This window comes from Pseudoalteromonas sp. SR44-5, assembly GCF_014163675.1.
Taxonomy (GTDB): domain Bacteria; phylum Pseudomonadota; class Gammaproteobacteria; order Enterobacterales; family Alteromonadaceae; genus Pseudoalteromonas; species Pseudoalteromonas rhizosphaerae.
Genome location: NZ_JACJDT010000003.1, coordinates 172,281 through 222,864, shown reverse-complemented (window position 1 = coordinate 222,864; position 50,584 = coordinate 172,281). Strand labels below are relative to the sequence as shown.

Annotated in this window: 39 protein-coding genes (1 of these 39 running past the window's edge); 21 read left to right on the top strand and 18 right to left on the bottom strand. The window is 40.5% G+C overall.

The genetic code is table 11. The features are described from left to right. Positions 1-178: 178 nt before the first annotated feature. Together deoD and H5154_RS02980 are read right to left on the bottom strand one after the other, a co-directional pair. On the bottom strand, positions 179-880 hold the full coding sequence (deoD, locus tag H5154_RS02985) for a purine-nucleoside phosphorylase (RefSeq protein WP_145238795.1): 702 nt from the start codon (positions 878-880) through the stop codon (positions 179-181). Beyond that, positions 880-2,112, bottom strand: a complete 1,233-nt coding sequence (locus tag H5154_RS02980) for a phosphopentomutase (protein ID WP_182717346.1) — start codon at positions 2,110-2,112, stop codon at positions 880-882. Before H5154_RS02980 ends, deoD begins: the two co-directional genes overlap by 1 nt. Before the next feature lie 191 nt (positions 2,113-2,303). Here H5154_RS02980 and udk point away from each other — a divergent pair, with 191 nt between their 5' ends. From udk to H5154_RS02965, 3 genes are all read left to right on the top strand, one after another. Then, a complete protein-coding gene (gene udk, locus H5154_RS02975; RefSeq protein ID WP_149980367.1) occupies positions 2,304-2,933 on the top strand; it encodes a uridine kinase in 630 nt (209 codons plus the stop codon). Between the two features lie 18 nt (positions 2,934-2,951). Continuing rightward, complete coding sequence (locus H5154_RS02970; protein ID WP_182717345.1) at positions 2,952-4,304, top strand: NupC/NupG family nucleoside CNT transporter; 1,353 nt, start codon at positions 2,952-2,954, stop codon at positions 4,302-4,304. A gap of 193 nt (positions 4,305-4,497) precedes the next feature. Continuing rightward, positions 4,498-5,217 carry an ABC transporter substrate-binding protein gene (locus H5154_RS02965; protein ID WP_182717344.1) on the top strand — a complete coding sequence of 240 codons (720 nt, stop codon included), beginning with the start codon at positions 4,498-4,500 and terminating at the stop codon, positions 5,215-5,217. Positions 5,218-5,221: 4 nt separating this feature from the next. Here H5154_RS02965 and H5154_RS02960 read toward each other — a convergent pair whose 3' ends face one another. From H5154_RS02960 to H5154_RS02950, 3 genes are all read right to left on the bottom strand, one after another. Continuing rightward, complete coding sequence (locus H5154_RS02960; protein ID WP_149980364.1) at positions 5,222-5,944, bottom strand: ABC transporter substrate-binding protein; 723 nt, start codon at positions 5,942-5,944, stop codon at positions 5,222-5,224. A gap of 145 nt (positions 5,945-6,089) precedes the next feature. Then, positions 6,090-6,299: a cold-shock protein gene (locus tag H5154_RS02955; protein ID WP_058559473.1), complete on the bottom strand. Its 210-nt coding sequence runs from the start codon at positions 6,297-6,299 to the stop codon at positions 6,090-6,092. A gap of 365 nt (positions 6,300-6,664) precedes the next feature. After that, positions 6,665-10,672 carry a rhombosortase-dependent M36 family metallopeptidase gene (locus tag H5154_RS02950; protein WP_182717343.1) on the bottom strand — a complete coding sequence of 1,336 codons (4,008 nt, stop codon included), beginning with the start codon at positions 10,670-10,672 and terminating at the stop codon, positions 6,665-6,667. A 122-nt stretch (positions 10,673-10,794) separates the two neighbouring features. Between H5154_RS02950 and H5154_RS02945 the strand changes: the two genes are divergently transcribed. Then, positions 10,795-11,295 carry a hypothetical protein gene (locus H5154_RS02945; RefSeq protein WP_182717342.1) on the top strand — a complete coding sequence of 167 codons (501 nt, stop codon included), beginning with the start codon at positions 10,795-10,797 and terminating at the stop codon, positions 11,293-11,295. Here H5154_RS02945 and H5154_RS02940 read toward each other — a convergent pair whose 3' ends face one another. Together H5154_RS02940 and H5154_RS02935 are read right to left on the bottom strand one after the other, a co-directional pair. Further along, positions 11,296-12,009 (bottom strand): M15 family metallopeptidase, encoded by a 714-nt coding sequence (locus H5154_RS02940; protein WP_182717341.1) that lies wholly within the window; start codon positions 12,007-12,009, stop codon positions 11,296-11,298. A 66-nt stretch (positions 12,010-12,075) separates the two neighbouring features. Next, entirely contained in the window at positions 12,076-13,674 is a 1,599-nt protein-coding gene (locus H5154_RS02935) for a sensor domain-containing diguanylate cyclase (RefSeq protein WP_259398441.1), read from the bottom strand. 693 nt (positions 13,675-14,367) lie between these two features. Between H5154_RS02935 and H5154_RS23560 the strand changes: the two genes are divergently transcribed. Beyond that, positions 14,368-14,670 carry a hypothetical protein gene (locus tag H5154_RS23560; RefSeq protein ID WP_257326729.1) on the top strand — a complete coding sequence of 101 codons (303 nt, stop codon included), beginning with the start codon at positions 14,368-14,370 and terminating at the stop codon, positions 14,668-14,670. A gap of 13 nt (positions 14,671-14,683) precedes the next feature. Here H5154_RS23560 and H5154_RS02925 read toward each other — a convergent pair whose 3' ends face one another. Further along, positions 14,684-17,548, bottom strand: coding sequence for an FAD-binding and (Fe-S)-binding domain-containing protein (locus H5154_RS02925; protein ID WP_182717340.1), 2,865 nt, complete (start codon positions 17,546-17,548; stop codon positions 14,684-14,686). A 374-nt stretch (positions 17,549-17,922) separates the two neighbouring features. Between H5154_RS02925 and H5154_RS02920 the strand changes: the two genes are divergently transcribed. The 5 genes from H5154_RS02920 to H5154_RS02900 are packed head-to-tail and all read left to right on the top strand — an operon-like array spanning position 17,923 to position 23,007. Then, on the top strand, positions 17,923-19,740 hold the full coding sequence (locus tag H5154_RS02920) for a glycoside hydrolase family 3 protein (protein ID WP_182717339.1): 1,818 nt from the start codon (positions 17,923-17,925) through the stop codon (positions 19,738-19,740). Between the two features lie 17 nt (positions 19,741-19,757). Then, complete coding sequence (locus H5154_RS02915; RefSeq protein WP_149980357.1) at positions 19,758-20,555, top strand: putative hydro-lyase; 798 nt, start codon at positions 19,758-19,760, stop codon at positions 20,553-20,555. A gap of 12 nt (positions 20,556-20,567) precedes the next feature. Next, on the top strand, positions 20,568-21,299 hold the full coding sequence (locus H5154_RS02910) for a 5-oxoprolinase subunit PxpA (RefSeq protein ID WP_182717351.1): 732 nt from the start codon (positions 20,568-20,570) through the stop codon (positions 21,297-21,299). Beyond that, positions 21,284-22,150 carry a glutamate cyclase domain-containing protein gene (locus tag H5154_RS02905; RefSeq protein ID WP_182717338.1) on the top strand — a complete coding sequence of 289 codons (867 nt, stop codon included), beginning with the start codon at positions 21,284-21,286 and terminating at the stop codon, positions 22,148-22,150. The genes H5154_RS02910 and H5154_RS02905 overlap by 16 nt, the downstream gene beginning before the upstream one ends. Further along, a complete protein-coding gene (locus tag H5154_RS02900; protein ID WP_145238837.1) occupies positions 22,150-23,007 on the top strand; it encodes an aminotransferase class IV in 858 nt (285 codons plus the stop codon). Before H5154_RS02905 ends, H5154_RS02900 begins: the two co-directional genes overlap by 1 nt. A 74-nt stretch (positions 23,008-23,081) precedes the next feature. On the opposite strand, the gene H5154_RS02895 is transcribed toward H5154_RS02900, so the two are convergent. After that, the gene (locus tag H5154_RS02895) at positions 23,082-23,789 is read right to left on the bottom strand and encodes a WD40 repeat domain-containing protein (RefSeq protein ID WP_182717337.1); all 708 of its coding nucleotides are present in this window, start codon (positions 23,787-23,789) and stop codon (positions 23,082-23,084) included. Positions 23,790-23,887: 98 nt separating this feature from the next. Between H5154_RS02895 and H5154_RS02890 the strand changes: the two genes are divergently transcribed. Next, positions 23,888-24,607, top strand: a complete 720-nt coding sequence (locus tag H5154_RS02890; protein WP_182717336.1) for a 4'-phosphopantetheinyl transferase — start codon at positions 23,888-23,890, stop codon at positions 24,605-24,607. A 99-nt stretch (positions 24,608-24,706) separates the two neighbouring features. Next, positions 24,707-26,731: a S9 family peptidase gene (locus H5154_RS02885; RefSeq protein ID WP_182717335.1), complete on the top strand. Its 2,025-nt coding sequence runs from the start codon at positions 24,707-24,709 to the stop codon at positions 26,729-26,731. A gap of 627 nt (positions 26,732-27,358) precedes the next feature. On the opposite strand, the gene H5154_RS02880 is transcribed toward H5154_RS02885, so the two are convergent. Then, entirely contained in the window at positions 27,359-28,960 is a 1,602-nt protein-coding gene (locus tag H5154_RS02880) for an isocitrate lyase (protein ID WP_145238853.1), read from the bottom strand. A 256-nt stretch (positions 28,961-29,216) separates the two neighbouring features. Between H5154_RS02880 and H5154_RS02875 the strand changes: the two genes are divergently transcribed. Further along, complete coding sequence (locus tag H5154_RS02875) at positions 29,217-31,394, top strand: malate synthase G (RefSeq protein WP_182717334.1); 2,178 nt, start codon at positions 29,217-29,219, stop codon at positions 31,392-31,394. Positions 31,395-31,595: 201 nt separating this feature from the next. On the opposite strand, the gene H5154_RS02870 is transcribed toward H5154_RS02875, so the two are convergent. From H5154_RS02870 to H5154_RS02855, 4 genes are all read right to left on the bottom strand, one after another. Next, positions 31,596-32,321: a YebC/PmpR family DNA-binding transcriptional regulator gene (locus tag H5154_RS02870; protein WP_182717333.1), complete on the bottom strand. Its 726-nt coding sequence runs from the start codon at positions 32,319-32,321 to the stop codon at positions 31,596-31,598. Positions 32,322-32,488: 167 nt separating this feature from the next. Continuing rightward, positions 32,489-33,124 (bottom strand): HAD family hydrolase, encoded by a 636-nt coding sequence (locus H5154_RS02865; RefSeq protein ID WP_182717332.1) that lies wholly within the window; start codon positions 33,122-33,124, stop codon positions 32,489-32,491. A gap of 161 nt (positions 33,125-33,285) precedes the next feature. Beyond that, the gene (locus H5154_RS02860) at positions 33,286-33,804 is read right to left on the bottom strand and encodes a DUF6702 family protein (RefSeq protein WP_182717331.1); all 519 of its coding nucleotides are present in this window, start codon (positions 33,802-33,804) and stop codon (positions 33,286-33,288) included. Further along, positions 33,804-36,245 (bottom strand): M1 family metallopeptidase, encoded by a 2,442-nt coding sequence (locus tag H5154_RS02855; RefSeq protein ID WP_149980349.1) that lies wholly within the window; start codon positions 36,243-36,245, stop codon positions 33,804-33,806. Before H5154_RS02855 ends, H5154_RS02860 begins: the two co-directional genes overlap by 1 nt. Positions 36,246-36,550: 305 nt before the next feature. Here H5154_RS02855 and H5154_RS02850 point away from each other — a divergent pair, with 305 nt between their 5' ends. From H5154_RS02850 to H5154_RS02825, 6 genes are all read left to right on the top strand, one after another. Then, entirely contained in the window at positions 36,551-36,805 is a 255-nt protein-coding gene (locus H5154_RS02850; protein WP_182717330.1) for a hypothetical protein, read from the top strand. A 128-nt stretch (positions 36,806-36,933) separates the two neighbouring features. Next, complete coding sequence (locus tag H5154_RS02845) at positions 36,934-37,173, top strand: hypothetical protein (RefSeq protein ID WP_145238872.1); 240 nt, start codon at positions 36,934-36,936, stop codon at positions 37,171-37,173. 76 nt (positions 37,174-37,249) lie between these two features. Beyond that, the gene (locus tag H5154_RS02840) at positions 37,250-38,494 is read left to right on the top strand and encodes an exonuclease SbcCD subunit D C-terminal domain-containing protein (RefSeq protein WP_182717329.1); all 1,245 of its coding nucleotides are present in this window, start codon (positions 37,250-37,252) and stop codon (positions 38,492-38,494) included. Further along, positions 38,491-42,132 carry an AAA family ATPase gene (locus H5154_RS02835; RefSeq protein ID WP_182717328.1) on the top strand — a complete coding sequence of 1,214 codons (3,642 nt, stop codon included), beginning with the start codon at positions 38,491-38,493 and terminating at the stop codon, positions 42,130-42,132. The genes H5154_RS02840 and H5154_RS02835 overlap by 4 nt, the downstream gene beginning before the upstream one ends. A 9-nt stretch (positions 42,133-42,141) precedes the next feature. Then, the gene (locus tag H5154_RS02830; protein WP_182717327.1) at positions 42,142-42,807 is read left to right on the top strand and encodes a class I SAM-dependent methyltransferase; all 666 of its coding nucleotides are present in this window, start codon (positions 42,142-42,144) and stop codon (positions 42,805-42,807) included. Between the two features lie 364 nt (positions 42,808-43,171). Beyond that, complete coding sequence (locus H5154_RS02825; protein WP_182717326.1) at positions 43,172-43,831, top strand: hypothetical protein; 660 nt, start codon at positions 43,172-43,174, stop codon at positions 43,829-43,831. A 74-nt stretch (positions 43,832-43,905) separates the two neighbouring features. On the opposite strand, the gene H5154_RS02820 is transcribed toward H5154_RS02825, so the two are convergent. Together H5154_RS02820 and dgt are read right to left on the bottom strand one after the other, a co-directional pair. After that, positions 43,906-45,423, bottom strand: coding sequence for a hypothetical protein (locus H5154_RS02820; protein WP_220493357.1), 1,518 nt, complete (start codon positions 45,421-45,423; stop codon positions 43,906-43,908). A 74-nt stretch (positions 45,424-45,497) separates the two neighbouring features. Then, on the bottom strand, positions 45,498-46,961 hold the full coding sequence (gene dgt, locus H5154_RS02815) for a dGTPase (RefSeq protein ID WP_182717324.1): 1,464 nt from the start codon (positions 46,959-46,961) through the stop codon (positions 45,498-45,500). A gap of 203 nt (positions 46,962-47,164) precedes the next feature. On the opposite strand from dgt, the gene H5154_RS02810 reads away from it, so the two are divergent. Continuing rightward, positions 47,165-48,376, top strand: coding sequence for an ectonucleotide pyrophosphatase/phosphodiesterase (locus H5154_RS02810; RefSeq protein ID WP_182717323.1), 1,212 nt, complete (start codon positions 47,165-47,167; stop codon positions 48,374-48,376). A 112-nt stretch (positions 48,377-48,488) separates the two neighbouring features. On the opposite strand, the gene H5154_RS02805 is transcribed toward H5154_RS02810, so the two are convergent. Together H5154_RS02805 and H5154_RS02800 are read right to left on the bottom strand one after the other, a co-directional pair. After that, entirely contained in the window at positions 48,489-49,232 is a 744-nt protein-coding gene (locus tag H5154_RS02805) for a zinc-dependent metalloprotease family protein (protein ID WP_182717322.1), read from the bottom strand. 56 nt (positions 49,233-49,288) lie between these two features. Next, a complete protein-coding gene (locus H5154_RS02800) occupies positions 49,289-49,993 on the bottom strand; it encodes a hypothetical protein (protein ID WP_149980339.1) in 705 nt (234 codons plus the stop codon). Between the two features lie 461 nt (positions 49,994-50,454). Here H5154_RS02800 and H5154_RS02795 point away from each other — a divergent pair, with 461 nt between their 5' ends. Further along, on the top strand, positions 50,455-50,584 hold the 5' portion of the coding sequence (locus H5154_RS02795; protein WP_149980338.1) for a RimK family alpha-L-glutamate ligase. 872 nt of this gene lie beyond the right edge of the window; 130 of the gene's 1,002 nt are visible here — the first part of the coding sequence; its start codon is at positions 50,455-50,457; its stop codon lies off the right edge, out of view.

Here is a 50,584-nt window from a genome sequence, read left to right as displayed (position 1 = left end):
TACCCTTGCTAACTTTACCCTCGCTAACTTTACCCTCGCTAACTTTACCCTCGCTAACTTTTCCCCACAAAAAAAGCCGCTTAGTTTAACTAGGCGGCTTTGGAGGTTAGTCTCACTGTATTTGGGCGTGTCTCCAAACGAGTGAATACGTTACCAAGGAACTTTTTTTTTATTACGCTTAGATTGACTCTAAGGCAATTTTAACCATTTCATTGAAGGTGCTTTGACGCTCTTCACTTGGGGTTGCTTCACCAGTGATCACGTGGTCACTCACGGTAAATAATGCCATGGCTTTTGCGCCATATTCAGCTGCAACGCCGTATAAACCGGCTGTTTCCATATCTACCGCTAACATACCTAGTTTATCAAGTTCTTGATAAAAGCTGTTATCGGCTTGATAAAATGTGTCGGTGGTAAATACGTTACCCACTTTCGCTTTAATACCTAGCTCTTTTGCTGCATTAACGCCGTTTAATAGTAAATCAAAATCAGCAATTGCTGAGAAATCATAACCACGTACACGCGCACGGTTTACATTTGAATCTGTGCTTGCGCCTTGTGCAAAAATAACGTCACGAATTTTAATGTCGCTACCAATACCACCACAGGTGCCGATACGAATAAGGTTTTTAACGCCATAGCTGACGATTAGTTCGCGTGCATAAATCGACATTGATGGAATGCCCATACCAGAACCCATGATGCTTACTGGTTTACCTTTATAAGTGCCAGTAAAACCATACATGTTACGAACGCCGGTTACTTTTACAGCATCATCAAGAAAATTTTCAGCAATGTATTGCGCACGTAATGGATCACCCGGCATTAATACCGTTTGTGCAAAATCGCCATTATTTGCGTCAATATGTGGAGTACTCATTATTCGTTTCCTTTTACTTTTAGCGCGTTAAGCTTATCAATAAAGCCATCGCCATATTCAAGTGCAGGTAAGTTAAACCACTGGGCAAGTGTTTGACCTATGTCTGCAAAACTAGCACGTTCACCAAGCGGGGTATTTTCAAGCCCTACCTGATAAGCAAGTACAGGCACATATTCGCGGGTGTGCTCACTGCCCGGGAATGTTGGATCACAACCGTGATCCGCCGTAATAATTAGTACGTCATCGGCTTTAAGCTGCTTAAGTATCGTTGGTAAGTAATCGTCCAACTGTTTAAGCGCTTTTGCATACCCAACAGGGTCGCGGCGATGACCAAATTTTTCATCAAAATCAACTAAGTTAGTAAATATCAAACTGTGATCTGGCGCTGATGCCATTACCTCAGTGGTTTTTGCTAACAAGTTTTGTAAGCCTGGGGCTTTGTGTTTTTGGGTGATCCCTTGATGCGCATAGATGTCAGATATCTTCCCTATGCTAATCACTTCACCACCGTCATCGGCTAGTTTGTCTAGCAATGTTGGCGCTGGCGGTAACACTGAATAATCTCGACGATTGCCCGTTCTGGCAAAGTCTTGATTATTGGAACCCAAAAATGGCCGCGCAATCACTCGTCCTATGTTCATTTCATCAAGCAGCGCCCGTGTGATTTCGCAGACCTGATAAAGTTTTTCTAGACCGAAAGTTTGTTCATGCGCGGCTATTTGAAACACGCTATCAGCTGAGGTGTAACAGATTGGTTTACCTGTTTTTATGTGCTCTTCACCTAGCTGTTCTAAAATCGTAGTACCCGAGGCATGGCAATTACCTAAAATCCCCGGGATACCGGTACGAGCAATCAGCTCGTCAATTAACTGTTGTGGAAAACTCGGTTGTGTTTTAGGGAAATATCCCCAATCGAATAACACCGGTACACCGGCCATTTCCCAATGACCTGATGGGGTATCTTTACCGCTAGAAAGCTCTTTAGCGTAACCCCAAGCAGCAATCGGTGTTTGGCGGTCGCTAACAAGGCACGGTTCGTTGCCTGCAGCTTCACATGCATCAACTAAACCTAATAACGATAAATTAGGTAGTGATAGCCGTTCGCCGGTTTCTTCAAAGTATGCTTTAAGCAAATGTGCAAAAGTGTTTGCGCCCACGTCGCCAAACTTATCAGCGTCTGGTGCTGCACCTATGCCTAGGCTATCTGCCATTAATATAATTGCTCTTGCCATACTCACCTCGATTATCCAATGTAGCTACTTTATATTTTTGTGCTTTTTAACGTACAGGACATAAGTCCTGTTTCATAAAACCTAAACATTATAAATTTCACCCCTTAAAGCGAAGCAAGAGAGATTATTCGTGTCTTTTTTGCTATTGTGATCTACCAACAATGTATCCTTCTGTGTGGATGAGAACTTTAGTGACACGAACAATAATAGCCATTGCTGGCGCTTCTGCGTCTGGCAAATCTCTTTTTAGCCAAACAATTTACAATGAATTGGTAAATGAGCTTGAACCAGGCGCCATCGCCGTGATTGAAGAAGATGCGTACTATAAAGACCAATCGCATCTGCCGTTTGATCATCGTACGCAAACGAATTACGACCACCCTGATGCGTTTGAACATGAGTTAATGTGTAAGCATTTAACACAGTTACGTGATGGCGAAGCGGTAGAAGTACCTACCTATGATTATGCGCAGCATACTCGCAGTGACAAAACACGCACTGTGATGCCAGCAGAAATTCTCATAGTTGAAGGGATTTTATTGCTTAGTGATAAAGCGCTACGTAAAGAATTTGATATCAAAGTGTTTATTGATACACCGCTTGATATTTGCCTGATGCGCCGTATGCAACGTGATATGGAGCAACGAGGCAGAACATTACAGTCCGTTGTTGAACAATATCAAGCTACAGTGAGACCGATGTTTTATCAGTTTATTGAGCCTTCAAAGCACAATGCTGATTTAGTGGTTACACGTGGTGGTATGAATCGTGTTGCGATTGATATAATTAAAAGTAAAATAAAATATTTACTGCAAAAATAACAACGGGAATAAGCAAAGATGACAACATTTATGAGCTTAGTCGGCATGTGTATGCTGCTAGGCATTGCATTTGCGGCTTCGACAAATCGCAAAGCAATTAGTTTAAGAACTGTCGGTATCGCTTTTGCCCTGCAATTTATAATTGGTGGTTTTGTCCTGTTTTCAGACGCAGGCAAAAATGCATTAGTTGGCATGTCAAAAGCCGTATCATCGGTAATTGGTTTTGCAAATGACGGAATAGCATTTTTATTCGGTCCGCTTGCTAGCCAAGATGCCTTAGGGTTTATTTTTGCCGTACAAGTTTTACCCGTTATTGTGTTTTTCTCTGCATTGGTTGCAGTGCTTTATCACATTGGCATTATGGATTGGATAATAAGAATATTAGGCGGTGGTTTACAAAAGCTATTAAAAACCTCACGCACTGAGTCGCTCTCAGCGACTGCGAACATTTTTGTTGGCCAAACAGAAGCGCCGCTGATTGTAAAACCATTTATAGCAACCATGACTAAGTCAGAGTTGTTTGCTGTTATGGTGGGTGGTTTAGCAACGGTAGCGGGCTCAGTAATGGCCGGTTATGTGATTATTGGTGTAGAGCTTAAGTATTTAATTGCCGCCAGCTTTATGGCAGCGCCAGGTGGTTTTTTAATGGCCAAGATGATTGTGCCAGAGACCGAAACACCTAAAGATACTTTAGCCGACTTAGATGATATTGAAGATAAACCAGTTAATGTGATTGATGCTGCGGCATCAGGGGCAGCAAACGGTATGCATTTAGCACTAAATGTAGGTGCAATGCTATTAGCATTTGTTGCTTTAATAGCTTTATTAAATGGTTTGTTTGGCGGCATTGGAGGTTTATTGGCTAGCATCGGCGGTTGGTCAATTAACTTCAGTCATTTATTATATAAAACTGCTGGTGACTGGGAGGTAATAGATGGAATCGCAAGTTTATTTAACTCCATTGGTGATTCGCTAAATAGCACGGGTGCTTGGATAAGCTCTTTAACGTTACAAATGATTTTAGGTTATATCTTTGCTCCGGTTGCCTGGTTACTTGGCGTACCGTGGAGTGAAGCAGTTATAGCCGGTAGCTTTATTGGTCAAAAAATAGTAGTCAATGAGTTTGTTGCTTATTTAGACTTTATGAATTATCGCGATACGTTAAGTGCGCACACACAAGCGATTGTCACATTCGCGTTATGTGGGTTTGCTAACTTATCATCGATAGCCATTTTACTAGGTGGATTAGGCGGTATGGCGCCTAGTCGGCGAAAGGATATCGCACGCTTAGGGCTCAGAGCAGTGTTAGCAGGATCTATGGCTAACCTTATGAGCGCCGCAATTGCAGGTTTTTTCCTCTCGCTAGCTTAGAAACTTTGAGATGAACCTTAGTTGCAAAACAATAGGATAAGCCTTTAAGGGGTTAAAGACTTATCTTACTTGAACGATACTTCACAAAGGGCCTTTATGGCCCTTTTATCGTTTTTAATTCACTGTTTACTTTCATAATACTTTTCCTAGTTATTGCTATACTCAAAGTTCTATCGTCAAAAAGAGAAAATAAATGCGGCTATTTATTAATCTGCTACTTCTTTGTATCAGTGTCCATAGTACTGCAAATCAAAATTTAATGGTTGTGACCGAGTTGTCACCGCCGAATCAAGTTTTGCTGAATAATCAGGTAACTGGTTATAGTACTGAGTTAGTAAATATGATTATTTTAGAGGCTAAGCTCAATGCCCCAATCAACATGTACCCTTGGGCACGTGCTTATAAAATGGCGGTTAATAATAGCAACACCTTAATTTACAGTATGGCACGCACTACGGAGCGCGAAACACTGTTTCATTGGATTGGGCCAGTAGCACAGTTTGAAATGGGCTTTGTAAAACTCTCTGAGCGCAGTGATATTAACTTTGATAATACAGAGCAAGCCAAGCAATATAAAATTGCCGTACAGCGCCATGACCTTGCATCGCAAGTATTAGTAAAACGTGGTTTCGAAGTATTGCTGACCACTGATATTCAAAAGTCATATCAGTTACTACTAGCAAGAAAAGTTGATCTGGTAGTAGACGATGCTAATTATCTAGCTTCAATGAGTGAGCAGCTAGCGATCAATGCTAACGCACTGACGTTCGTACATGCCATAGAAGGACTGGCAGTAGCTGGTTACTTAGCTGCAAATATCAATACTGATGAAGATATTATAAAAGCACTGCAGCAGGCTTTTTTAAAGGTTAAAAGTACTGAAAAATACCGTCAATTAATAACAGCTCATTAACTAGCTATTGTACATAACGATGCCGATAAGCGTCAAAGTTATCCACCGCTTTAAGTTTTTCTAACTGCTCATTGAAGCGCTCAACTATCTCGATAGGCATCTCTTTATTAAAAACTAAATAATTACCCTGTAATGTATTTACTGGCAGCTCAACAAGTTTGACGACTTCTTTACCACCGTGACCAAATTGCTGTAGTTGGTAATCTAAGGCAAACTCTGAGCCGAGAATTAAATCGATTTTATTTTTAAAAAATAAGTTCATATACTCATAGTGATGAGCTACTTTTAATAAGTTTTTATCTTGTTGGAAACCAATACTCTCCACTAACCCCTCATAAATATTGCCTCTAACGACACCTAAGGTGTATGCACTAACTTGAGTAATATCAGTTGGATTAATGTGTTTGTTATCACGAAGGCGATAAAAAAATGTACGTGAAGAAACCAACGGGCCAACCCAGTAAAATAAATCTTCTCGCTCAGCACTGCGAGCGGTTGATACTAGCCCTGAGAGCTGATTTTTTTGCACTAAATCGTATGCCCTTGCCCAAGGCAACAGCTCAAATTTGCACTCCACTTGTGAAAGCTCACACAACGTACGCACAATATCTAAATTAATCCCTTGCAGCTGCCCTTTATTCGAAAAATTATAAGGGGGAAACTGTTCAGTAAAAATAGTAATTATTGGCTTTGCAGCGCAAGTAAAAGTGAATCCAAGGCTAAACACTAGGATAAGTAATCGGTAGATAATCTATCTCGTTACAGAATAATAATAATAGATAAAGAATAGGAGGGGGAGCAAGTTACGTCAATTTTCAAACACAAAAAAGCAAGCCTAAGCTTGCTTTTTTTATTCTACCTAAAAGGTAAAATTATACAGCAGTGATGTTCTCTGCTTGTGGACCTTTTTGACCTTGTGAAAGAGTGAACTCTACACGTTGGCCTTCAGCTAAAGTTTTGAAACCTTCGCTTTTGATTGCTGAGAAATGTGCGAAAACGTCTGGGCCATTTTCTTGCTCGATGAAACCAAAACCTTTAGACTCGTTGAACCACTTAACTGTACCTGATACGATGTTAGACATTGTAATATCCTGATATAAAAATAAAATAATTGCTCTAATGAGCGGTGTAGCAAAAAATGAGATGGTACTTTAAAAACTTCAGGACGGTACTACAAGTATTACTTATACAACATCGAAATGGAGATTTATAGCTTTCATGCTTTCTTTCTAGCTGCAGCAAACTATACAGGGTTAATAAGTTATGTCAACCCCTTTATTAATTAATATATAAATACTCAGTCATGAGCCAACCTGTAGTAAATTCAAAACTAAAAAACAGCACGCAGCGGTAACATGCGTTTTTATAATGGCTTGTAAATACGACCAATAAAAAAGCCCTTGCAGCTAACTGCAAGGGCTTTTCTTAATCGTTACTAATATTATGATTAACGCTTACGGCGACGACCAAATATTGCTAATGGAGTAAGTAATAACATCAAGAAGCCTAGACTACCGCTACTTGATTTCGATTTGGGCTTTTCAACCACAGGTTCTGCTTCGTTGCTTACGGCAACCGTTACTTGCTCGGTAACCGATACGGTGCCATCACTGACCGCAACTTCGAACACGACTTCTTCGTCGCTTGTGATTGCGCCTGGAGTAAAGCTAAGTACCGCAGTATCTGCATTAGATAGTGTTGCGGTTGTGCCACTTACTTGTGTCCATGCATAAGTGAGTTCATCTGCATTTCTATCCGTGGCTACAGCATTTAAAGTACTGGTTACTGATTCCTTAATACCTAACTCACCGGTAACTGTTACTATAGGAGCTGCGTTATCACATGCGACTGCATCGCCAGCAATTACTGCTGAGAAGATTGGCGTTGTTACATTGTTAAATGTAAGGTTATCAATCCACCATCCTAAATCACCAACAGCGCCATCTGATGAAAGGCGAAAGCGTAGTTTTGCTCTATTACCATTGAGTTCACTACCAAAATTAATTGTTTCGTAGTTACCGTATACGTTATCCTGATTGATGTTGTTACCTGTAAACGTATCACGCTCTTGGATAGCTTGGGAGTCATTCTCAATTAACGGACCATCGTAACCACGATTAAATGTACCACCCATTTCAGTCACATCAACCCAGCTACCACCATTGACGCTAATTTCAACAACACCACCATCCCACTCGTTTTCAATACGATAAAAATGCCAGAATGACACCTCAAAGTCACCTGCAAAGCCAATATCAAATCCTTTAGTTTCTATCGCTACATCTGATTGGAAATCGTTGTTCTGCAAGAACATCGTTTGCTCACCAAGCTCAAAACCAAAGCTGTTGAAAAAGGCAACATTATCATCAGCTGCCATACTTTGTGTACCTTTAGCTAAATCACCACCGATCATTACATTTTCTTTTAGATCATATAATGATGCTCTCGCTACTTCCATGTTATCCATAGTTTGCGCGCCGACTGGCTGTTTTTCTTTAAAAGCCATGTTGACCGAATAAGTAACTTTTTCAGTGGCAGCTTCAACAATTTCATCGTCAGCAGATAACTCTGGGAATGATACTTCAATTTCTAAGTTTTCAGCTGTACCTGATTCATTTAAGGTAAACTTAAGGGGTGAACTCGTTGCAGTCGAAAATGGCATTGTGTCAGCAAATGTAACTAAACCATCATTTTCAAATGTCACATCATGATCACTGACCACAGTCAGTTGAGCTTGCGTACCAGTAAGCATTTTACTACCAGTATTTGTAATACTCACAGTTAATGTGGCCGTTTCACCTTTATCGACAATACCGTCATTTGAACAAAAGCCTAGCTCTGCACCATTGTAGTTTGCATCAATAGCCACATCTTTGAGGTTAAAGCTAGCCAGTTCCATCTTGTCAGATTCTACAACGCCCGTTAAATCTTCACTGAAACGATCTGGCGCTACAGCACCTAAACCCATGCCGCGTTTAGCAAATGCACCTAAAATAAGCTCATAATCTTTGGTATCAACAGCGTATGCCGCCGCTAATATCGCATCACGTGCTTCAGTATATAAAGGCGCAATTGGTGTTAATTTATAGCCTGCAACAAGGTAGTTAGCCATGCGATTTTGTGCTTCTTCAAAACCATGTTCATTGATTAATGCTACATAACTTTCCCAAAGCATAGTCGCCCAAATTTCACCCGCAGCATGTGGAGAGGCTACACTTGTTGGTGAAATGCCTACATCTGCACCTGCATTTTCAGTAATGTGACGGAATGAAAGCGGATTAACTTCTTTATTTGTAGAGTATGGTACACGACGAATACCATAGTAGAAGTCTTCAACAAACGTACCACTGCCGTATGCTTTTTGGAACTTGTCGTTACCTGTGATGTTGATGTCATCAGCTTTAGCAATAAACATCAGGGAGTGGAAATCACCCCAGCCTTCACCCATTGCACGGCCTTGGAAGTTAATTAGACCCGCAGAGTTACCAACTAAACGGTTACTAATATAGTGGCCCCATTCATGAGCAATAATACCGTTATCAAGTGTGCCATCTTTTAACTTGGCATTATTGAACATATTAACAGTAACTGTATTACCAGCACTTATAGAGTCATACATCAGATGACCATCAGCAAAGTTAAGACCCATATTAGGAATTAACACCGCATCATCTTCACCGCCCATAGCCGCAGGCTCATCAGTGTCTGGAACGTTGTTTACAACAATAGCCCCTATTGCTCCAACTTCTTGAGCATGTAAAACTTTTGCTGTGAAGTTACACGAACCACGATCAATTAGGGCAATTTTTCCAGCTAACTCTGCGCCATTAGTTGCAGGCTCACAGCCATCGAAAACGCTACCTGAATCAGTGTCATTACCATCAACCAAACGTACAACTTCAGCTGTAACATCAGCAAATTGGAATTGCCCAAAGCCCGAGACTTTAGAAGACTCAAGAACTCCAATAGTTGCGTCAGAGGTTACAACCACACCAAAGTCTGTGCCTACTTTTGCATCTTTACTATTATACAAATACATTTGCATACGTGGACTTGCACCATCAGCTGGTGTTGCCATATTAGCATTATCTAAACCGCTATTATCTTGCGCTTGAGCCTCAATTGGATCCCCTTCAATGCCACCGCGCTCATAGTTAGAGAGCTGAGCTACATTCGAAGTTTCATCAAAACCATGATCATAGAAGAAGTCGTGCAAAAAGTTATTCATGTAGAATAAGTTTACAATTGCCGCTTTGCGATTGTCGTAACTGTTTGCGACTTGATCAACTTGATAGGGGTAATCAAATGTAAAATCTGAGGTTGTTTCAGCAGTGAAGTCACCTTCAGTGAAACCTTGTGGTGCTATAACGTCGGCATATGCAAATACGTTATTACCAGATGTAGTTGTAGCATCATCAGTAAGCCATGGATCCATGGTGCTTAACTTACTGTAATAAGAAAGGCTCACTATCGGTGCATCAAGGATTTCGGTTTCATCTGTTTGATCAGGACCGTCAGCAGGAATAACATCACCATGTGGGCCTTCCCATGGGTAACCATCTGCATCAGCCCAGACACGGTAGTTAAAATCAGCAGCATGCGCTTTCAGGTCTTTTTTGAAATATACTTTGCTGTTTTTTGCACCAATAACATAGCTGAAGTAGTCACTTTCTAAACTGTTCTTATCTGCGACTTCAACTTCAACATAATAAGCTGATTCAAGTTGACCATTAACCTCAAAGAATACTTTTTTAGCGCGCGGCTGGCCAACTACAACTTTATCACCACTTTGATTAGTTACAGTGTATTTAACGTAATCGCCTTGTTCAGTTGATTTTGTAAGGGATACATTAATATCTGCTAGCTTTTTAATCGCTTGTTTAATGCTCTGCTCAGCACCAACAAAATCAGCTAATGGTGCTAATGAACGTTTAGTATTTGCACTTGTGTTAGCAAAATAGCCTGATCCTGCCACCAAGTTATGTTCCTTATCCATGATAAGGTTATATTCACGATTAAAAACTTCAACGCCATGAACTTGTTGTTTATATTTAGCCGTTACAGAACCACTTTTTTGTTTAGATAAATCTGCAAGAACTGCGTTTGACGTCCCTTTTTTACTAGTACTGAAACCGGTTAAAGCATTTAAATAAAAATCTGCAGCGTATGCATTTCTTTGTTCAGGTAAAACAACTGACATATTAGGTTTTGCTTGACCAACGGCTTGCCAAAGAAACGTTGCCTTGCCAAGCTGAGCATCAAAAATTGAATCATGCCCCGATACTGTTCTACGTTCAGCTAATGCACGTTGCTGGGTTATTTGTGGATTAAATTGAACTTGAGAGCTGACGCTTGGCGCATTAAAAAATCGAGTTTGCTCAGTAGCTTGTACTTGAGTCGATGCCAAAATAGCCGTAACCATCGAAGCAACGGCCGTTACTTTAAATTGATACATTAATAATCCCCTGTTGTTATAATTTTAATTTGGTTAACATTCATAACCAAGAACAATGTACACTAATGATGTTAACCAAAGAAAGCCAAATGTAAACAAAGGTAAATGGAGAAATTTAAAAAATGTCAAATAACTTTAAATTACAGCTAGTTATAATTACAATCGCACTAATAAGTGGATGTAAAAAAAATGAAACACTAACTGATAGTACCGAAAACAGCGTCAATACTAGCAATGAAAAAGCTCAAGAAGTAGCTTTAAATACTTCACAAAAACTAAAGAATGTAGAAACAACACTTTTAGTTAGCAATTCAATTAATAATAACGGGGAAAAGATTAGCTATAAAACGGATAAATTACTTAAAGGAACAACTGTCCATAATCACGCGACATCGGAGCAAGGAATTGTCACTGGAGCCGTGTTTATCACCTTGAAAAGCGACGATATTCCGCTAGCACTCAAAAGTACGTACAACACAAAAAAAATTACCAAGCACACCTATCAATTCCTAGTCGATAAAAATACCGACTTGAAATCAACAATAAGTGATTTAAAGCAATATACCGTTATTGATACTATTGAAATCGCAATTAATTATTCACCCATTGAGGAGCAGTTTTAATTACTCGACCACAAAGTCAAAATAGGTATTCGGGTAGGCTTGCGGCTGATAGGTAAAGTGCCACCACTCCATTGCGTAAGGCGAAAATCCAGCGGCCAGCATGATATTTTTTAACTTATATCTGTTTGCTTGTTGGTCTTGAGTAATACGCGGATCATCGGTATTTGAGATGGTATCGAACATATCAAACAATGAGCCCATATTTAATGCTTTGCCTTGACTATCAGTCAAAGTTAAATCAATTGTTGAACCACGGCTGTGGCCCGATTTAGCTGCGATATAATCACCGAGTAACTGATCTTTTCCTAAATTAGGGTAATACGCTGCTTTGGTTTTTGTGTCAGTTGCGTCGTTAACCCAACGCACAAAGTGGTCAACGGCTCGTTGTGGTCGATAACAATCATAAATTTTAAAATTATAACCTGCTTGCTCCGCCTGAGAATGTGCTTTTACCAGCGCTGCAGCTGCCGTTTTATGCAATAAGCATTTAGGTGCGTTATAACCTTCGATTGGTTTACCAACAAAGTTTTGCCCACTAAAATAGCGAATATCAAATAATGCGGTCGGTATTAACGTTGCAACATCAACAAACTCACTACGATAGCTTTGAGCTGGGTCGGAATATGTAGCGTTAGCGTCATGGGCAATTGCTGCACTGCTTAAAGCATACACTCCAAGCAGTGACATTAGTTTAAAACTGATATTTAACAACATTGTAGTAGCTTATAACATTAAAAACAGGCTATTAATATTGCATAGTTAAAAGCCATTGCCAATAAATTATTGCTGTTCGACAAACTCAGATTGGATAAACTGAGAATCAATAATACACCGATTACGACCCGTTTTTTTCGCTTTGTATAAAGCCTGATCCGCTTGTTTGAGTATCTCTTCAACACTCAATTGCATCAGTGGCCAGCCAGAAATACCTATTGATATGTTGATACTTCCTACTGGTTCGATGATTGTTTCTGATACACGCATACGTAATCGTTCCGCAAGTTGATAAGCTGATTTGGCGTTAATATTTGGTAATATAACAATAAACTCCTCTCCTCCCGTACGTGCAACAAAATCATTTTCACGGGTTACATCAACAATAATCGTAGCCAACGATTGCAAAACAATATCACCAATATCATGGCCAAACTCATCATTAACACGCTTAAAAAAATCAATATCGATAGCAAGCACAGTGAAAGGCGTTTGCTGTAAAGTTAATTGATCTAACATGAGCTCCAGGCTACGTCTGTTATGTAAGCCCGTAAGTGGATCTGTTTGTGCTTCATGCTGTAATAGACCAATCTGGTTTTGTAATAAGCCGACTCCTTTTAGCATAGCTAAACGCAGTTCAGAGCTTTCATAATACCAAGACCGCACTTGCCTTAACTGTTGCGAAGTTGACGGGTTATCAAGTGTTTTAGCCGTTTCTGCAAGTTGCCTTAACGGCTTTGAAATTAACCGAGCTAGCACCCAAATAAATATAAAGGTTGCCAACCCTACTGGCAGGGTTCGATATAAAACATTCATCATTAAATCGTCTAATGGCGCAAATGTAGCGTCTAATGGTCGTTGTGTGACAATGCCCCAAGAGGCACTTTTTAATGGTGCATAACCTGCCAGCATGACAATGTTTTGACTATTTTTTAACTGCCTAGTGCCACTTTCACCTCTTAGCACCGCTTCGATCACTGGATTGCCAAAAACTTGTTCACCAATCCGAGCAACATCAGGGTGATAAAGTAAGCGCCTATTCTTATCAACAACATAAGTATAAGAACCGTCTTTATAAAAATGTAGTTGTAGCAAATCATGTAAAATCCCTTTTTGCTTTAAATACAAGGTCCCTCCTATATAACCAAGGTATTCATCTTGAGAGTTAAATATCGGATGCGAAATAAATATTATGAGATTCCCTGCCGCAGAAATATAAGGCTCACTGATCATTGGCTTTTTATTCGCTAACGCTTGTTTTGCGCCATCACTTTCTAATAGCTGTCCTTTGAGCTTTAGACTCAATGGCGAGAGCCCCAAAACTACGCCATCTTTGTCAACGACAACCGTTGAGTTAAAGCTATCAGTTTGCAACCGAAGTCGCTGCGTTTCTTGTGCAAGAGTGTTTGCATCATTAAATTGGATAGCAAGGATTTTTGCTGAATAAGCGAGTTGCTGCTGAGCAGCCAATAAAAAACGGTCAGTGGCAGAGACAAGTTTAGCGGCATACGCATTATGGTTTTTTAAGGTTTGTGATTGTAGTTGCTGTTTTTGTACTTGGTAGCTGGAATAAAAGCCATTTAGAAAGGTGATCACAGTCACTGAAATAGCTAAAAACAAGATTAACTTTTTTAAATCAAGGTTGATATTCTTAAGGCTTCGCAAAATAGTTTTTCTCTATGCTGGCCTTGTATTTCCTTGGCGGTTATGTAAACAACCCATACTAGCAAGTTACTCTCACAACCGACAACTCAATCCGCTCTAAACTTGATTTAGCGCAAATTAACAGTGTATTTATTAACATTTACTTGTTCTAATCGCTGGCGCTAAGCGATTGCTGTTTCCCCATAGAAAAATCAATTTATCTGTTTGCGCTTTTAACAAAATAAGCGAAGAAAATTTACCTTGCGCGAAATGAATAAATTATTATAATTAAAAAACAAAAAAATAAATAAAAGAACATTATGGTTAAACATCACTGCCAGAATATATTGTCACAATTACCCAGTCATCGTTTGCTCGCCTTAGATGTACTGCGAGGGCTCACTATCACTGCGATGATTCTAGTCAATAACCCAGGGAATTGGTTATATACCCACTGATTTAATTTTCCCATTTTTTATTTTTAGTGTTGGGATGTCGATCACACTATCGGTTAATGCAATCCAGGCAAAAGGAATTATCAGGAATATTTGCGGATACTATATAAGCACTGAAAAAAACCTTGGCAAACAAGTCAGAATATTTACCCTAGTGGCTATTACAAGCATTGTTTGCGGGTGCTTACTTTCACTTTTAATACCAATAAACAAAGCACTATGGACACCAAGCTATGTAATAATCAGCTCAGGACTAGCGATGTTATGCTATGCACTGTGTAGCTATATTCTCGATATTCGTAAAGTTCGCTTGTGGAGTGCGCCGTTTTTAGTGTTTGGCGCTAACGCTATTTTGTTCTTTATGTTTGCTGGCATCGTAGCGCGTATTTTAATTATGATCCCAGTGGCTGATACAAGTTTAAAAGGTGCTATATTTAATCAAGTATTACAACCGCTATTTGGTAATTATTTAGGCTCTTTTAGCTATTCGTTGCTATTTTTACTCGCCTCTTATCTAGTGATGTATGCGTGCTATAAACGCGGGATTTTTTGGAAAGTATAATGTCTAAGCCTCATCAAGAGGCTGCTTGACTCACTTTATCTAATAAATACAGCACAGATTGGTAGTTAATACCACTGTGCTGAGTTAAGCCAATTTCACAACTGCGGCTATTAGAAATACCGCTACTGCAATTTTGAGGCACTTGGTTACGCAGCGTTTTTAATGCATTAGCATTTAGCTCTGGCAAGTTAAAGCCCTTATCGCCGGCAAAGCCACAACATTCAATATCAGCTGGAATAATCACTTCGTTACTGCATGCTTTAGCTACGGCAACAAGTTGTTGTTCACTGCCACGGCGTTTGCTACTACAGGTAACATGTAACATAACCGGCTCGGGTTGGGCTGTGATGGTCAGCTTAGGCAATAAATATTGATAAGCAAACTCAGCGCTTTCGAGTACTGTTAAACCGCGCTGTTGCGCTGCTTCATTGCTTGTTAATGCACATGGACTGGCGTCAAAAATAATCGGGTAACGACCATTTTCAGACACCTGCTGCGCGATATCGAGTAACTGCTCAGCTTTACTTTTTGCCTGTTCAGGTAAACCTTTACTCGCAAAGGGCATGCCACAACATAGCTCATTAATTTGCATCGGCAGTAACAGTTCAATTCCCGCTTTAGTCGCGAGGCTATGCATAACTTGCATAATTGAGCGGCGATCATCCGCTTGCTCATCGGCTGCAAACACCCTGCTGGCACAACTGGGAAGATAAACCACTTTATCAGGCTGTTGTGCCTGTACTATGCTGTGATTAATTGGCTGCTCCCCCCTTGGCCACGCTGAATAATAAAGTGGGGTGCCAATCAGCTTATTAGTAGGTTTGGTTAAAGTACGCAGTGCCTGTGCACCAATGATGTTTCGCACCATCGCCATACTGGTTAAACCAAAGCGTGCTGTATTTGCTAATACCGCAAAATGTTTGACCGCAAAACTGGCTATGCGCGGCGCCATTTTTGCATTGAGTTGCTTTTTTGCCCTCAGGGATTTTATAAATTCACCGGTGTTAATACCGACGGGGCATTTCATGCCACACAGCCCGGTTGCTGCACAGCTATCAATACCTAAATATTGAAAATCTTTTTCGATACTGCTGAGCTGACGATTAATGTGCTGTTTTTCGCTAATATCACCAGTGTTACTAAGTTGATTAACCAATTCAGTGCGACGTCGCCACAGCGTAATACGTTGGCGCGGCGTTAAGGTGAGTCCTTTTGATGGGCATACGGTTTCGCAAAAACCACACTCAATACATTTGTCGATTATATCGTCGCTGCTAGGCATGGTTTTTAAATGCTGAATATGGCAGTTTTCATCGGTATTGATGATCACTCCTGGGTTTAAAATGTGGTCTTTATCAAACAATTGTTTAATACGTTGCATCACAGCAAAGCCATCAGTGCCCCATTCAGTTGCCACAAACGGCGCCATATTTCGCCCAGTACCATGCTCAGCTTTTAATGAGCCATTAAGTTCAACCGCCACCAGTTGCGACACGTCCCGCATAAATTGCTCATAACGCGCTACTTGCGCTGGTGTATCGAACGCTTGGGTAAATACAAAATGCAAATTACCCGCTAAGGCATGGCCAAAAATAATCGCTTCATCGTAACTGTATTTATCAAATAATTGATGCAGAGCTTTAACACCCTGAGCTAATACATCCAGCTCAAAAGCCACGTCTTCAATGATCACAGTGGTGCCATTTTCGCGCACTGCACCGACTGCCGGGAACGTACCTTTACGAATATTCCATAATGATGCATTGCGCTTAGCATCTGTTGAAAACGCCATAATCGCTAATTGATGGGCGCTAAAATGTGCGACAAGCTGATCCACTTGTTGTTGTAAATTAACTAATTGTGTTGCGTCTTCTGCACGTACTTCGATTAATAATGCTGCACTATCTGCTGGGTAGTTATGAACATCTTTAGGCATGATGTCATGATGCGCGACGCACAGGAGCGAGCGCTTATCCAATAACTCAACCGCCGCTACATCAAGCGTTGCTAGCTGCTTTACTAATTCACAGACTTGGCTTATGTCATCAAAAATAATAAACGCTGAGCTTTTATGAGCATGATCAATCACCGTGTGGTAAGTAATATCAGCAATAAACCCCAGCGTACCTTCAGAGCCAATCATTAAATGCTTAATGATCTCAATCGGATCAGTGTAATCAATTAGCGCGTTTAAACCATAACCCGTGGTATTTTTTAAGCGGTATTTATGAGCGATACGCTGTGCCAACTCAGGATTATTTGTAACCTGCTGGGCAAGCGCAGTGATATCGTTAATAAACGGTTGATGGCTATGTAAAAATTTAGAACGGCTTTGCTCACTGCGTGTATCAAGCACTGTACCGTCAGCGAAGATTAAGGTCATGTCCTTTACTGTATGGTAACTATTTTGTGCCACGCCACAGCACATACCTGATGAATTGTTGGCTGCCATGCCAGCGATTTTACAACTATTGATTGAAGCGGGATCAGGGCCAATTTTACGGCCAAAAGGCGCAAGTACGGCATTGGCACGAGCACCAATAATAGCTGGCTCTAACCGAATGGCAGCGCCGTTATCTTCAATTTGATAACCAGACCAGCAATCACTAAGCAGCACTAATACAGAATCTGTAATTGCTTGGCCTGATAGGCTAGTACCGGCGGCACGAAAAGTAATGGCAACTTTATATGTTGCAGCGGCACTGATGACCTGTTGCGCTTGTTGCTGATCAGCAACCAGTACTATTAATTGCGGCACTAAACGATAAAAGCTGGCATCAGTGCCAAAAGCATAGCGCCTAGGGTAATCTTCAATAAACGCCGAGGCAGGCAGCTTATCACTGAGTTGTTGTTGAAATAGTGTCAGTGCTGTTGCCATTATTTGCCCCTTTGCGTTCTGTTAATTTACTCGCTTGGCGACCCACCAAGCATTATGGAATATATTATTACTTGAAATAAGAGCGAATTACCATTAATAAAAGCTCGTCTAATATTATTTTTTTTCATCTAAATAACTATTAACTCTTAATATTTATGTAATGATCAGGCAAGCATGTGATTCGTCGGTGGTTTTTGCAGTTCTGCAAAAAAAACGTTAATGTGACAAAAATATGTTGTATTTTAATCCAAAATGGCATTACCATCAGGAATAAAATATTCATAAATAAAATAAGCAATTCAGCTTTGGAGCCTACTGTGTTAAATAAGTTTGCCATATCATCAATTCTCTTTGGACTAGGGTGTTTATTACCAATGAAATCGACCTTTGCAGCGACCAATTTAACCCTTGAGCAACAGCTTGGCCAAAAGCTGATGCTCGATTTTCGTTATTATTGTGAGCAAGACAGCGAGAACACACCTGAGCAAAAATGCCGTAATGCAGTCACTGAATTACCTGCAGATTTAGCCAAGGTGATCACTAAACATAATATTGGTGGGGTGATCTTATTTGCTGAAAATATCGATAATATTGCGCAAATTGTTAAATTAAATAATGCTATGCAACAAGCTGCGGCAAAGTCGAGCTTAGGCGCACCATTATTTATTTCAATTGACCAAGAAGGCGGACGTGTTGCACGTATTCCTCGTGATATTGCCACTTCATTTACTGGTAATATGTCGATTGGCGCAAGTTATGCGGTTCACGGCACCAAGTTTGCTACACAATCTGCACAAGTGATTGCTGATGAATTAAAAGCCATTGGTGTGAATGTTAACTATGCACCAACTGTTGATGTAAACATGAACCCTGATAACCCGGTTATTAATGTGCGCTCATACGGTGAAGATCCAACACTTGTGAGTATTTTAGGTGGCGCACAAGTTGCTGGCTTTGAAGGTAATGGCGTAATTACCTCACTGAAACACTTTCCAGGCCATGGTGATACAAACGTTGATAGCCACACTGGCTTGCCAAAAGTAATGCACGATAAAGAAACTATCTGGGAAAAAGATTTACCTCCGTTTCAAACTATTATTAAAAAGCAAAACCCTGGCATGATCATGACTGCGCATATTCAGTACCCAGCACTGGATAGCAGCACATTTGTTAGTAAAGATGGCAAAACCATGATCAAACCTGCGACGATGTCGCATAAAATCATCAGCGAATTATTACGCGATGAAATGGGCTATCAAGGTGTAGTGATCACCGATGCGCTAGATATGGCTGGTATTAGCCACTTTTTCGAACCAATTGAAGCCGTTGTAAATACCTTTGCTGCCGGGGTTGATATTGCTTTGATGCCAATTGAAATTCGTAGTCCAAAAGATTTAGTCGTATTAGATAAACTGATCAGCCGCTTAGTGAGCGAAGTTGAAAAAGGTAATTTACAAGCCGACGAAGTCGCTATCTCTGCTCAACGCATCATCAATTTAAAAAGTAAATTTAAACTGACCACAGAGCTTGACGAATCGTTAGCAATGCAAAAAGCACAACTTATTCTCGGTGATGATAATCATCGCAAAGTCGAAGCAGAGCTGGCTCTTGCCGCCATTACCCAAGTTAAAAATGACCAGCACACTTTACCGATTAAACTGACGACAAATAGTAAAGTACATATCATCATGCCTGATACCCGCAAGTGTTTGGCGCTACAACAGGCAATTACAGAAAATACTCAACAACCACTTGCATTTAGCTGCACCAGTTTACAAGGCTTTGAGCCCACAGCGACGTTAAAAGCAATCAATGAAGCGGATATCATCATTGCAGGCAATGCATCACCAAACCAAAGCGCGGTAGAAATTGGCGGCATGGATGACCTTGCTGATAACCCTGCATTTGCAATTGCAAAATCGGCGCAAGGTCCGGCACTTGAAAAACTGCTTCAGCAAGCGCAACAAGCTGATAAGAAAACCGTTTTTGTTAGTTTACGAGCACCATACGATATTGCCACATTTGGCCAATATGCGGATGCAATTTTAGCAACTTATGCGTATAACATAGATGTAGATAATGATGTTAAAGTAGCAGGGCCAGCTTTTACTGCTCTTGCAAAAGTACTAGTTGGTAAAAAGCCAGCGCAAGGTACTTTGCCTGTTACCGTCAGTGGCATTAACAACAACTAAAAGTTTACGAGGATACTATGCAACATAACGCATCACTTACTACGCCTTACGCTATTCGTAATATGATCAGGAATGAAGATTATACCGGTAGTACATCGGGCTTTGTTCCCGGCTTTGTACAGGCTAATTTAGTGATTTTGCCCCAGCGCTATGCGTTTGATTTTTTACAATTTTGCCAAGCAAACAAAAAAGCGTGCCCAATTGTAGCAAGTAGCCGCACGCCTGGAGCTACCAGCATTCCAAATGTTGCGCATGATTTAGATATTAGGACTGACATACCTCGCTATCGTATTTTTAAAAATGGCCAATTGATTGAAGAAGTAACGAATATCAAAGAGCAATGGCGCGACGACTTGGTCACTTTTTTAATTGGTTGCTCGTTTTCATTTGAAGAGTCGTTAAAGTTGGCGGGCCTAGAAATACGTAATATTACGGAAAATAAAAATGTACCTATGTACATGACTAATATTCCTTGCGAAAGCGCCGGTATATTTCATGCTAACATGGTCGTTAGTATGCGACCGATGAAGCCGGCAGATGCGATTCGGGCAATCCAAATATGTAGCCGCTTTCCAGATGTGCATGGAGCGCCAGTTCACTTTGGGGATCCAGCTGCAATAGGTATTAAAGATATTAATCGCCCTAACTTTGGTGAATCTGTCACCATTAAAGACGGTGAAGTACCGGTATTTTGGGCCTGTGGTGTCACGCCGCAAGTAGCCATAGCTAATGCTGCGCCTGATTTTTGCATTACACATAGCCCAGGTCATATGCTGATCACCGACATTCAAAACGCCCATATCTCGGCTTTTTAAACGGGAATAATGATGAAGCTCAATTGTGATTTAGGGGAAAGCTTTGGTGCATGGCAAATGGGCCTTGATGAAGAGGTAATGCCGCATATTGATATGGCTAATATTGCTTGTGGTTTTCATGGCGGTGATAGTGATGTTCTAGCACGCACCCTGATGCTTGCTAAACAACATGATGTCATTATAGGCGCGCACCCCAGCTATCCTGATAAACAGGGCTTTGGGCGTCGCTCCATGGCATTAACACCACAAGAGCTAAGCAATTGCCTGCATTATCAAATAGCCGCAATTGAAGGTATGGCAAGAGTACAAGGCCTCACTTTAGAGTATGTGAAGCCACATGGCGCGTTATATAACGATATGATGGCCGATAAAACAATTTTGACCACGGTGATGCAAGCTGTTGCCAGTTACCCGAGCCCTTTAAAACTAATGCTTCTCGCCACTGCGAAAGCAGAGCAACATCAACAACTTGCTCAACAATATCACCTTGAATTAATTTTAGAAGCATTTGCTGATCGCCAATATACCGATGACGGTCAATTAGTATCACGGAAAATTGCTGGTAGTGTGCATGATAAACCTGCGCTAATAGCGCAAGTTAAACAGTTACTCGCCACCGGCTGCGTAACCACACAATCGGGCAACCAACTGCCTTTACACGCCGACAGTTTATGTGTGCATGGCGATAACGCAGCAGGCATTGCCCTAATTCAAGAGATCAAAGCGTTATGCCACACTCGTTAAGTGATGAACAATTAAGTCAAGCAATCGAAACCATGATGGTAGAACAAAACCTACGTGGTATGCAAAATCTCTATGCCTATCAACAGACAGGGACTTATCTGCGCGCTGCAAAGTCGTTATTTGATGCCAAAAGTACGGTACTCATTGGTACCGGTTTTGCCGTCAAGCAAACCTTTGAAACCGATGGCCCTGTTGGCGCCATTGCTTTATACAATGCTTTAATTACGCTAGGTAAAAATCCTATTTTAGTCTGTGGAAACCCCCTTTACAGTGCACTGAAAAATGAATTTAACTGTTTTGAATTGCCACTGAATAATTTTACTGATGCAATGGCTTTTAGCAAAGCTGCGCTGGCTGAATTAAAGCCAGATTGCGTATTGTCTATCGAGCGCCCCGGGCTGTGTCACGGCAATAAATATTACAATATGCGTGGTATTGATATTTCGGCTGATTGTGGTTGTTTTGATTTTTTTGTCAGCCAAGCCTCCTGCCCAACGGTAGCTATTGGTGATGGCGGTAACGAAATAGGGATGGGCAATTTATCACAATATATGACTGAGCTGAGCATTATGCCGTGCCTTACTTGCTGCGATGAACTGCTGTTAGCGGATGTATCAAACTGGGCAGCTTACGGCATTATTGCGTTTTTAAGCCGCTGGCATAGCCAAGACTTACTCGCAGAAGTCGATACTTTAGCAATCCTGCAATATTTGAGTGAACGTGGCAGTGTAGATGGCGTTACTCACAAAAACGAATTAACCGAAGATGGCTTACATGCTATGCATGGCCAACAACTCATCGCAAGACTACGTCAGCTTAGCGATGTTGCCAATCAGAATGAGGATTTATAATGAGTACGGTGTATTTAAACGGCGACTATATGAACGCAGAGCACGCAAAAATATCGCCAATGGACAGAGGCTTTTTATTTGGCGATGGTATTTACGAAGTGATCCCTGCCTATAATGGCAACATGCTTGGCTTTGCAGCGCATATTGAACGCATGAAAAATGGTTTAAATGAACTGGAAATTGTACTCGATTATACAGCTGATACATGGCGTGAAATCTGCCAGCAGCTGTGTGAGAAAAATCACGGTGAAAACCTTGGTATTTATTTGCACGTTAGCCGTGGCGCTGATACTAAGCGTGCTCATGCCTACCCGAGTGGTATTACGCCAACGGTATTTGCCTACGCCTTTGAAATTCCAGCACAACCCGTTAGTGATATCGACAACGCCACGACTTATACTGTATCCGTTGAGCAAGATAAGCGCTGGCAGCGTTGCCACATCAAGTCAACCGCATTACTCGGCAACGTGATTCATTACCAGCATGGTGCGGCGGCTGGCAATAAAGAAACCATTTTATACAATCGCTTAGATGAGCTTACCGAAGCAAGCTCAAGTAATGTGTTTATTGTTAAAGATGGCGTGATCAGCACCCCCCCATTGGATAACCAAATTTTACCGGGTATCACTCGCTGGTTAATTTTAACGATATTACACAGCCACAGTGACTTTAAAGTTCAAGAACGTATTATTACTAAGCAGGAACTATTTGCAGCCGATGAAGTATGGATCACCAGTGCCACAAAAGAAGTTGGCCCAGTGGTAAAACTCAACGGTCAACTGGTCGCTGATGGCAAACCAGGGAAAATATGGCAACAAGTACAGAGCTTATTTACTGAACATAAGTTTGATTATTAATAGCGCTAAGTGGTAATTATAAAAGCCGGGTTTGTTAAGTAAACACGGCTTTTAAAATCCAATTAAATTTTCGCTTACTTAGACTGATACGGCCAAACTTCTAGTACTCCATCACTGCTTTCGCTGACAATTGTTTTATTTTCTTTATCATACGCTACAGCTAAAACTGAGCCACGAATGCGCAGTTGTGTCGCTTTATACTCAGCCAATAATGTACCATCTTTTACACGCCATAATTGTATCGTGCTTTTCGGTGAGCCGGTAAAAAACCTTTTATCATCATTTACAAACCGCGAGTGGTTAAACTCTATAAAATTAGTAAATATATTTAGCTCAGCTTTTTTAATACCGGTGTTTAAATCAAGAAATATACGATCATCAACAGAATCTATCGCAAAACCTAAACTTGCATTTTCGTTTATACTGACATGATTAACACGAGTCGCTAATTTGAACTCTTTTAAAATAGTGCCATCTTTCGTTGACCATAAATAACTAAACTTATCGCTTGAACCGCTTAATGCTGTTTGTCCATCTGCAGATAGTGCTACAGAATTAATATCAAGGCGATGAACTTGAAATAGCGTATTTTGCTTCGTTAGAGAGTTGATCACATCAGCTTCACAGCTACGATAGCCTACCACTATTAACTGACCGTTTGCTGATATTGCAATATCACGAGCAATGTTTTTCCCTGTTGACCAACTACCCAGTAGTTGACCATTTGCAACTGAAAATAATATTAATGCTAAAATAAATATGTTAGTAAATCTCTTAACCAAAGCTCAGCTTAAATAGTCATAGCCTTTACTTTATTTATGAAGTTATTAGTGTATTATCAAAGCCTTACTAATGGCACTAAACAAAACAGCAAAATGTTATGGATTTTTCTCTTTATACTAAACTGAGCCCACAACTTAGTCATAATAGTTATTGTTGTGAGTTTGACAGTAGCAGTTTTATTGACAGTGACTTTTTAAATTATCAGATTGTGTTACCGCAACAACTACAAAAGGCTGTTGTTAAACGAAGAGCTGAATACCTCGCCGGCCGTTTTTGCGCAAAACAGGTGTTAACCGCCCTCAATATCCCCTGTTTTGATATTATCTCAGGCCCCGATCGCGCGCCCATATGGCCTAAAAACATTATTGGTAGCATTACCCACACGCAAGGGATCGCAATGGCCATGGCATGTCAGCACACTGATATCACTGGAATTGGTATTGATATAGAGCAACTAATGAGTGCCAAACAAGAGCTAGAGCTACAAAAGCAAATTTTGCATCCTGATGAATATCCACTTTTTAGGCGATTGGCTGGGCAGCTTTCACATCCATTAACCGTCATTTTTTCAGCAAAAGAAAGTATTTTTAAAGCACTATATCCAAGCGTAAAGCAATTTTTTGGTTTTGAAGCTGCACAGCTAATTGCTTTTAATCAGCAACAATTGCAGTTTAAAATTACTAAATCGCTCGCAGAGCAAGTGCCTCAAGACACTTACGTAACCGTTTTCTATCAATGTAATAAAAGTGTAGTACTCACCGAGTGTGAATTTACTATCGCAGCTCAACCACTCAAAAATACTAATGTCGGCAAGTAGCCACTAATAATCAATCAGGTATTCATCGCATGATGGTGTACCTTTGGGTTTTGTTATTCTATAACGGTTAGGTGCGATAATTAATAACAAGGAATTAAAATGAAATTGATTGCCCCCGCAGCCCTCCTAACCTCGCTGTGTTTTTCAGTATTAGCCAATGATAACCTGCAAACTTTTCAACTAGAAAATGTATTCGACCTTGAATATGCCAATCAAATTGAAATGACTAACGACGGTAAAACCGTCTACTTTGTTCGAAATCGGATGGACATTAAATCAGATAGTAAAGTTAGTAATATTTGGTCTGTCGACAGTAGTTCAAAGCAATTACAACCGCTTACATCGGGTGTACATATGGATTACTCCCCTGTCTTGTCGCCAGACCAATCACGTTTAGCGTTTATTTCAACTCGTGATGGCAGTAGCCAAATTTATGTAAAATGGCTAAAAACAGGCGCTGTTGCAAAAATTAGTAATCTTACTCAAAGCCCTGCAAGTTTGCAGTGGTCACCTAATGGTCGGCAATTACTGTTTAGCCAATTTGTACCGAGTAAAGTTAGTTCTCCTATTAACTTACCAGGCAAGCCTGAAGGTGCCAGCTGGGCAGAGCCTGCTAAATTTATTGATGACGTATATTATCGTGCCGATGGCGGCGGTTATACCAAGCCTGGTTTTCGTCATTTGTTTACTATTGATGCCAATGGCGGTAATGCCCGTCAGTTAACCTCTGGCGACTTTGATCATGGCGGGCCAGTTAGCTTTTCTGAAGATGGTAACAGCCTTTATTTTTCGGCTAATCGCCATGCTGACTTTAAACTCAAACCAACAAATTCTGAAATATATCAGCTGACATTAAATGATCTAAAAATAACAGCGCTTACCGACCGAGAAGGTCCTGATCAGCAACCGCAAATATCACCAGATGGGCGTTATCTTGCCTATACCGGTTATGATGATAAACGTACCAATTATGAAAATACCCAGCTATATATTCGCGATTTAAAATCGGGTGATACCACAAGTTTAACCGCTGATTTTGACCGCAGTGTCGAGCAAATTAAATGGGCTGATAATTCTAGAGGGCTTTATTTTAGTTACGCCAGTGAAGGCCAAACCGCACTCGCTTATCAACCACGTAGCGGCAAACGAAAAGTGATCACACAAAAAATAGGGAGTGTTTCATTCGGTCGCCCTTATTCTGGTGGTGACTTTGATATAAGCGACGATGGTGATGTGGCAATCACGCTTGCTGATACCCAACGTCCTGCTGATATAGCAATAGTTAAAAATGGTAAAACACAACGTTTAACAAAATTAAATGACGACGCGCTTGGTAATAAACAGCTGGCAAAAGTAGAAGAAATTTGGCTCAAATCAAGTTATGACGACTTACCAATTCAAGGTTGGGTCGCCTACCCTCCTGGGTTTGATAGTAGTAAAAAATATCCCCTTATTTTAGAAATACACGGCGGCCCTGTCGCTAACTACGGTCCACACTTTAGCGCTGAAATACAATTATTTGCCGCTAAAGGTAATGTGGTTTTATATATGAACCCGCGTGGTAGTGATTCATATGGGAAGCAGTTCGCGCAAACTATTCATCACAATTATCCTAGTAACGATTTTGATGACTTAATGACTGGCGTTGATGCGCTTATTGGCAAAGGTTTTATTGATCAGTCAAAACTGTTTGTAACCGGTGGCTCAGGTGGCGGTGTACTTACGGCGTGGATTGTAGGCCATACCGACAGATTTGCCGCCGCTGTTGTTGCCAAGCCGGTGATCAATTGGATCAGCTTTGTACTAACTGCTGACTTCTACCCATTCTTTGCCGATTACTGGTTCCCAGGTAAGCCATGGGATCATATTGAGCATTATATGAAGCGCTCGCCAATTAGCTATGTTGGTAATGTTAAAACACCAACCATGCTACTCACTGGTGAAGCGGATTACCGCACTCCTATTTCTGAGACCGAGCAATTTTATCAAGCATTAAAGCTACAAGGAGTTGATACAGCAATGGTACGTATTCCTGATGCATCACATGGCATAACAAAACGGCCGTCAAACTTGATGGCTAAAGTCGCTTATATTCAATGGTGGTTTGATAAACATAGTAAATAGAAATTAGTTAGCGGCGAGAGTAAAGTTAACAAGTTGCAAGTGTGAAGCTAGAAACCGTAGCTTGGTCCTTAGCAACTTTTACTCTCGCTAATTTGTCACTAGTCAAATCCCCTGTAAACCCCCTTTACAAAAAGTGAGTGCTCATTCACATATTCTAAAGTTTACACAAATATCGGACTTTGTAAAAAATCGAGTTAGTAAAATTTCGGTTTATGACATTTTTTGGTCATTGAGTTAGTAAAAAATCGGTTTGAGTCACTGTTTATGGCGTTTAAGTTGGTAAAAAAGTGGTTTGTAGTCGGTTAGAGTTGGTAAAAAATCGGTTTATATTTTCTGATTAATGGCTAATAACGGCCATTTTTATCAAAATCCCCCCTTTCCAAAGAGCTAAAAGCTGATTAAATCGCTAAATTGATAAGAAATACCGCAAAAAAATTTACTTGATAAAAATCTGATCCAAAAATTGAAAGTAAATCTGATGCTAGTTAAATACTGATCCAAGCCTTAGTTAAAATCTGATCTGAGCGGTAAAGTTAGCAGGTGTAAAGCTGTATATCCGGTGTAATTGCTAGCATCAAAAAAAGGGCCTTGCGGCCCTTTGTAACATTGTTGAGTTGGACTGTTATGTTAGAACTGGTTCATAGTGTTTGCTTCACCGCCAGCTTTAAGCGCATTTTCACCTGAGAAGTACTCTTTATGGGTATCTCCCATGTTAGAACCTGCTAAGTCTTGATGCTTAACGGATGCTTGTTCGCGGCGAATTTCTTGACGCTGCACATCACGTACATAAGCCAGCATACCTAAGTCACCAAAGTAGCCTTCTGACAGAATATCAGTGCTCAATGCAGCCGTGTGATAGGTCGGTAGCGTAATTAAGTGGTGGAAAATACCAGCTTCGCGCGCGCCATCGCGTTGGAAGTTTTGTACTAACTCATCTGCTGCGACTGCAAGTTCAGTTGCATCCATCTCTGGTGCCATTAGTGCCTTATTATCATCAATACTTGGATAAGCAGATAGATCTTTACCTTCGTCTAACCACTGTTGATAAACTTGCTCGCGGAATTTCAATGTCCAGTTGAAAGAAGGTGAATTGTTATAAACCAGTTTAGCGTCAGGAACTTGCTCTTTAACCCGATTAACCAGTTCAGCAATTTGTTTTACATGTGGTTTTTCAGTTTCAATCCACAATAAATCAGCACCCGATTGCAAGCTGGTAATACAATCTAGTACAACACGGTCTTTTTCTGTGCCTTCGCGGAATTGGTATAAACCATTATCAAGGCGAGTCGGCTTACATAATTGGCCGTTCAGCTTCATTGCCGTATCACCTTCATTTAAATCTTCAACACCGTTAATTGGCGTGGTTTCTAAAAACGCATTGTACTGACTAGCAAGGTCGCCAGGTGTTTGTGATACCGGCACTTTTTGGGTCAAGCTAGCACCAAGTGAGTCAGTACGTGCGACAATAATACCGTTATCAATACCCAGTTCTAAAAAGGCATAACGCACGGCGTTAATTTTTGCTAAAAAGTCTTCGTGTGGCACAGTTACTTTACCTGCTTGGTGACCACATTGTTTCGCGTCTGAAACTTGGTTTTCGATTTGGATAGCACATGCCCCCGCTTCAATCATTTTTTTAGCGAGTAAGTAGGTTGCTTCTTCATTACCAAAACCAGCATCAATATCTGCGATGATCGGTACCACATGACTTTCAAAGTTATCTATTTTATCAAGTACCGCTTGTACATCACCACCAGTTGCTTTGGCGTTATCTAAGTCTTTAAATAAATGGTCAAGTTCACGAGCATCGGCTTGTTTTAGGAAAGTATAAATTTCTTCAATCAACGCCGGTACTGAGGTTTTTTCGTGCATACTTTGATCCGGTAGTGGGCCGAACTCAGAGCGCAACGCAGCAACCATCCAACCGCTTAGGTATACGTAGCTACGCTTAGTGGTTTTTTGGTGACGTTTAATCGCCATCATCATTTGTTGGGCAGTAAAACCATGCCAGCAACCAAGCGATTGTGTGTATTGGCTGGTATCAGCATCATATGCAGCCATATCTTCACGCATGATGTCAGCTGTAAACTGAGCGATGTCTAATCCCGTACGAAAACGATTTTGCAAACGCATACGACTTGCGTATTCAGGATTAATTGCTTGCCATGTTTTACCTTGTGCTTGACAAAGTGTAGCTAAAGTATCGGTTTCACGTTGATAAGTAGTCATAATAAAAAATCCTCTGAACGGGTTAAAACTAAATTTTATTTATATGGTTGTGTGAGAGGCTAAGAGTTAATGCTCTGTAGCGCTTAAATCAACATTAGGCCGATTTATTGGATTTAGTAAATTTATAGTTGTTATGCTGGCTATATATTTAGTGAATGGCTAAAAGAACACCTATTGCGTATTTTTAGGTTATGGTTAACAAAAGATTGCTCACATGCAGTCAATTGCACCGCGACTGTTTAAAAGGATATCGATTATGACACTCTCTCACAGCCAATTTGGATTAACCGTAGATAACCAATTAGCCGATTTTGTTAACCAGCAACTGCTACCCGGTACAGGTATTAGCGAACAACACTTTTGGCAAGGATTTGCTGAAATTATTGATGATCTTAGTCCGCTTAACCGTGCATTATTAGTCAAGCGTGAAGACCTACAACACCAAATTGATAGCTATCACCTAGCAAATAAACACTGGGATGCAGCGCAATACCAACAGTTTTTAACTGACATTGGTTATTTAGTCCCTGAGCCAGATAATTTTTGCATTGAGACAGAAAATGTTGAGCCTGAAATAGCCCGCACAGCTGGCCCTCAGCTGGTTGTGCCAGTAAGTAATGCACGCTTTGCACTTAATGCCGCTAACGCACGCTGGGGGTCGTTATACGATGCCTTATACGGCACTGATGTACTTAGCGAAGAAGATGGCGCTGAAAAAGGCAGCAACTATAATCCTGTTCGCGGTTTTAAAGTAATGGCCTACGCAAGGCAGTTTTTAGATAAAGCGTTACCACTTGAAAATGGCTCACATATTGAAAGTACTAATTATTCGGTAGTTAATGGGCAGCTCATCATCACCTTACGTGATAGCTCACAAACAGGCTTAAAACAACCAGCGCAACTTGTTGGTTTTCAAGGTGAAGCACAAAACCCCAGGGCAATTTTATTACTCAGTCATGGCCTCCATATAGAGCTACAAATAGATCATAATCATAGCATTGGTGCCGCCGACAAAGCGGGCTTAAAAGACGTCCTCCTCGAAGCTGCACTTACCACCATTATGGATTGTGAAGACTCCGTTGCCGCCGTTGACGGCGAAGATAAAGTGCAAGTTTATCAAAATTGGTTAGGCTTAATGAAAGGCACTCTCGCTGAGTCATTCACAAAAGATGGCAAAACGATTGAGCGTACACTCGCTAAAGACCGCAGTTATTCAGGTATTGATGGCAAACCGCTAAGTCTAAAAGGGCGTAGTATGATGTTTGTGCGTAATGTTGGCCATTTAATGACAAACCCTGCGATTCAAGATAGCCAAGGCCGCGACGTATTTGAAGGTATCATGGATGCAATGATCACGGTCACTGCCGCACTGCATGACTTAAATGGCAATAGCCCGGTAAAAAATTCAACTGCAGCCAGTATCAATATCGTCAAACCGAAAATGCATGGTCCTGAAGAAGTTGCTTTTACCAATACATTATTTAGTCGTATTGAACAGCTTTTACAGTTACCCAAAAACACCATCAAAATGGGCATTATGGATGAAGAGCGCCGTACATCGGTGAACTTAAAAGCCTGTATTAATGCTGCTAAACAACGTGTGGTATTTATCAATACTGGCTTTTTAGACCGTACAGGTGATGAAATTCATACCTCAATGCAAGCAGGTGTAGTATTACCAAAAGCAGCCATGAAACAACAACCTTGGATCAATGCTTATGAAGACAGAAATGTCGATATCGGTTTGCAAACCGGGTTAAGTGGTCGCGCACAAATAGGCAAAGGTATGTGGCCAATGCCCGATAAAATGGCGTTGATGATGGAGCAAAAAATTGCCCATCCGCAAGCAGGCGCTAATACTGCCTGGGTACCCTCCCCTACTGCAGCCACCTTACATGCTATGCACTATCATGACGTTGATGTGTTTGCCTGTCAAAAAGCGATTGCCCAGCGTCAACAAGCTAGTTTAACAGAACTATTAACTCCGCCTTTGATGGTTGATCCTAATAGTTTGAGCAAAGAAGATATTCAGGCAGAGCTGGATAACAATGCTCAAGGTATTTTAGGTTATGTAGTACGTTGGATTGATCAAGGTGTAGGCTGTTCTAAAGTGCCTGACATTAACCATATAGGATTAATGGAAGATAGGGCTACACTGCGTATTTCAAGCCAACATATGGCTAACTGGTTGCAGCATGGGGTATGCACGCAGGCACAAATAGAAACTACCATGGCGAAAATGGCAAAAGTAGTGGATGGCCAAAATGAAGGGGATCCGGCTTATGTTAATATGGCCGATTCAGTGCAAAGCTTAGCACAAAGTATTGCATATCAAGCTGCATTAGCCCTTGTATTAGAAGGAGTTAAACAACCCAGTGGTTATACTGAACCATTATTGCATGCGTTTCGTATAAAATATAAATCGCAACAATAGCTCCCCTTCGAGTTTGTTAGTGTCATATTGCCAGCCCTCGGGCTGGTTTTTTTTGCTTAAATTATCCTTTAACCATAACTTTGCTGAATAATCAGCATTCAGCAAAATAAGCCATCAACAACAAAAAAAGCACATTCCAGCAATGAAATGCGCTTTTGTATCTTCTCGAAACTACTAACTTGCTAACTTTCTAACTTCAGCCTAATTCACTACCGTGGCGTTATGATAAACGTTTTGTACGTCGTCACAATCTTCCAACATTGCAATAAATTTATCAAAATTAGCGATAACATCGGCATCAGTAATTTCTATATTCACTTGTGGCACGAAGGTGATTTCGTCAACTTCAAAAATAATACCTGCAAACGCCTCTTCTAATGCTGTTTTTGCTTTGTAATATTCGGTATGTGGAGCAAAAACCGATACTTTGCCATCTTCAACTTCTACATCGGTTACATCAACATCAGCCATCATTAAAGCTTCAAGTACCACTTCATCATCGTCACCACTAAAACCAAGTACAGCTAAATGATCAAACATATGTGCTACACAGCCTGGTGTACCTATTTTTGAGTCAGTTTTAGTAAACGGTAAGCGAACATCTTTAATAGTACGATTTGGGTTATCTGTTAAACAGTCAACAATCACCATACAGTTACCTGGGCCATAGCCTTCGTAACGGGCTGTTGCATAATCTTCACCAGCTCCGCCAGCAGCTTTCTCTATCGCTTTTTCGATGACATGTGCTGGTACTTGATCTCGCTTCGCGCGTTCGATTAAGCGTTTTAGCGACTGGTTTACTTCTGGATCAGGTTCACCATTTTTTGCTGCTACGTAAATTTCTTTACCGTACTTAGAATTAACTTTGGTTTTAGCATTGGCTGTTTTCGCCATGGAGCTTTTACGTACTTCAAATGCTCTGCCCATCTTATGCCTCTATTGGAAACTCGATATTGGCAACATTTTAACAATTTGCGCAGTATTGAGCTAGTGATTAAATGACTGCAAAATCACAATTATGACATTTCGCTTAACAGTACTTACGCTTATAAAAGTTAAACAACACGCTATTTAACATAACACTAAAATTCTACTTAAACTGAAGCATTTATAAGTCGAGATTGTCGTGTTTGCCCTAAATTATTTATTAACTTAGGCAATTCAGAAAAATGGTGCAGAATATAATCAGCTTGTTCTGCATATGCAGGAACATCACTCGGTGCATATAAACAAGCACGCATATTGGCATTATGTGCAGCCTGGATATCATAAAGATAATCACCAACATAAAGTATATGTTGCTGATCTATTCCCCATAACGTTGCAATTGCATTCAAAGCACTCGGATCTGGCTTAGGGGGGGCATCACTACGCGTGAGTACAGTTTGAATTGGCAACGGATTATTTTTTAATTTCAGCGCAGTAGCGCGGTCGTAATTACGTGTCACGATTGCCATTGGTATTGCTTGCTCTTTTAAACGCGCGATAGCTTGCGCTACACCGGGTAACAACGTTGCATGTTGAGCATCAATAAGCTCATGCTGATGGACAATATTCATTGCTTCCTCACGCATGTAAGGAGACGGAAGGCCATCAATAAAACTAAGTAGATCATGCTCGTCAGGGCAACCGACTTGAGCTTTGATAAGAGTAAAATCAAGTTCAGATGATACTAAGGTGCCATCTAAATCAAAAATAACCCCAGCTACTGTACTTTGATACGTATTCATACCACTCCTTGTATATGATTTGATTTTCATCCAAATTACTTACTTTAAGATAGTTTACGCAATTAGATATGAAAAGGAACATATTCGTATTTAATATAAAAATTAATAAAAAACGCGCACAAAACTACTGTGCGCGTCGGTTGGGGGACTTTTAAATTTGCCTACTTTGTTTGGTCTACCGCTGTATTAGCTGGTTCAAAGCGCGCTTCTAGCCAAGTGTCATCTTGGGTAAAGTGCAGTGTTTTCACTTTGCCTTTACCTTCAACATTAACCATATTCACTTGCGCAGGCCATAAATCGCGCAGCGCGCCGTGACTCATACGGATACCTTTAATATCCTTTGGGATCGGTGCTTCTTGATAAACCCAAAAAAACTTACCATCAACTTGCGCACCCACTTCCTTCAGCACTAGCGGCTCACCATCGAGTGTTTGTAAAGCAACATGTGATTCGATGTAATCTACAAAGCGTTGTTGATCTTCTTTATTACTAATAATATCTGCACCACCGGCAAATAAATGCTCCACAGCATGCTCGGTATCATGTAAATAAAAACGATGCATTAGCTCAATATTACTAGTACGTTTATTAAATAAAACTGTAGTTACTGATGCTTTAAGTTGATGCGCCATCGCTGGCATAGCAACTATAAAAGCAAGAATAATAAGCATAAAACGCATTATTCTTGCTCCTTATCGCTGTCTTTTTCGTCACCTGTTTTTAGCTCAGTTTTAATATCGTGCATGATATCGCGGCTGACTTTGGCTTTACTTTGCTCTTTTTTATACACTTCAATACGTGAAGGGATAATACGACGAGGGTAGTTATTATTTTCAACATCTACGTCTGCAGTTTCCCAACGAGGATCAACCGTTACTGATACCAAAGGCTTGTTCTTATCAGTAATAATAAGTTTTTGCACATGTTTGTGGTTGCGACGCCAGATTTCGGCAGGGATCATACGATCTTCTTTAGTACCATCTTCATAGCTAAGCTCAAGTAAAATTGGCATTACTAGGCCGCCTAAATTCGAAAATTCAAGCACGTAATAGTTTTTATCTTCTGCAACTGCGCGATCGAGTACTTTACGCTCCCATGGCTCTAAGCCTTTTAAGAATTTATTATACGAGTTGCGCTCTTTGTTAGTAACAGTGAAGCGGTCGTTTTCATCGTAGAAATCAGTTACGTCGGAGTTTTCTTCAACCCATAGCTTTTTAGCTTCAGCCTTATTACGTTCCACAAATAGTGGCATAGGTTTAGCCGCTTCAATATCACGTAGGCGATTAAAATCTATATCAGGGTTTTTAGTATCTAAACGTAATTGATAGACTTTATCGAGCGAGATATCAACATGATCAGTGCTATAGAACCAGCCACGCCAGAACCAATCTAAATCAACACCTGATGCTTCTTCCATGGTACGGAAAAAATCAGCAGGGGTAGGGCGCTTGTACTTCCAACGCTGGGCGTACTCTTTAAACGCAAAATCAAACAACTCACGGCCTAAAATCACTTCACGCAAAATATTCAGTGCGGCCGCAGGTTTGGTATAAGCATTAGGCCCTAAACGCAGCACGCTGTCTGACTGAGTCATTACCGGCACTTGATTTTCAGACTTCATGTAGGCAACAACGTCACGTGGTTCAACCCCCCATGGAATAGTTGGATCCCATTCACGCCCAGCAACACCATCTAAAAAGCTGTTTAAACCTTCATCCATCCAAGTCCATTGGCGCTCATCAGAGTTCACCACCATAGGAAAATAAATATGACCAACCTCGTGGATCACCACGCCAATTAAAAAGCGCTTTTCAGCTTGTGAATAAGTACGCGAACCGTCATCCTGTAACTCAGTTCGAGGGCCATTAAATGTGATCATTGGATATTCCATACCGCCTACTGGACCATTGACTGACTGCGCAACAGGGTATGGATAATCAAATGAAAAGCGTGAATAAACTTCCATTGTATGTACGATTGCTTCGGTCGAATACTTCTTCCATAGATCGCCACCTTCTTTGGGGAAAAATGACATAGCCATCACTAATGGCTGATCATTACCGCCTTGTTGATAACCTTTTGCATCCCACATAAATTTACGCGACGACGCCCATGCAAAGTCACGCACATTTTCAGCTTTAAAGTGCCATGTTTTGGTCTTGTCTGTGCCTTCTTTTTCATTTTCTAAGGCTTCATCTTCAGTAACGATAAATACTGGGCGCTTTGTATTTTTGGCTTGTTCTAAACGGTTTCGCTGAGTACGGGTCAGCACGCTACTAGCATTATCAAGCTTACCCGTTGCAGAGACGATATGATCGGCAGGAACAGTGATCTCAACATCATAATCACCAAATTCTAGCGTAAACTCTCCACTGCCTAAAAAGGCTTTATTAGTCCATGCTTCGTAATCTGTATAAGCAGCTAAACGCGGAAACCATTGAGCAAGTAAGAATATGTCGTTGCCATCTTTTTCAAAATGCTCGTAACCAGAGCGAGCGCCAACGGCATCTTCTTCAACGATGTTAAAAGCAAAGTCCATGCTGAATTCAGTGTCTTTGCCTGGTTTCAGTGGTTCATTTAAGTCAATACGCATTAGTGTATCAACAACTGTGACTTTTAATTCTTTACCGTTATCATCTTTAACATTAGCAATTGTAAAGCCAAGTTCATTGTCACTCATAAATTGTTGACGACGTAACTGACTTAAACTTAATTTAGTTGCTTTTGGTTGTGGATCTCCCTGTAGGGCAGAGCCGTTAAATGTAGCAGTACGTTCTGCAATAGAGTCGCTTTTAAAAATATTTTGATCGAGTTGCAACCATAAATACTTGAGTGTGTGCGGTGAATTATTTTTATACTCTATGGTTTGACTTGCTGTTAAGCGACGTGCATTTTCATCAAGCTTTACATCGATGTCGTAATTAACATGCTGCTGCCAATATTTTTCACCAGGCTCACCTGCTGCACTACGATAAACATTCGGTGTAGGCAGCACTTCATCAAGTTGGCGAAACTTATCAACATAACTGCCTTTTGTTTGCTCAACTGCAGAAGCCATAACAGTACTTGAGAGAGCTAACGGTAAAAATATAGCCCCTAAAGTTACAACTGCTTTTTTCATAATTAATCCTGTTAATTTTTCGTAAGCATACTTTGTCAAAATAGTGAGATATATTCAATGAAATAGCGATAAACCGCCGCATTTATAGGGTAAAAAATAACTTATTCTTAAATACTGATGATTAACAACAAGGCAATTATTGTAAAGGGGGTTTACAGCAACTTTTGTACGAAATTCAGGCTTAATTAATGCAAGTCAATTACAGTTAGCTTTACAGTTTGTAAACACGTTAACCTAAACGATGAGTAGTAAACCCTCTTACCATAGTATTGAATAAGTTAGCTGACAGCTTGCAGGAGTAACCGATGAAATTTTACATTGTAAAAAAAGATAATAGTGTTGCGGCAATTCCAGCTCAGACTGAGCAACTAAATGAATATCAAAAGCGGGGCTTTGAGTTTGTTGAAGTCGTTGCGGCTTGCGATAAAAACGACGCACTCGCTCGCTTTCCAAAACATAGTAAAAAACGTAAAAAGTGGCTTGTTTTATGCAGTAGTTTGTTGGTTATAAGCATAACTTTTAGCTTAATTTCGGCTATTTTTGTATTAATGGCTAAATAATGAATTCTTTAGTTGACCTTTATAGTCATTTGTATTTAAAATCGCCCACTTTTTTGATTTGAGTGGGTTAAAAGCATCGCTTTTCTCCTCAAAAGTGTTTCAACATACTAGTAAAATGCGGTGGGCATATGGATTTTTATATCCTAAAAAAACAACAAGAAGTAATTGCAATTCCAGCAGATGAACAAAGTTGTAAACAGTATTTAGATTCAGGTTATTTTTATATTGATAAAGTAGCTGCCTGTAACGAAACGAATGCGTTAAAAGTACTGCAGGCCAAACAAACCAAAGCTCTCAAAGTACCATTAGTGCTGGCATTGTTAGCTTTACCCATGGTGATCTTTGCTTGGTATAACCTAACAAGTTAAAGATTCAGCTTGTGCCCTTGCATCTTAATTTAGCTTGGGTATATTGACGCTCTTAACTGTTTTTTAAGAGCGTGACATGAAAGTCTTACATACCTCAGATTGGCATTTAGGCCAACAATTTTACGAACACAATCGCTGCCAAGAGCATCAGGTGTTTTTCAGTTGGCTCATAGACACGCTCGTCACACAACAAATAGATCTGCTGTTAGTCGCTGGTGATATTTATCACACAGCTACCCCACCTGCTAGCAGTGAAAATCAACTCTACCAATTTATAAAAGATGCCAAAAAACACTGCCCTGCATTACAAATAGTGCTTATTGCCGGTAATCATGATTCTGCAAATCGCATAATGGCCGCCCAGCCGCTGCTTGCTCAGTTTGATACTCAGGTCGTAGGCCGTTTTGATGCGAATAGTCCAGCAGATGTGGTACTGCGTTTAAATAGCAACCCTGTAACAGCTCATATCGTTGCAATGCCATTTTTACGTGCCAGTGATGTTAGTTCACTTAGTCACACTGAAAACGGTCACGATTACGCTCAAGGCATAGCTAAGGCGTACCAGCTAAGTATTGAGCATGCGCTCATTGATAAGCCTGCAACAACGCCGCTGATAGTGATGGGGCACTTACATGCCAAGGGCGGCGATATCTCTAGTGATTCTGAGCGAAATTTGATAATTGGCGGAGAAGAATCAGTCACAGCAAACGTGTTTAGCAATCATGCTGATTACGTTGCCCTGGGCCACTTGCATAAAGCGCAAATAGTCGCAAAGTCCGAGACAATCCGCTATAGCGGTACACCAATGCCGATGTCGTTTTCAGAGCGCAACTATAAACACCAAGTATGTGTTGCTGAGTTTACAACCACCACTGATGATACGATTGCAGTGACTGTAAACCCCCTTTACATTCCTCGCCCAACAGAAGTGATTCTATTACCTGAAGGAGAGTGCGTACCTCTTGAACAATTATGCCAACAACTATCGAGCCTAGAGCTAAGCCAATATAGCCAAGCTCCGTATTTAAGAGTAAAGCTCAGTGCAGGGGATACCGATACAACTTTTCGAGAGCAAATTGAAAAAGCACTAGAGAACAAAGAAGTGCGCTTTTGCGGCATAGAACGCGTTCGTCAGCATAATAAAGAGCAGCGTTTAACTGTCTTTGAAGATTTAAGCCAAGTCGAGATGCTCAACCCGCAAATGTTATTAGAGCAAGCGTTTGCCAATAACAAAGACATGGCGGGGCAAGCTGTCCCGGATGAGCTAAAAACCCTTTTAAACGATGTAATAAGCGAACTTGCGGAGCAAGAACAACTATGAAAATAACCGCAGTACGCATCCATAACTTAGCCTCAATTGTTGACGCCGAAATCGACTTTACCAAAGCACCGTTAAGGGATGCTGGTTTATTTGCCATAACGGGCGACACCGGTGCAGGAAAAAGCACTTTTTTAGATGCGATTTGCTTAGCCCTTTATACCAAAACAGCTCGATTAAGAGGTGATAAAGGTAACTTAATAGATTTTAATGGCGACAGTATAAAGTTAAATGACCCACGTAACTTATTACGTAAGGGTAAATGGGAAGGTTTTGCCGAGGTCGATTTTTTAGGCCAAGATAAACAGCTCTATCGCGCGCGCTATACCATTCAAAGAACTCATAAAAAAATAACCGGCAAGTTAAAAGTAGCTGAGCACAGCCTCTATACTTTGCCAGACGAAACGCTAATAGCTGATAAAAGCAACACCATAAAAGAAGTCGAAAGTAAAATAGGGCTCAACTTTGAACAATTCTCGCGGGCGGTATTATTAGCGCAACATGAGTTTGCGGCATTTTTAAAGGCCACGGGTGATGAACGAGCCCAGCTTTTAGAATGCTTAACTGGCACAGATAAATTTAGCTTGATTGGTAAACGTATTTTTGAGCGCCATAAAGAACAGCTAAATAAACTCGAATTGCTCAAAGCCAGTTTAGCCAGTTATACCTTACTCACCGACGAAGAACTTGCCGCGAAAACTCAACTACTTGATGATTTAAAACAGCAAATTGAAGATACTACAAAAACCTTAGCTGGCATCGAGCAGGGTATAAACTGGTATAAGCAAGCCAATAGCTTAGAGCAAGCACTGAATCTAGCACAACAAAATCAACAACAAGCCAGTACAGCGCTTAAAGCCATTGCAACACAAAGTGAACAGGCTAAACAAGCGCAAAGTGCACTGGAAATTAAAGACAATCGCAATCGTTTTAAAAGCTTAACGGCGCAAAATAATGAACTAAATACCAAGGTAAATGATTTAAAGAGTATCGATCACGCGGCACTCATTACTGATCTTGCCAGCGCACTTGAAAAGCACAACGAGAGCTTGCAAACGGCGAAACAACAGCAAAAAAGCGCAGAACCAATCATTGCTAAAGCGCGTGAGCTCGACAATCAACTTGCGATGCAAACACAAACAATAACCAGCATTACAAGGCAAAATGAAAAAGAGCAAAAACAACTTACTCATTTACAGCAGCAATTTAAACAAAGCCAAGCAAGTCATCAACAAGCAAAAAAACATTCCGAGCAACACCAGCAATGGCTAACCCAGCATAGTCAACTTAAGCAACTAGCGAGTGATTGGAATTACTATCAGCATAGCTTCAATCAGTTTTTGCACGCTAAGCAGCAATTTGCAACAACGACTGAACAAAGTACACAGTTAGCAGCTGAGCTTATACGGCAAAACGAGCAGCTGGAAACACAAACTAAAAAACTGACGCTAAGCGAACAAACACTTTTAAGCGAACAACAAAAGCTTGATCAACTCAACAAGCAACACGGCCAATTTAATATTGAGCAATGTGATGCCAAACTTAAAAATATCGATTACTTAAAAGAGCAACGCGAGCGTTACAAGCAGTTTAATCAAGAGCTAAAGCAAAGCACGCAACAACAAAGTGTTATTGCAAGCAAACTAAGTCAGGGCGAGCAAACACAAACAACGCTAACCCAGAACCTTGTAACACGAGAACAAACGCTTAAACACAGTGAATACGCACTAAATCAAGCTCGCTTGCGTGCCAGCGAAAGTGTCGAACATTTACGTGCTCAACTTACGCCAAATGAACCTTGTGTGGTATGTGGAGCAACCGAACACCCATTCGCAGATCAGCAATTAACTAACTTGATCGCTGCTTTTGAAAATGACTATAAAAATGCAAAACAGCACTACGAAAATGCCCTAGCAGAGCTTCACTCGCATCAAACTCAGCATGCTGTGCTCGTTGCTGAACACACACAACACAGCCAAGCGGTACAGACTGCACAGACTAAACAGCTTGAAATAAAACATACCATGCAAGCGGCCCGCACTGAACTAAATGACTTAACCTCAGAGCAATTGGAGGCCAGTTACATTGCGCTCAATGAACAAAAAACACAGTATTATGCAACACAAAAACAACAGCGCAACTTGCAAGAGCAGGTAAACCAACTGCAAAGTATCTTTAAAAATGAGCAGCAAGCTCAACAACAGTTACATACACGCCACCTTGAACTAAGCAATCAACAAAGCCAGCTCAATAGCAAGCTAAGTGAACTAAGCACACAAATTAATGAGCTAACCGCGACCCTTGGTTCACAATTTCAAGAGGCTCAATTTTGGCAACAACTGCAAAATAATACGCTTGATTTAACTGAGTTAAACCAGCAAGTTGAGCAATATCAGCACAACCAAGAGCAACTTGAGCAAGCGCAAAAACAACTCGATAGCGCTGACCAACAGATGCAGCAGTTTACACCGCTGATCAGTGATGCGAAGCTAATCTTAAAAAACCTAAATGATGATTTAGCCAAAGCACAGCAACAACATAGCAGCTCGCAAAGTGAACGCTTAGCGCTATTTAATAATGAACACATTAGTGCTGACGACTACCAAACGAAGCTAGCTGCTCAACAAGAGCAATGCCAAGCACAGCTTCAGCGCAGCCAAAAAGCGCACGATAACGCGATAAAACAACGCGACGAGCACGCGATAACGCTGCAAGGCCTCGAGCAACGGCTACTTGAAAATACGCAAGAACAAGCCGACCTCGATACTCGCTATAATCAATGGTTTGCTGAATTTAAAAGCCGCTACAGCGATGCAAGCCACGAACAGGTCACAATTTTACTAACACTAAGTAGCGATGAAATTAAAACGCATTTAAAGCAACATGAACAATTAGCGCAAGCTTTAATAGATGAAAATGCCGCGTTAAAGCAGCACAAACACGCTTACTTACAGCATCAAAACAGCGATAAACCTAAGCAAAGCCATGCTGAGCTTATTCAACAGTTAGCCAATTTAAACGATCAGCAAGCTGCGCAGCACAAAGCACAGCTTGCAACTAATACTGTACTTGAACAGCACAATCAAAACCGTCAGGCGCTGCAAGGCAAACAAACTGAATTGGCAACCTTGCAAAAACACGTCGAGCAATGGCATGTACTTAATAAAGTCTTGGGTGATGCAACGGGTAAAACCATGCGTAACTTAGCACAAACGCAAACGCTAAAAATATTATTACACTATGCAAACAGCCACTTACGAACGTTAAACAAACGCTATGAACTTACAGCTATTGAGCAAACCTTGGATATCGCCATTGTTGATAAGGACATGGCCGATGAGCAACGTTCAGTTAATACCTTATCCGGCGGCGAGTCGTTTTTAGTCTCGTTGGCACTTGCGCTGGGCCTTGCATCTTTGTCATCCAATAAAGTAAGTATTAACTCTTTGTTTATTGACGAAGGCTTTGGTACGTTAGACAGTGAAACATTAAGCATTGCCATGGATGCACTTGATTCATTACAAGCGCAGGGGCGCAAAGTGGGCGTGATCTCCCATGTATCTCAAATGACAGAACGGGTTGCTACCCAAGTTCATGTCGCCAAGAAACCTGGTGGCTATTCGACTGTTACAATTATTTAAGGAATAGTAATGCCAACATTTACACAAGACGAAGCAACGCAGTATGATTCTCGCATTCCTCGTTTAGTACCGGGGTATGAATTGCTGCACAGCAGTACCGCAGCGCAACTACAAGCAACGCTCGGCGATGAAGCGCATATTTTGGTAATAGGCGCCGGTACCGGTAAAGAAGTCGCCCTCCTTGCTGCCTTGCAGCCTAAGTGGCATTTCACTGCACAAGACACCTCACAAGACATGCTCGATATCGCAAAGCAACGATTTGTTGAGCTTGGGATCAGCGAGCGGGTTACTTTACACTTAGGCTCGCCATCCGAACTTAAACAACAAGCGGATGCCGCATTATGCTTATTAGTGATGCACTTTGTGGCAGATAACGGCGATAAAAAAGCCATGTTGCAAGCAATTAGCACACAGCTAAAAGCACATGGGCAATTATATTTAGCCGATTTAATGCGTCCAGAAACACTTTTTGAGCGTGATGCCCAATTGATACTCAGCAAACAATTAGGCTTAACTGAAACAGGGGTAGAGCGCATGCAGCATAATTTTGAGCATGAGTTTTTCCCACTTGATAGAATTCGTCTTGCCGACTTACTCGATGAAACAGGCTTCAATAGTGGCAAGTTGTATTTTAAAACACTTGGTTTTAGTGGTTATGTGGCACAAAAACGCTAAACGTAAACTAATAATTTACCTTTCACAATGCTCTATTACTTCCTAGACATGCATTAAAGCATTTTTAAAACCGTTTACCCAACGCTGGTTAACGGTTTTAATATTGACACTTTATTTTTCAATATCTTACCCTAACCAAATAGATTCGTATTAGGTCTAATAAAACCACCATTACTTGGGATTGTGTATCATCCCACTAACAACAATGTACTGACACACTTAGAATCAATAATAATTTTTTCATGTGCTTTCAAGCCAAATATAAGCTTTTAACGGTTACCGTCTTATTTTTTTGTACCTATAAAGTTTGCAATAACAAAAAATAATGGTAGGCTGTAAGTTCATCTTTTACAGGACGTAACTAATGAAAAAATGGATTTTTATATTAATCTCCCTCAGTTTCAGCCCGCTATGTACTGCATCCGCTGTTTACTCCCCTTTGACACAACCGCAATTAGAACAACCTGACACAACACTATTAACTCGACTAGCTGATTTTTGTAATCGCAGAGAAAACATCACAACATCAACCGATAAAGACAGCTTCGCGAATATAATTGAATCACCAATAACAGCTGGTTTTTATCTACACTCATATAACAACACGGCAAAACAGACTGCATGGCGCAATTTTTATGAGTTGCCAGCGCGCTGTAAAACTAAAGAAAACGCCTCCATTAATGCACTTTGGTGTACGGAGCATCAGCGAAAAAAACGCCAACAGTTTGAATTACAATGGCAAACAGCGGGCAACTTACAACGTGCCGAAGTACAACCTAATGATCATGTCTATGAAATCATCCTACCCAGAAAAGGCATGCAATCGATTAGTTTAGCTACTCAAAACGTAAAGTCACTCCCCCAAACAAGCTTATTACAACATGCTTCTTCATTAATGGGGATTGTCTGTATTTGTTTGTTTATTACCGTTGTGATTTTATTTTTTAGTTGGCGACATGCTAAAAGGGTGAAGCGGTTCGTAATCTTAACTCATACCAATAAAGTAATTTATAGCAGCAAGTAACAGCCCAGAGCAGGCTGCTACTAAACGAAATAGTCTGAGCTTTGGAGAATCAATCTTCAGCGACAATTAATAAATTAATCGTCGGTTTTTAACTGTTTTGCACGCTCTTGTGCTGCAATTAATTTGGCTGATTTTGGCACTGTTTTTTTCGGGACAATCGTCGGCTTTTCTTTTGAATTTGGATCCCAAGTAGGGTCGAGTGATAAATTAGCAAATGGGTTAGCTTTACTCTGATTTGGATCTGCTACAAATGCGCCAGATATATCATCTCTTTCATCGTGCTCTGATGCACTATGCTGCTCTGCTGCTAATTCATCGTTTAATGCCGCAAGCGCCTGTGCTATTTCATCATCACTGTCAGTTACCGTTAAAGTATCAGCTTGTGGTTGAACATCCACGGTCGTTGATAGCTTAACTTCCCTCATTTGCGAAAGGCCTGATGTGAGCACTTGGCCACTACTATTAACAGCATCCGAATGGACAATTTCATTTGCTACTTCATTCGTTGCGCAATGAATAACGTTTTCATCATCCATTTTAGGTAATTGCTCAGCTTCGCTATCGAGCTCTGTTGTGGTCGTTTGGTGTGGTTCTAAATTAGTATCAAGATCAGCTTTAACATTTATCGTCGCAGGCTTTATGACATTTTTAGGTTGTTGTGGCTTCTGACCTGGTAATGGCGCATCAGGATCAAACATACGCACTTCAGGCTCTTTAAAATCATGCTCATTTTTAAAAAGCCGCTGCGTTAGCTCAACTTTTACGTTCACATCGTCTGTACTTATCACTTCAGTTTGTGGAGTTGCAATGACTACTTGCTCTGCTATAACCGCTTTTTTTGGCGCAACAGTGGATTCGCTTGCTGCGGGCTCAGCCTTTACGGGGGTTAATTTTGATACAGCGGCTTCTGTACTTGAAGCCTCATCAGTTGCAGGAATCAGCGGCGCAGTTTCAACTGCTGCTTTTTTGTTAGCCCGTAAGCGCTGCAGCAACATTGCAGCTAAGAGTAAAACTACTAACAACAGTAAACTTGGCATCAATAACGAATCCGACTCAGTGCGCACTGGTTCTGGGGCTGTTACCTTTATCGTCGCAGGTTCGCTTGTTATTACGGCTTCGGGTGTAGCGTCAACTTCATCATTGTTTTGCCCAAGCGGCTGTTCGACTGTGGTTTCTGCGCTGCTCTTTTGCTCAACTTCAATACTTTGGACATTCTCAACATTTTCAACAATTACAGACGCCTCCCTTTGAACTTCTGCTGGCTCATTTTTGGCTACTGACGAATTGCTGTCAAGGGGGTTTACAGTCGAGTTTTGCGTCTCTAATGTAGATTTTATTTTATTATCAACATGTGTTTTTGGTGCAATCACTACAGGTGCTGGTTGCGCTTGAGACGCTGCTGGAGGTGGGTTACTGCAGTTGTTTTTATAATCTTTTGCCGCATTTCGATAACTACGGCTACTTGTATTATCGCTGTATTGCTGCATTTGTTGTTTATACAAAATGCACATAGCTTCACTGTATTTAGCAAAGCTATTGAAACTAAAAGTAAATAAAATAAATAAGCAAAGTCGTAATACGTGAGCCATCATAAATCTATTAAACAAAATAACACAATAAACCCAGTTTAATAGTTGTGCGCAAATTTATCTAGCAGTGTGTTTTGCTAATCAATTACCATCAAGGTACGGTATTCATCGTAAGCAAATTGATCTGTCATGCCGCTGATATAATCTTGAATAAATCGACAGCGATAATAAAACTCATAAGCGAGTACATGATCGGGTTCTGCTTGCATCGCTTCAATGGCTTGTAAATAGCTATTTAAATGCTTTTTCGAAAGCTTTTTGAGTAACCGTGTTTCAATTAAGAAACGACCATCCCCTTTGAGCACCCGTTTAAAGTCATCATGACTTAGCAGCAGTAATGGCTTATAACAATCAAGTAATCCATTGATAATTCGATAGCCTTGTAATTCAAGTTTACCGACTTCCTTATGTGAAAACACATATTCAAACGCCACTTGTTTCAAAGTGGTGGTTATAGCATGTAAATGACTGCGGTCTTCTAACAAGGCTTGATTAAAATCACCATGATAAACCGCTTCAATATTATCTATAAAACGTTTGGCCGCATAATTAACCAGAGGGTGGAGTAGAGTTACCCGTAAATAAATAAAAAACTCGCTATTAAAGTTATAAGGTTGCTGAGCGGCCTTATCGAGGGCATAGTTAACTGCTTTTTCAACCACGTGCTGATGCTCTACATCGTCAATGGTAAGATTAGTTAACACTTTTTGATAATGCTGTTTGAGTTTATCGCATAATAACTCAACAGTAATGATGCCCTTTTCTACGGCATCTTCAATATCAGCTAAGCAATATGAAATATCATCAGCCGCTTCCATTATATAACTGCCGGGGTGGCGACATTGTGGCTCTATCAATAGCTCTTTTTGCAATCTTTCAACAAAGTTTTTTTCACTGTAGTAAAAGCCTACTTTTTTCATCAAATAATTTTTAGTTCGCGGTATATCTTCTTTCGCCATACTTGCCGGACGCGTGTATTTTAGAATACCAGCCGTTTGGCTATAGGTTAAATTAAGTGATAATAGTGAGTGTACAATACGGATACCTTGCGCATTACCTTCAAAGTTACAAATATCTTGTGCTAAATGTTTAAATATTAAGCCAATTCCCGTGTGTGGATCGGCGCAGCGCTGAGGGGTAAGCGTTGCTAAATTTGCGTTAAACCAGTGATTAATCGCAGCTTCACCAAAATGACCAAACGGTGGATTACCTATATCGTGCATCAAGCAGGCCATTTCAACCAGACTTTCTAGCGGCCTCTCTAATCCTGTTAGGCCATATTCAGCTTGTTGTTTGGCCGTTAAATTCGCAAAGATGCGTTGCACTATAAAACGCCCAACTTGTTGTACTTCGAGAGAGTGAGTTAACCGTGAGCGTACCGCAGCATTGCGCTCCAACGGAAACACTTGCGTTTTTTGTTGTAAGCGGCGAATTGCAGCACTATTGATGATACGGCCACGATCGCTTTCTAACGCCATCTGTAAATTAGGGGTTGAGCGCAGCTCACGCGCTGACGTTATTTTTTTGCTGAAATCGATCATAGACGCTCCTTTTATTGTCTACTTTTAATCTAACAGCTTGTTTACTAAATTAATATCCATGACTGCTGTTCGCACATAAATTTATCTATTAATAATTATCACGGTCATAAAATAGCGGTACACTGCATATTAAACATAAGCATATCGTAACGTATTTGTTTATCTTCTGATTACCAATAATGCCCAACAAAGGTAGTAATACAATGAAGCCTATTTTAAGTTTTCTGTTATTAGCATTGCTCATTTATAGCTCTTTTAGCCACGCTAAAGACGATAAAAACTCTGCAAGTAATACCGTAGTACTTGTTTCTCTTGATGGATTCCGCTGGGATTACATCGAAAAACACGGTGCTAAAAATTTAGCCGCAATAGCTAAATCGGGAGTTCGCGCAACTAAAATGCGCCCGGTATATCCGACTAAAACGTTTCCTAATCATATATCTATTATTACAGGTTTATTGCCAATTAATCATGGCGTAGTAGATAACCGCTTTTGCGATACACAAAGAAATGAATGCTATAGCATGGGAAAAGGGAAAGACGACAGCACATGGTTCAACGGTATTCCACTGTGGAATTTGGCGTCGATGCAAGGATTAAAATCAGCCGCTTATTTTTGGCCAGAATCGGATGCGCGATTTAATGGCATGCTGCCGGATTACTTTTACCATTATTCAAAACACAGTGATTATCAAAATCGTGTTGATCAAATTATTCAATGGCTAACATTGCCAGCAGCGCAGCGCCCGCAATTAGTTGTTAGTTATTTTTCACTGGTAGATAGTATGGGCCATGAATATGGGCCTGATGCTGAGCAAACCAAGCAAGCGGTAAAAGAAGTAGATGTATTAATGGGGCAATTACAGCAACGTCTTAATGAACTAGAGCAAAATGTTAACTTAGTGATTGTCTCCGATCATGGTATGAGTACCGTTGAGCCAAACCAAAGTATTGCTATCAGCAGCTTACCGAAAGACGACAAGTTTATGGTTAAAAATACCGGACCGAGAGTATTGATCTATGCTAATAAGGGCACTACAAAAGCTGAGATCACAGCATATAAACAACACTTAACGAAAGCAGCAAAAGGGCGCTATACCGTGCTAAGTGATGAACAACGTAAGCTTTATCACTATGCTAACAATGGCCGAACTGGTGATATTATTTTACAAACCACAGCACCAAGAAGTTTTGCTGATACCGGTAAAGTAAGCTATTTAGGTACCCATGGCTATGCGTATAGCGAAGATATGGCGGCAACCTTTATTGCCAATGGCCCAGCATTTAAAAATTCATTAGTAATCGATGAAGTAAATAATTTAGATATATATCCACTTATTGCCAAAGTACTGGGAATTAAAGTGCTCAATGCAATCGATGGCGATGGTGCAACACTTTGGCCTGCTTTAAACTAACTAAGCTGATCTTTGAGTAATAAATCTATCATAATTAGGTTTGGTTTAATTAAATAATAAAAAGAGCGCAAATGCGCTCAAAAGGGAAAAAACTATGTACTAAAAATAAACGCTATTTAAAGTTAGCAATACTGTCTTTAGTGGCATTTACTGTACGCCATGCAAACGACTCACCAGTTACACCATAGGGGATACCATTAACATCCCAGCTAGGGTTAGAAAAGTAATCGTATTGCGTGGCACTTCCAAACACATGAGGGTACGCCATAATACTGGCAAACTGATTTTGTACGCCATGGCCCATACCATCAACATAAACACCACCGGCGGTATCGCCTTGCTTACGAGAGTGCGCTAAGCCTTGATTGTGGCCCAATTCATGTACGAAGGTTGTTGCTCCACAATCTACCGCTGTAATGCTGTACATACTGTTACTTACTGAGCTATATAAATTGCCGTTACTGCCACTGCCAACCCACGCAATACCACACGAAATTAAGTTACTGCCAGCGCTTTGACCGGTGCCAAGTACCGCGACCATATCAGCACCCCAGCTATTGCGTAAGCCTTGAATATAGCTACTGTTAGTGACTGAATTTAACCAGCTACTTGAAGGTGTAATCGCATGATTTCCTAAGTTTTCGCTACCAACTAATCGAAGCGTAATATCAATACCATTTTGACTGTAAACCTGGTTACTAAAGGCAATATACTGGTTAATTTTAGTATTAATGTTTGCAGTGGCAGCCGCCGCTTGATCTGTATATAAAATCGCAATATCAATTGTCGCAGCGTGGCTAATTGCTGTCATACCTAATGCACAAAATGCAGCTAAGGGAATTAGTCGTTTATTCATGTTAGTTCCTTTTTGGTTGTGTTTATTGCCTTATAAAAATTTATTTTGCTAAATTTCTATAAATTATTACCCGTAGGTTTTGGCGCAAATGGATCTTCACCATTACTTGGTTGAGGGGTTGGTTGTTTCGTTACTTGATGTTCCATATGATTTTTATAAAGATCTCGCTTTGCCGCAAGCCAACCATATTGACCTTTACTTTCAAATACATAATTACCGCTTGGTGCAGTTAATTGACCATATATAGCGTCTTCGCCAATAGTCATTACGGTGGTGTGAAATCGCCCATCAGCACCAAGCACTCGGCCAAAAATACTTTTATCACCATTGCTTGCTGCAATAATATTAGTCACCTCTGCACTAAAAGTTTCAGCAGTTTGTGGAATAGCTAGATCAAAATTATCACCTTGCTTGAGCTTTCTGAGCGCCACTAAATCGAACTCGATATAAGCTTCGTTATGTAAATCTGTAGGCAATAATCCTGAGGCTTTGAGAACTTGCTCTGCTTTCTCTGAGAGACGATTAATAGCATCAAATTCATCATACGTTTGATCTACTACAGCTGGCTGTGTAGCTGACACACTTGGCAACGATATATCAGCTGATACTTTAGCGGCTAGCTTCTTAGGCGCTATACCCGATAACTGAACGTCACTTGCAGCAACCGAATGGGTGACATTGCTTTCTTTGTAGATAACAAACTCATATAGCAAAAAAGCGCTGATCGGAACGACAATTATAAATGCAATAGCCCTTTTCATTTGTCTCTCTTTTAGATCTAAAAGTTAATATATTGTTATTTTTACATCAGAGTAAATTAAAGCGCAAGCATAAATTTGTTACCGAAAATAAAAACAGTCTTTTTAAATATTTATCATATTAATCTTATGGTTAATAATTTCATCAAACAAAACCTATTAAAAGCTAACTTTCACCCTCATAACACAACCTTTCAAGTTAACATTAACTTATCAATTATACCTTTTACAGTTACATACTTTATTGCAATAAAAAAACACCGACTATTGATTAACCAAAATGAGATTTGAAAAATAATATTATCGTGACGATAAAATTTATTTGTTTTACTGCACATCAGATGAACCTCATACTCCGCGTCTTTTGCCGCAGACTCTCATCATCATAAGTGACTGTGAACATCTATAACGTAGTGAGCCTATTTTTTCTGTGAGCTGCGGATCAATACTCAAGAGGAAATACCATGCGTGGCTGGATCATTTATAAAGACAGTGCTGGATTACTAAAACAAGAGACCTACGAAGTAGAGCGTTTACTGGCCGCAGCAAAAGAAGAAGGTATCGATTTACAAGTTTTCTCTCCCGATCAATTTG

What these genes read in the sequence shown, in the direction of transcription:
- H5154_RS02890 (WP_182717336.1), top strand. Translation starts at nt 23,888, where the DNA reads ATGGATTTTTCTCTTTATACTAAACTGAGCCCACAACTTAGTCATAAT.
- H5154_RS02800 (WP_149980339.1), bottom strand. Translation starts at nt 49,993, where the DNA reads ATGAAAAGGGCTATTGCATTTATAATTGTCGTTCCGATCAGCGCTTTT.
- H5154_RS02920 (WP_182717339.1), top strand. Translation starts at nt 17,923, where the DNA reads ATGAAATCGACCTTTGCAGCGACCAATTTAACCCTTGAGCAACAGCTT.
- H5154_RS02970 (WP_182717345.1), top strand. Translation starts at nt 2,952, where the DNA reads ATGACAACATTTATGAGCTTAGTCGGCATGTGTATGCTGCTAGGCATT.
- H5154_RS02850 (WP_182717330.1), top strand. Translation starts at nt 36,551, where the DNA reads ATGAAATTTTACATTGTAAAAAAAGATAATAGTGTTGCGGCAATTCCA.
- H5154_RS02940 (WP_182717341.1), bottom strand. Translation starts at nt 12,009, where the DNA reads ATGTTGTTAAATATCAGTTTTAAACTAATGTCACTGCTTGGAGTGTAT.
- H5154_RS02910 (WP_182717351.1), top strand. Translation starts at nt 20,568, where the DNA reads ATGAAGCTCAATTGTGATTTAGGGGAAAGCTTTGGTGCATGGCAAATG.
- H5154_RS02875 (WP_182717334.1), top strand. Translation starts at nt 29,217, where the DNA reads ATGACACTCTCTCACAGCCAATTTGGATTAACCGTAGATAACCAATTA.
- H5154_RS02845 (WP_145238872.1), top strand. Translation starts at nt 36,934, where the DNA reads ATGGATTTTTATATCCTAAAAAAACAACAAGAAGTAATTGCAATTCCA.
- H5154_RS02830 (WP_182717327.1), top strand. Translation starts at nt 42,142, where the DNA reads ATGCCAACATTTACACAAGACGAAGCAACGCAGTATGATTCTCGCATT.
- H5154_RS02905 (WP_182717338.1), top strand. Translation starts at nt 21,284, where the DNA reads ATGCCACACTCGTTAAGTGATGAACAATTAAGTCAAGCAATCGAAACC.
- H5154_RS02950 (WP_182717343.1), bottom strand. Translation starts at nt 10,672, where the DNA reads ATGTATCAATTTAAAGTAACGGCCGTTGCTTCGATGGTTACGGCTATT.
- dgt (WP_182717324.1), bottom strand. Translation starts at nt 46,961, where the DNA reads ATGATCGATTTCAGCAAAAAAATAACGTCAGCGCGTGAGCTGCGCTCA.
- H5154_RS02860 (WP_182717331.1), bottom strand. Translation starts at nt 33,804, where the DNA reads ATGCGTTTTATGCTTATTATTCTTGCTTTTATAGTTGCTATGCCAGCG.
- H5154_RS02865 (WP_182717332.1), bottom strand. Translation starts at nt 33,124, where the DNA reads ATGAATACGTATCAAAGTACAGTAGCTGGGGTTATTTTTGATTTAGAT.
- H5154_RS02870 (WP_182717333.1), bottom strand. Translation starts at nt 32,321, where the DNA reads ATGGGCAGAGCATTTGAAGTACGTAAAAGCTCCATGGCGAAAACAGCC.
- H5154_RS02880 (WP_145238853.1), bottom strand. Translation starts at nt 28,960, where the DNA reads ATGACTACTTATCAACGTGAAACCGATACTTTAGCTACACTTTGTCAA.
- H5154_RS02810 (WP_182717323.1), top strand. Translation starts at nt 47,165, where the DNA reads ATGAAGCCTATTTTAAGTTTTCTGTTATTAGCATTGCTCATTTATAGC.
- H5154_RS02955 (WP_058559473.1), bottom strand. Translation starts at nt 6,299, where the DNA reads ATGTCTAACATCGTATCAGGTACAGTTAAGTGGTTCAACGAGTCTAAA.
- H5154_RS02980 (WP_182717346.1), bottom strand. Translation starts at nt 2,112, where the DNA reads ATGGCAAGAGCAATTATATTAATGGCAGATAGCCTAGGCATAGGTGCA.
- H5154_RS02820 (WP_220493357.1), bottom strand. Translation starts at nt 45,423, where the DNA reads ATGATGGCTCACGTATTACGACTTTGCTTATTTATTTTATTTACTTTT.
- H5154_RS02840 (WP_182717329.1), top strand. Translation starts at nt 37,250, where the DNA reads ATGAAAGTCTTACATACCTCAGATTGGCATTTAGGCCAACAATTTTAC.
- H5154_RS02915 (WP_149980357.1), top strand. Translation starts at nt 19,758, where the DNA reads ATGCAACATAACGCATCACTTACTACGCCTTACGCTATTCGTAATATG.
- H5154_RS02925 (WP_182717340.1), bottom strand. Translation starts at nt 17,548, where the DNA reads ATGGCAACAGCACTGACACTATTTCAACAACAACTCAGTGATAAGCTG.
- H5154_RS23560 (WP_257326729.1), top strand. Translation starts at nt 14,368, where the DNA reads ATGTTATGCTATGCACTGTGTAGCTATATTCTCGATATTCGTAAAGTT.
- H5154_RS02900 (WP_145238837.1), top strand. Translation starts at nt 22,150, where the DNA reads ATGAGTACGGTGTATTTAAACGGCGACTATATGAACGCAGAGCACGCA.
- H5154_RS02945 (WP_182717342.1), top strand. Translation starts at nt 10,795, where the DNA reads ATGTCAAATAACTTTAAATTACAGCTAGTTATAATTACAATCGCACTA.
- H5154_RS02885 (WP_182717335.1), top strand. Translation starts at nt 24,707, where the DNA reads ATGAAATTGATTGCCCCCGCAGCCCTCCTAACCTCGCTGTGTTTTTCA.
- H5154_RS02965 (WP_182717344.1), top strand. Translation starts at nt 4,498, where the DNA reads ATGCGGCTATTTATTAATCTGCTACTTCTTTGTATCAGTGTCCATAGT.
- H5154_RS02855 (WP_149980349.1), bottom strand. Translation starts at nt 36,245, where the DNA reads ATGAAAAAAGCAGTTGTAACTTTAGGGGCTATATTTTTACCGTTAGCT.
- H5154_RS02835 (WP_182717328.1), top strand. Translation starts at nt 38,491, where the DNA reads ATGAAAATAACCGCAGTACGCATCCATAACTTAGCCTCAATTGTTGAC.
- H5154_RS02825 (WP_182717326.1), top strand. Translation starts at nt 43,172, where the DNA reads ATGAAAAAATGGATTTTTATATTAATCTCCCTCAGTTTCAGCCCGCTA.
- deoD (WP_145238795.1), bottom strand. Translation starts at nt 880, where the DNA reads ATGAGTACTCCACATATTGACGCAAATAATGGCGATTTTGCACAAACG.
- H5154_RS02805 (WP_182717322.1), bottom strand. Translation starts at nt 49,232, where the DNA reads ATGAATAAACGACTAATTCCCTTAGCTGCATTTTGTGCATTAGGTATG.